The 57671-nt window shown below is 43.6% G+C and carries 57 protein-coding genes (1 of these 57 running past the window's edge); 17 read left to right on the top strand and 40 right to left on the bottom strand.

Features of this window, described 5'->3' with window-relative positions; all coding sequences use genetic code 11:
- Positions 1 to 501 carry the 3' portion of a tRNA-uridine aminocarboxypropyltransferase gene (locus IW644_RS12330; RefSeq protein ID WP_269917851.1) on the top strand. 81 nt of this gene lie to the left of the window's left edge, so the window shows 501 of its 582 coding nt (coding positions 82–582); its start codon lies beyond the left edge, outside the window; the stop codon is at positions 499 to 501.
- A 23-nt stretch (positions 502 to 524) separates the two neighbouring features.
- Here the strand turns inward: IW644_RS12330 and IW644_RS12325 are convergent, their stop codons facing one another.
- The 25 genes from IW644_RS12325 to rpmH all read right to left on the bottom strand — a co-directional run bounded on the left by IW644_RS12325 (position 525) and on the right by rpmH (position 22532).
- Positions 525 to 1124 (bottom strand): glutathione S-transferase family protein, encoded by a 600-nt coding sequence (locus tag IW644_RS12325; protein ID WP_118491064.1) that lies wholly within the window; start codon positions 1122 to 1124, stop codon positions 525 to 527.
- Between the two features lie 78 nt (positions 1125 to 1202).
- On the bottom strand, positions 1203 to 2009 hold the full coding sequence (locus IW644_RS12320; protein ID WP_269917850.1) for a hypothetical protein: 807 nt from the start codon (positions 2007 to 2009) through the stop codon (positions 1203 to 1205).
- 81 nt (positions 2010 to 2090) lie between these two features.
- The gene (locus IW644_RS12315) at positions 2091 to 3038 is read right to left on the bottom strand and encodes a hypothetical protein (protein ID WP_269917849.1); all 948 of its coding nucleotides are present in this window, start codon (positions 3036 to 3038) and stop codon (positions 2091 to 2093) included.
- 213 nt (positions 3039 to 3251) lie between these two features.
- Complete coding sequence (locus tag IW644_RS12310) at positions 3252 to 3665, bottom strand: F0F1 ATP synthase subunit epsilon (RefSeq protein ID WP_012520215.1); 414 nt, start codon at positions 3663 to 3665, stop codon at positions 3252 to 3254.
- A 60-nt stretch (positions 3666 to 3725) separates the two neighbouring features.
- The gene (gene atpD / locus IW644_RS12305) at positions 3726 to 5111 is read right to left on the bottom strand and encodes a F0F1 ATP synthase subunit beta (RefSeq protein ID WP_012520216.1); all 1386 of its coding nucleotides are present in this window, start codon (positions 5109 to 5111) and stop codon (positions 3726 to 3728) included.
- A 33-nt stretch (positions 5112 to 5144) separates the two neighbouring features.
- Positions 5145 to 6005 carry a F0F1 ATP synthase subunit gamma gene (gene atpG, locus IW644_RS12300; protein WP_269917848.1) on the bottom strand — a complete coding sequence of 287 codons (861 nt, stop codon included), beginning with the start codon at positions 6003 to 6005 and terminating at the stop codon, positions 5145 to 5147.
- 58 nt (positions 6006 to 6063) lie between these two features.
- The gene (gene atpA / locus IW644_RS12295; RefSeq protein ID WP_269917847.1) at positions 6064 to 7605 is read right to left on the bottom strand and encodes a F0F1 ATP synthase subunit alpha; all 1542 of its coding nucleotides are present in this window, start codon (positions 7603 to 7605) and stop codon (positions 6064 to 6066) included.
- 13 nt (positions 7606 to 7618) lie between these two features.
- Positions 7619 to 8152: a F0F1 ATP synthase subunit delta gene (gene atpH / locus IW644_RS12290; RefSeq protein WP_025257159.1), complete on the bottom strand. Its 534-nt coding sequence runs from the start codon at positions 8150 to 8152 to the stop codon at positions 7619 to 7621.
- 14 nt (positions 8153 to 8166) lie between these two features.
- Positions 8167 to 8637, bottom strand: a complete 471-nt coding sequence (gene atpF / locus IW644_RS12285) for a F0F1 ATP synthase subunit B (protein WP_269917846.1) — start codon at positions 8635 to 8637, stop codon at positions 8167 to 8169.
- Positions 8638 to 8682: 45 nt separating this feature from the next.
- Positions 8683 to 8904, bottom strand: coding sequence for a F0F1 ATP synthase subunit C (atpE, locus tag IW644_RS12280; protein WP_012520222.1), 222 nt, complete (start codon positions 8902 to 8904; stop codon positions 8683 to 8685).
- A 99-nt stretch (positions 8905 to 9003) separates the two neighbouring features.
- Positions 9004 to 9837 (bottom strand): F0F1 ATP synthase subunit A, encoded by an 834-nt coding sequence (gene atpB / locus IW644_RS12275; RefSeq protein WP_120962294.1) that lies wholly within the window; start codon positions 9835 to 9837, stop codon positions 9004 to 9006.
- A gap of 101 nt (positions 9838 to 9938) precedes the next feature.
- Entirely contained in the window at positions 9939 to 10325 is a 387-nt protein-coding gene (locus tag IW644_RS12270; RefSeq protein ID WP_269917845.1) for an ATP synthase subunit I, read from the bottom strand.
- A gap of 206 nt (positions 10326 to 10531) precedes the next feature.
- On the bottom strand, positions 10532 to 11410 hold the full coding sequence (locus IW644_RS12265) for a ParB/RepB/Spo0J family partition protein (RefSeq protein ID WP_179985098.1): 879 nt from the start codon (positions 11408 to 11410) through the stop codon (positions 10532 to 10534).
- Positions 11411 to 11454: 44 nt separating this feature from the next.
- Positions 11455 to 12249 carry a ParA family protein gene (locus tag IW644_RS12260; protein WP_179985099.1) on the bottom strand — a complete coding sequence of 265 codons (795 nt, stop codon included), beginning with the start codon at positions 12247 to 12249 and terminating at the stop codon, positions 11455 to 11457.
- Positions 12250 to 12284: 35 nt separating this feature from the next.
- Complete coding sequence (gene rsmG, locus IW644_RS12255; RefSeq protein WP_179985100.1) at positions 12285 to 12920, bottom strand: 16S rRNA (guanine(527)-N(7))-methyltransferase RsmG; 636 nt, start codon at positions 12918 to 12920, stop codon at positions 12285 to 12287.
- 316 nt (positions 12921 to 13236) lie between these two features.
- Positions 13237 to 15138: a tRNA uridine-5-carboxymethylaminomethyl(34) synthesis enzyme MnmG gene (gene mnmG / locus IW644_RS12250; RefSeq protein ID WP_269917844.1), complete on the bottom strand. Its 1902-nt coding sequence runs from the start codon at positions 15136 to 15138 to the stop codon at positions 13237 to 13239.
- Between the two features lie 970 nt (positions 15139 to 16108).
- On the bottom strand, positions 16109 to 16936 hold the full coding sequence (locus IW644_RS12245) for an ATP-binding protein (protein ID WP_071960318.1): 828 nt from the start codon (positions 16934 to 16936) through the stop codon (positions 16109 to 16111).
- Between the two features lie 6 nt (positions 16937 to 16942).
- Positions 16943 to 17611: a DnaT-like ssDNA-binding domain-containing protein gene (locus tag IW644_RS12240; RefSeq protein WP_269917843.1), complete on the bottom strand. Its 669-nt coding sequence runs from the start codon at positions 17609 to 17611 to the stop codon at positions 16943 to 16945.
- Between the two features lie 27 nt (positions 17612 to 17638).
- A complete protein-coding gene (gene mioC / locus IW644_RS12235) occupies positions 17639 to 18076 on the bottom strand; it encodes an FMN-binding protein MioC (RefSeq protein ID WP_269917842.1) in 438 nt (145 codons plus the stop codon).
- Between the two features lie 97 nt (positions 18077 to 18173).
- Complete coding sequence (gene mnmE, locus IW644_RS12230; protein WP_269917841.1) at positions 18174 to 19562, bottom strand: tRNA uridine-5-carboxymethylaminomethyl(34) synthesis GTPase MnmE; 1389 nt, start codon at positions 19560 to 19562, stop codon at positions 18174 to 18176.
- A 3-nt stretch (positions 19563 to 19565) separates the two neighbouring features.
- Complete coding sequence (locus IW644_RS12225) at positions 19566 to 20048, bottom strand: YajQ family cyclic di-GMP-binding protein (protein ID WP_269917840.1); 483 nt, start codon at positions 20046 to 20048, stop codon at positions 19566 to 19568.
- A gap of 70 nt (positions 20049 to 20118) precedes the next feature.
- Positions 20119 to 21777, bottom strand: a complete 1659-nt coding sequence (yidC, locus tag IW644_RS12220) for a membrane protein insertase YidC (protein ID WP_269917839.1) — start codon at positions 21775 to 21777, stop codon at positions 20119 to 20121.
- 10 nt (positions 21778 to 21787) lie between these two features.
- The gene (gene yidD / locus IW644_RS12215) at positions 21788 to 22036 is read right to left on the bottom strand and encodes a membrane protein insertion efficiency factor YidD (protein WP_205422076.1); all 249 of its coding nucleotides are present in this window, start codon (positions 22034 to 22036) and stop codon (positions 21788 to 21790) included.
- A complete protein-coding gene (gene rnpA, locus IW644_RS12210; protein ID WP_179985106.1) occupies positions 22021 to 22380 on the bottom strand; it encodes a ribonuclease P protein component in 360 nt (119 codons plus the stop codon). The genes yidD and rnpA overlap by 16 nt, the downstream gene beginning before the upstream one ends.
- Positions 22381 to 22397: 17 nt before the next feature.
- Entirely contained in the window at positions 22398 to 22532 is a 135-nt protein-coding gene (gene rpmH / locus IW644_RS12205) for a 50S ribosomal protein L34 (RefSeq protein ID WP_014290886.1), read from the bottom strand.
- Between the two features lie 615 nt (positions 22533 to 23147).
- Here rpmH and dnaA point away from each other — a divergent pair.
- The 4 genes from dnaA to gyrB all read left to right on the top strand — a co-directional run bounded on the left by dnaA (position 23148) and on the right by gyrB (position 29598).
- On the top strand, positions 23148 to 24824 hold the full coding sequence (gene dnaA, locus IW644_RS12200) for a chromosomal replication initiator protein DnaA (RefSeq protein ID WP_269917838.1): 1677 nt from the start codon (positions 23148 to 23150) through the stop codon (positions 24822 to 24824).
- 32 nt (positions 24825 to 24856) lie between these two features.
- The gene (gene dnaN / locus IW644_RS12195) at positions 24857 to 25957 is read left to right on the top strand and encodes a DNA polymerase III subunit beta (protein WP_269917837.1); all 1101 of its coding nucleotides are present in this window, start codon (positions 24857 to 24859) and stop codon (positions 25955 to 25957) included.
- Positions 25958 to 26080: 123 nt separating this feature from the next.
- Positions 26081 to 27169, top strand: coding sequence for a DNA replication/repair protein RecF (gene recF, locus IW644_RS12190; RefSeq protein WP_269917836.1), 1089 nt, complete (start codon positions 26081 to 26083; stop codon positions 27167 to 27169).
- 8 nt (positions 27170 to 27177) lie between these two features.
- Positions 27178 to 29598, top strand: a complete 2421-nt coding sequence (gene gyrB, locus IW644_RS12185) for a DNA topoisomerase (ATP-hydrolyzing) subunit B (RefSeq protein ID WP_179981863.1) — start codon at positions 27178 to 27180, stop codon at positions 29596 to 29598.
- A gap of 172 nt (positions 29599 to 29770) precedes the next feature.
- Here gyrB and IW644_RS12180 read toward each other — a convergent pair whose 3' ends face one another.
- The 3 genes from IW644_RS12180 to glyQ all read right to left on the bottom strand — a co-directional run bounded on the left by IW644_RS12180 (position 29771) and on the right by glyQ (position 33285).
- A complete protein-coding gene (locus IW644_RS12180) occupies positions 29771 to 30214 on the bottom strand; it encodes a hypothetical protein (RefSeq protein ID WP_269917835.1) in 444 nt (147 codons plus the stop codon).
- An 84-nt stretch (positions 30215 to 30298) separates the two neighbouring features.
- On the bottom strand, positions 30299 to 32377 hold the full coding sequence (gene glyS / locus IW644_RS12175) for a glycine--tRNA ligase subunit beta (RefSeq protein WP_269917834.1): 2079 nt from the start codon (positions 32375 to 32377) through the stop codon (positions 30299 to 30301).
- Between the two features lie 2 nt (positions 32378 to 32379).
- A complete protein-coding gene (glyQ, locus tag IW644_RS12170; protein WP_014947716.1) occupies positions 32380 to 33285 on the bottom strand; it encodes a glycine--tRNA ligase subunit alpha in 906 nt (301 codons plus the stop codon).
- A 146-nt stretch (positions 33286 to 33431) separates the two neighbouring features.
- Here glyQ and IW644_RS12165 point away from each other — a divergent pair, with 146 nt between their 5' ends.
- The gene (locus tag IW644_RS12165; protein WP_269917833.1) at positions 33432 to 34040 is read left to right on the top strand and encodes a DNA-3-methyladenine glycosylase I; all 609 of its coding nucleotides are present in this window, start codon (positions 33432 to 33434) and stop codon (positions 34038 to 34040) included.
- A 129-nt stretch (positions 34041 to 34169) separates the two neighbouring features.
- Here the strand turns inward: IW644_RS12165 and IW644_RS12160 are convergent, their stop codons facing one another.
- The 4 genes from IW644_RS12160 to IW644_RS12145 form a co-directional block, all read right to left on the bottom strand.
- Entirely contained in the window at positions 34170 to 34631 is a 462-nt protein-coding gene (locus IW644_RS12160; RefSeq protein WP_269917832.1) for a DUF2489 domain-containing protein, read from the bottom strand.
- A gap of 18 nt (positions 34632 to 34649) precedes the next feature.
- Positions 34650 to 35153: a Der GTPase-activating protein YihI gene (gene yihI / locus IW644_RS12155; protein ID WP_269917831.1), complete on the bottom strand. Its 504-nt coding sequence runs from the start codon at positions 35151 to 35153 to the stop codon at positions 34650 to 34652.
- Positions 35154 to 35279: 126 nt separating this feature from the next.
- On the bottom strand, positions 35280 to 35927 hold the full coding sequence (locus tag IW644_RS12150; protein WP_269917830.1) for a class I SAM-dependent methyltransferase: 648 nt from the start codon (positions 35925 to 35927) through the stop codon (positions 35280 to 35282).
- 353 nt (positions 35928 to 36280) lie between these two features.
- Positions 36281 to 36904: a c-type cytochrome gene (locus IW644_RS12145; RefSeq protein WP_269917829.1), complete on the bottom strand. Its 624-nt coding sequence runs from the start codon at positions 36902 to 36904 to the stop codon at positions 36281 to 36283.
- Between the two features lie 174 nt (positions 36905 to 37078).
- Between IW644_RS12145 and yihA the strand changes: the two genes are divergently transcribed.
- Positions 37079 to 37714 carry a ribosome biogenesis GTP-binding protein YihA/YsxC gene (gene yihA / locus IW644_RS12140; protein ID WP_269917828.1) on the top strand — a complete coding sequence of 212 codons (636 nt, stop codon included), beginning with the start codon at positions 37079 to 37081 and terminating at the stop codon, positions 37712 to 37714.
- Positions 37715 to 38128: 414 nt separating this feature from the next.
- Here the strand turns inward: yihA and polA are convergent, their stop codons facing one another.
- Positions 38129 to 40918: a DNA polymerase I gene (gene polA, locus IW644_RS12135; RefSeq protein ID WP_269917827.1), complete on the bottom strand. Its 2790-nt coding sequence runs from the start codon at positions 40916 to 40918 to the stop codon at positions 38129 to 38131.
- 421 nt (positions 40919 to 41339) lie between these two features.
- Here polA and elbB point away from each other — a divergent pair, with 421 nt between their 5' ends.
- Both elbB and IW644_RS12125 read left to right on the top strand, forming a co-directional pair.
- Entirely contained in the window at positions 41340 to 41993 is a 654-nt protein-coding gene (gene elbB / locus IW644_RS12130) for an isoprenoid biosynthesis glyoxalase ElbB (protein ID WP_179981874.1), read from the top strand.
- A 251-nt stretch (positions 41994 to 42244) separates the two neighbouring features.
- On the top strand, positions 42245 to 43696 hold the full coding sequence (locus IW644_RS12125) for a TrkH family potassium uptake protein (protein WP_179981875.1): 1452 nt from the start codon (positions 42245 to 42247) through the stop codon (positions 43694 to 43696).
- Between the two features lie 147 nt (positions 43697 to 43843).
- Here the strand turns inward: IW644_RS12125 and trkA are convergent, their stop codons facing one another.
- From trkA to def, 4 genes are all read right to left on the bottom strand, one after another.
- Positions 43844 to 45223: a Trk system potassium transporter TrkA gene (gene trkA, locus IW644_RS12120; protein ID WP_136782368.1), complete on the bottom strand. Its 1380-nt coding sequence runs from the start codon at positions 45221 to 45223 to the stop codon at positions 43844 to 43846.
- Between the two features lie 63 nt (positions 45224 to 45286).
- Positions 45287 to 46606, bottom strand: coding sequence for a 16S rRNA (cytosine(967)-C(5))-methyltransferase RsmB (gene rsmB, locus IW644_RS12115; protein ID WP_269917826.1), 1320 nt, complete (start codon positions 46604 to 46606; stop codon positions 45287 to 45289).
- Between the two features lie 2 nt (positions 46607 to 46608).
- On the bottom strand, positions 46609 to 47559 hold the full coding sequence (fmt, locus tag IW644_RS12110; RefSeq protein ID WP_269917825.1) for a methionyl-tRNA formyltransferase: 951 nt from the start codon (positions 47557 to 47559) through the stop codon (positions 46609 to 46611).
- Between the two features lie 8 nt (positions 47560 to 47567).
- Entirely contained in the window at positions 47568 to 48077 is a 510-nt protein-coding gene (gene def, locus IW644_RS12105; protein ID WP_179981878.1) for a peptide deformylase, read from the bottom strand.
- A 216-nt stretch (positions 48078 to 48293) separates the two neighbouring features.
- On the opposite strand from def, the gene IW644_RS12100 reads away from it, so the two are divergent.
- The 7 genes from IW644_RS12100 (at position 48294) to IW644_RS12070 (ending at position 54106) form a co-directional block, all read left to right on the top strand.
- Positions 48294 to 49367, top strand: coding sequence for a LysM peptidoglycan-binding domain-containing protein (locus tag IW644_RS12100; RefSeq protein WP_442864436.1), 1074 nt, complete (start codon positions 48294 to 48296; stop codon positions 49365 to 49367).
- Between the two features lie 38 nt (positions 49368 to 49405).
- Entirely contained in the window at positions 49406 to 50515 is a 1110-nt protein-coding gene (dprA, locus tag IW644_RS12095; protein ID WP_269917824.1) for a DNA-processing protein DprA, read from the top strand.
- A 1-nt stretch (position 50516) separates the two neighbouring features.
- Positions 50517 to 50993 (top strand): DUF494 family protein, encoded by a 477-nt coding sequence (locus tag IW644_RS12090; protein ID WP_014947732.1) that lies wholly within the window; start codon positions 50517 to 50519, stop codon positions 50991 to 50993.
- Between the two features lie 85 nt (positions 50994 to 51078).
- Positions 51079 to 51621, top strand: coding sequence for a DNA topoisomerase family protein (locus IW644_RS12085; RefSeq protein WP_269917823.1), 543 nt, complete (start codon positions 51079 to 51081; stop codon positions 51619 to 51621).
- Between the two features lie 57 nt (positions 51622 to 51678).
- Positions 51679 to 52284: a Sua5/YciO/YrdC/YwlC family protein gene (locus IW644_RS12080; protein ID WP_269917822.1), complete on the top strand. Its 606-nt coding sequence runs from the start codon at positions 51679 to 51681 to the stop codon at positions 52282 to 52284.
- Positions 52281 to 53213 carry an oxygen-dependent coproporphyrinogen oxidase gene (gene hemF / locus IW644_RS12075; protein ID WP_179981883.1) on the top strand — a complete coding sequence of 311 codons (933 nt, stop codon included), beginning with the start codon at positions 52281 to 52283 and terminating at the stop codon, positions 53211 to 53213. Before IW644_RS12080 ends, hemF begins: the two co-directional genes overlap by 4 nt.
- A gap of 212 nt (positions 53214 to 53425) precedes the next feature.
- Complete coding sequence (locus IW644_RS12070) at positions 53426 to 54106, top strand: OmpW family outer membrane protein (protein WP_269917821.1); 681 nt, start codon at positions 53426 to 53428, stop codon at positions 54104 to 54106.
- Positions 54107 to 54221: 115 nt separating this feature from the next.
- Here the strand turns inward: IW644_RS12070 and IW644_RS12065 are convergent, their stop codons facing one another.
- Entirely contained in the window at positions 54222 to 54653 is a 432-nt protein-coding gene (locus IW644_RS12065) for a group II truncated hemoglobin (protein ID WP_269917820.1), read from the bottom strand.
- Here IW644_RS12065 and aroE point away from each other — a divergent pair.
- Positions 54652 to 55491: a shikimate dehydrogenase gene (aroE, locus tag IW644_RS12060; RefSeq protein WP_269917819.1), complete on the top strand. Its 840-nt coding sequence runs from the start codon at positions 54652 to 54654 to the stop codon at positions 55489 to 55491. The two genes, IW644_RS12065 and aroE, sit on opposite strands and share 2 nt — an antisense overlap.
- Here the strand turns inward: aroE and IW644_RS12055 are convergent.
- Entirely contained in the window at positions 55488 to 56030 is a 543-nt protein-coding gene (locus tag IW644_RS12055) for a gamma carbonic anhydrase family protein (RefSeq protein ID WP_269917818.1), read from the bottom strand. The two genes, aroE and IW644_RS12055, sit on opposite strands and share 4 nt — an antisense overlap.
- Before the next feature lie 26 nt (positions 56031 to 56056).
- On the bottom strand, positions 56057 to 56875 hold the full coding sequence (locus IW644_RS12050; RefSeq protein WP_179981888.1) for a glycosyltransferase family 2 protein: 819 nt from the start codon (positions 56873 to 56875) through the stop codon (positions 56057 to 56059).
- Positions 56876 to 57671 lie beyond the last annotated feature (796 nt).

Genomic DNA, 57671 nt, shown 5'->3' with positions numbered 1-57671 from the left:
AATATCATCATTATTCAGCATGAAAAAGAAGCCTATCATGCGAAAAATACTGCAAGGCTAATTTCTTTGTGTATTCCAACAAGTCGTATTGTTCTTACAAATGATGCGCAAGCTATGGGTAGCTTGCCCAACGAGTGCTCTCTAGAACATACAGCACTCATATATCCCAGTGATACCAGTATGCCGATAGAAAGAACTGCACCAGAAAGACTAAAGCAATTGTCTACCTTGTTGTTAATAGACGGCAGTTGGAAACAGGCATTCGGCATAGTTAAACAACATCCATGGCTCGCTACTTTGCCTACATTTCACTTTTCATCGGCGCCAACGTCTAATTATGCAATCCGCCACACAAAATTAGACTACGCGCTCTCTACACTCGAAGCGACTGCCTATGCGATAAGTTGTTTAGAAAAAACCGACGTATCTGCACTTCACGAAGCACAGTGTGCCTTACAAAATCATTGGCAAGGGCCAAAGTCCCATAGAAGACAAATCTAACGATTAGAAGGCCACAGGCCTTTCTAAATGTTCATTGGTATAAAGCCTTTGTGCTCTTTAATTAAACTTATCCAATGGCGAATAGCAGGGTACGCCGACAAGTCGAAGCCGCCTTCATGAGCTACATGGGTATAAGCAAACAGTGATATATCAGCTAAGCTAATGGTATCGCCTATCAAGTAGGGTGTGTTGTTAAGTTGATGTTCCATTACCTCAAGCGCTCGGTATCCACCCGCTTGCTTAGACTCATATTCCGCTTTTCTGTCATCAGGCAACCCTAAATAGATATTGATGTAGCGGGCAACGGCGATATAGGGTTCGTGGCTATACTGTTCGAAAAACTGCCACTGTAACAGTTGCGCAAAGTGATAGGGGGAAGAGGGAACGTAGGGCGTATTAGAAGCAAGGTAATGCATGATAGCGTTTGACTCTGACAACACCCTTCCGTCATCGAGTTCAAGTATGGGAATTTTACCGTTAGGCGTTTTTTCAAGAAAGGACGGCGCTCTGGTCTCCCCCTTCATAATATCAACATCAACCCATTCACAGGCTTTGCCTAATAGAGAAAGAAGCAATTCGAGTTTATAGCAGTTTCCAGAACGTTTATCGCCGTATATTCGCACAGTGGTAATCTCAATACAGTTAGGTAGAAGGCAACATGCAAGTGTTCCAGCTTAAGCTCGCTGATTCACTTAGCTACATTAACCTTTATCTATACACGCAGTAAAATTAGAATTGCAGTATTTTTCTTTCAGGCCAAGTAAATATTCTATTTCTTTGCTTCTTTCTGACGTCACGCTTTCTTTGATTAGGCGATCTATCCTTCTATCTAAATCGCTCGCCAGTAAAAGCTTTGTCTTACCTAATCTACGATAATAATTGATTAACGGCGAAACGAGTAGGAGTGTTAAAAACAGGCATAATGAAGATATAAAAACCATATCAAACAGATGAACCGATAAATTTATCCAAAATACGGGCATTATCAAGAACACCAATAATGTTGTGGCTATAGTGATAGCGGCAACGGTTATTACACTTTTATACATCCTTATTTTAACAATAAGCTCCATTCCTTCAGTATTAAGAAACTTCCTAAGATGCCGATTCACTGTCGTTATTTGAAATATAAATAGGGACATGAGTAACCAGAAAGGTATTGCGCCCACTGCAACGATAAAAACTTCTTTCTCGTTAATTCTTGAGATAAGTCCTTCAGTTACCATGTACAAAATAGGCATTATAAAACCTAAGGACACTGACCAAATTAGGTGTTTTTTAAACTGCTCTGACAAAGCTTTTCTATGTCGCCAAAAATCATGACGTCGTTTAGTTAATTCAAGGATAAGCAAAAGATGCTTGGCAACACTCTTTTGAATGACTCTAATAGATAAAAGAAACGCGCCACTAAGCAGTGATGTTCCGATTGCAGTATTAAAATCTCTCTGTGCATCCAGAGAGGCGATATCTAACTGTATGGTGCCGCCAATAATGTGTAGTACGATCATGGAGGTTACGAGTAGTACCGGATACGTTAAGTTTTCTAGTAAGTCAGTTTTTTTCATAAGAAAAATTAGGTACGGCTTTTATCAATGCCCTTTGAAGCTGGGGGAGAAAATTAAAACCATACCCCAAGATATAGTTATTAATAACACGCAAGCAATAAACCTTATTTTATCTTTAACCCCGAATAGGTTCATCGATAGCGAGTTTATCCTTTCTAAGTCTTGCTGGACTAGCACTAGCGTTTCTGAAGATATCTCTTTATTTACTAATACATTAAGTTCTTCGCACTTTTTATTTTTACCTTGAAGCCACTGAGAGTGTAATTTTAGAACAGGATGAAATAGGTAAAACGCGATAATGGATAAAAACAGTAATGTCATAGCAATATCTAAAAAAGGAACGTTTTTGTTAACCCAAAATATTGGGAAAAGAGAAAATGCTCCAATGGACAAAGTCGCGTTAATTAAGGATAAACGGGCCAAAGAGGAGAGAGAGTTTAAATAGTCAATGTAGTTCTCAGTCTGACTTAGTACGTACTTTTTTAAATAGTTTACGTTTGACGTTGATTGAATTAAAAAGAGAAAAAACAAAAACCAAAAAAGTACTGCACATCCTGTAATCACGTATTGATACCACTTTACCTCGGAAAAAAGGAGGTTTTCTATAATTACGTACGTTACAGTCGCAAAAACAGCAGTAATGAGGCTATTTATGATGTGTAGCTGAAATTTTGTGAAAAGTTTTTGCCTATGCTGACTCAAATGACTCAACTGATTTGTTTTTACCAACATTGAGATCAGAGTGCTTAGTACATTCTTATGATTCAATTGTAAACAAAACCAAAAATACCCTGAAAGCAAAGTCATGCCAATTGCTGAGTTAAAGTCTCTCTGTTCGCGAACGCTTCCGTCACTATCCAGCGCTAAAGCACCACTAACGTAGTGTACAACTAGAAGAACAACAACCAATAAGAATGGATACAATCCTATAAATACACCGTTATGCGCATTTGAATATGGATTTAGTTTCATTATTTAAATAATTATTTAAAGGTAGCTCTTCTTGCTTTCAATAAATTTTATAAACTCGAAAGAAGCATACCCATGGGCTACTGATAACAACACAACCTTAAGCGTTAAAGCCTGCGTAAGCAATATAAATAAACGTAAGGGGATGTGAACGTTTACTTTTCGTTCGACAATAAAAAACCCGCCAGTTGGCGGGTTTTTTCAAAGCTGTGCTTTTTACTTGCGTAACTTCTGAATAAGACGAAGTTGTGCAATTGCTTCTGCAAGCTCGTGAGCTGCTTCTGCATAGTTAAAGTCAGCGCCTGGATTGGCGATGTGCTCTTCTGCACGTCGTTTGGCTTCTTGTGCTGCCTGCTCGTCAAGATCTTCAGCTCGAACCGCGGTATCAGCCAGTACGGTAATGTTGTTAGGCTGTACTTCTAGTACACCACCTGCAACATAGATAACTTCTTCTTCACCGTGCTGTTTAACCAAACGCACCATACCAGGTTTAATAGCAGAGATAAGTGGCGCGTGACCTGGGTTAATACCCAATTCACCTTCGCTACCTGTCACCTGAATCGATTCAACGCGTCCTGAGAAAATCGCTTTCTCCGCGCTTACTACGTCCAAATGTACTGTCATTGCCATGTGAACCTCCTGATTAGGTACGTTAGCATGATGCTAGGCTAGCTAATGCTAGCCCCGCTATTATGCTTTCTTGGCTTTCTCTAGCGCTTCTTCGATAGAACCAACCATGTAGAAGGCTTGCTCTGGAAGGTGATCATACTCACCGTCTAGAATGCCTTTAAAACCACTGATTGTGTCTTTTAGAGAAACATATTTACCAGGTGCACCAGTAAATACTTCTGCTACGAAGAACGGCTGAGATAGGAAACGCTGAATCTTACGAGCACGTGATACTACTTGCTTGTCTTCTTCAGATAGTTCGTCCATACCTAGGATCGCGATGATGTCTTTCAGCTCTTTATAACGCTGAAGAACAGTCTGTACGCCACGTGCTACGTCGTAGTGCTCTTGACCGATTACTAGTGGGTCTAGCTGACGAGACGTTGAATCTAGTGGGTCTACCGCAGGGTAGATACCAAGAGAGGCGATATCACGAGAAAGTACTACCGTTGCATCCAAGTGAGCAAAGGTTGTCGCTGGAGATGGGTCAGTCAAGTCATCCGCAGGTACGTATACCGCTTGGATTGACGTGATTGAGCCAGTCTTCGTTGACGTAATACGTTCCTGAAGTACACCCATTTCCTCTGCAAGAGTAGGCTGGTAACCTACCGCAGATGGCATACGACCTAGAAGTGCTGATACTTCAGTACCTGCTAGAGTATAACGATAGATGTTATCTACGAAGAATAGAACGTCACGACCTTCGTCACGGAACTTCTCAGCCATCGTTAGACCGGTAAGTGCAACACGTAGACGGTTACCCGGTGGCTCGTTCATCTGACCGTATACAAGCGATACTTTATCAAGTACGTTTGAATCGTTCATTTCGTGATAGAAATCGTTACCCTCACGAGTACGCTCACCAACACCTGCGAATACTGAGAAACCGCTGTGCTCGATTGCGATGTTACGGATAAGTTCCATCATGTTTACGGTTTTACCTACACCCGCACCACCGAATAGACCAACTTTACCACCCTTAGCGAATGGACAAACCAAGTCGATTACTTTGATACCAGTTTCTAGTAGTTCTACCGAGCTAGACTGATCTTCGTAGCTAGGCGCTTCACGGTGAATAGACATACGCTCTTCTTCACCAATTGGGCCTGCTTCGTCGATTGGGTTACCCAATACGTCCATGATACGACCTAGTGTTTTCGTACCAACTGGAACCATGATTGGATTACCGGTATTTTCTACTGTAAGACCACGTTTTAGTCCGTCAGTAGTACCTAGTGCGATGCCACGAACAACACCGCCACCTAATTGCTGTTGCACTTCCAGGGTTAGACCTGACAAGTCACCTTCGGTAACTCGTAGTGCGTCATAAACTCTTGGTACCGCATCTTGTGGAAACTCAATGTCCACAACGGCGCCAATGATTTGGACGACCTTACCTTGACTCATAATTTGTCCTCGTTATCTCTTTTAAACCTTTGCCTACACCGCTGCGGCACCGCTAACAATCTCACTGATTTCTTGTGTGATTGCAGCCTGACGCGCTTTGTTATATACCAGTTGTAACTCATCAATAAGGTTACCGGCGTTGTCGGTTGCTGCCTTCATGGCAACCATTCGCGCAGCTTGTTCTGACGCCGCGTTTTCTACAACACCCTGATACACCTGAGACTCAATGTAACGAACCATTAGTGCTTCCAAAATTTCTTTTGGATCTGGCTCGTAGATGTAGTCCCAACGATGTTGATATTCTTCGTCTTCTGACTTTGGCAAAGGCAATAACTGATTGATCACAGGTTTCTGTGTCATGGTGTTAACGAAGTCATTGTATACCAAGAATACTCGGTCAATTTGTCCTTCGTCGTACGCTTTAAGCATAACGCGTACAACACCCACTACATCGCTCACAGACGGCTTGTCACCTAAACCAGATTCAGCAGCAAGCAACTTGCCACCAAAGCGGTTGAAGAAACTGCACGCTTTAGAACCTAATGCAGCGAAATCCACTTCTACACCCTGTTCACGCCATTTTTTGACGTCTTGGGTGACGAGCTTAAATTCATTGGTGTTCAAGCCACCACATAAGCCTCGGTCAGTGGAAATCACAATGTAACCGACGCGCTTGACTTCACGCTCTTCCAAATATGGATGGCGATATTCAAGGTTACCGTTTGCAATGTGACCAATCACTTTAAGCATATTTTGTGCATATGGACGGCCAGAAGCCATACGTTCCTGCGCCTTTTTCATTTTAGACGCAGCAACCATTTCCATCGCACTGGTAATCTTTTGAGTATTTTTGATACTCCCAATCTTACCTTTTATTTCTTTACCGCTGGCCATGACTATCTCTCCGATTACTCAACGAATTGCGCTGGTGGTTAAACACCAGCACCATTGATTACCAAGTTTGTGTCGCTTTAAAGTTTGTTAAAGCGTCGTTCAACTTAGAGGCAATCTCGTCGTTGTAGTTACCTGATTCGTTGATAGTCTTCATAAGGTCAGCGTGTTCGCTGTTCATGTAAGAGTGAAGAGCGGCTTCAAAATCTAGGATTTTGTTAAGCTCGATACCCTTAAGGAAACCTTTTTCTACCGCGAACAGAGATACACCCATGTTAGCAATTGATAGTGGAGCGTACTGCTTCTGCTTCATTAGCTCAGTTACGCGCTCACCGTGCTCAAGTTGCTCACGAGTTGCATCATCAAGGTCAGAAGCAAACTGCGAGAACGCCGCAAGTTCGCGATACTGAGCTAGGGCTAGACGGATACCGCCACCCAATTTCTTGATGATTTTAGTCTGTGCAGCACCACCAACACGAGATACCGAGATACCAGCGTTAACCGCTGGGCGGATACCTGCGTTGAACAAGTCAGTTTCTAGGAAGATCTGACCATCGGTAATTGAGATTACGTTAGTTGGTACGAATGCAGATACGTCACCAGCTTGCGTTTCGATAATAGGAAGCGCAGTCAATGAACCTGTCTTACCTTTCACTTCGCCATTAGTGTAACGCTCAACGTATTGCTCGTTTACACGTGCAGCACGTTCTAGTAGACGTGAGTGAAGGTAGAATACGTCACCTGGGTAAGCTTCACGGCCTGGTGGACGCTTAAGTAGTAGTGAGATTTGACGGTAAGCAACAGCTTGCTTAGACAAATCATCATATACGATTAGCGCATCTTCACCGCGGTCACGGAAGTATTCACCCATAGTACAACCAGAGTAAGGCGCTAGGTATTGAAGCGCTGCAGACTCAGAAGCAGATGCTGCAACCACGATAGTGTGGTCAAGGGCACCGTGCTCTTCTAGTTTACGTACTACGTTAGCGATAGTAGACGCTTTCTGACCAACCGCTACGTACACACACTTAATGCCTGTACCTTTTTGGTTGATGATAGCGTCAACAGCCATTGCTGTTTTACCGCACTGACGGTCACCGATGATAAGCTCACGCTGACCACGACCTACTGGGATCATGGCATCAACTGACTTATAACCAGTTTGTACAGGCTGGTCTACTGATTGACGTTCAATTACGCCAGGAGCAATTTTTTCAACTGGCTCGAAACCAGCTGCATCGATTGCGCCTTTACCATCAATAGGCTCACCTAGTGTGTTTACAACACGACCAAGAAGTGCGTTACCTACTGGTACTTCAAGAATACGGCCAGTAGATTGTACTTTATCGCCTTCTTTCAGGTCCGCGTAAGGACCCATAACAACTGCACCTACAGAGTCTCGCTCAAGGTTTAGTGCAATTGCGTAACGGCTTCCAGGAAGCTCAATCATTTCACCCTGCATTACATCTGCAAGGCCATGAATGCGGATAATACCGTCAGTTACTGCGACGATAGTACCTTCATTACGTGCTTCACTGCTTACATTGAACTGTTCAATTCTTTTCTTGATCAGTTCAGCAATTTCAGTGGAATTAAGTTGCATGCTCTTATCCCCGTTATGCTTGCAACGCGTCTGCTAGACGGTTCAATTTCGACTTTACGGAACCATCAATTACTGTATCACCGGCATTTATTACCATTCCAGCGATCAGGGCAGGGTCCACGTTACAATTAAGCTTCACTTTACGTGCCAAACGTTTTTCCAAAGATGCTACCAATTCATTTGTTTGGGCATCAGTCAGCGTAGATGCTGAGGTTACGTCCACTTCTACTTCTTTATCGTAATCCGCTTTAAATGCGTCAAACAAAGTAGAAATTTCAGGCAACGCGGCTAAACGTTTATTCTCAGCCAGAACCTTTACTAGGTTTTGACCGTGTTCGTCGAGTTGCTCACCACACACATTGTTAAAAATGTCGGCTAGCGTATCAGCGGCGATAGCACCAGTTAGCAACTGGTGCATATCTTCATTTACTGCTACTTCACCTGCAAAGGTGAGCATTTCTTGCCATTTTGCAACGGCATTTTTCTCGACAGCAAAATCGAAAGCAGCTTTAGCATAAGGACGAGCAACAGTAGTCAATTCAGACATGGCTCATCTCCCAATTAAAGCTCAGCGACAAGTTTTTCAACAATGTCGTTTTGTGCGTTAGCATCGATTTCACGTTGTAAGATTTGCTGTGCGCCAGCTACTGCAAGTGCAGAAACCTGCTTGCGCAAATCTTCTTTGGCACGATTGCGTTCAGCTTCAATCTCGGCATAACCAGAAGCGATAATTTTTTCGCGTTCCGCATGACCTTTTTGCGTTTCATCGTCAACCAGTTGGTTGGCACGCTTTTTAGCCTGCTCGATAATTTCAGCTGCTTGCGCTTTCGCATCTTTCAATTGCTCAGTAGCTTTCGCTTGAGCAAGCTCTAGGTCTTTCTCTGCACGTTCAGAAGCTTCAAGCCCATCGGCAATTTTCTTCTGACGTTCTTCAATCGCTGCCATTAGTGGAGGCCATACATATTTCATGCAGAACACCACGAACACAGCGAAGGCGATTAATTGACCAATAAAAGTGGCGTTAAAATTCACAATCGCCCCTCCTCTTAAAGTTCGCTAAAAAAGTGTTTAGTAATATTAGGCACCAACAGCGAACAATAGGTATAGAGCGATACCAACACCGATCATCGCGATGGCGTCGATAAGACCCGCTACGATGAACATCTTAACTTGTAGTTGAGGTGCTAGTTCAGGTTGACGAGCAGCAGATTCTAGGAATTTACCACCTAGTAGACCGAAACCAATAGCGGTACCTAGGGCACCAAGACCAATCAGTAGTGCAACAGCGATGTATAACATTTACGTCTCCGATTTAAGTTAAATTTAAAGTTAATGTTTAAAAGTCAAACTCTGTAAAAACGGTGCCGATTACAAATTAGGATCGACACCCGTTAATGCTTAGTGCTCTTCACACGCTAGGCTTAAGTACACGATGGTTAACATCATGAAAATAAACGCTTGAAGCGGAAGAACCAAAATATGGAATACAGCCCACATGAAGTGCAGTGGAAGCTGGAAGTAGCCAATCGTTGCAATAAGAATGAAGATTAGCTCACTTGCGTACAGGTTACCGAACAAACGCAGCGCTAGTGAAAGCGGACGCGCTAGCAAAGTAACGGTTTCAAGAATGAAGTTCACCGGAATGAAAATTGGGTGACCAAAAGGCTGCATAGTTAGCTCTTTCGCAAAACCGCCGATACCTTTCATCTTGATTGAATAGAAAAGAATAAGGATAAACACGCCTGAAGCCAGAGCGAACGTTAGGTTTAGGTCAGTAGTTGGAACTGCCTTGTTATAAACGTCGTGCGGATCCATACCAAAAGCTGCTTGGCCAATAAGACCAGATACCCATGGGATTAAATCAACTGGCACCAAGTCCATAAGGTTCATTAACAATACCCAAACGAAGATAGTCAATGCTAATGGTGCGATGAGCGCGCTCTTACCGTGGAAGGTGCTTTTCACGTTGTCGTCAACGAACTCGACTACAAGCTCAACAAACGCCTGCATCTTGCCAGGTACGCCCGTTGTCGCTTTTGATGCAACGCTTCTAAAAATGATTAAGAAAAGAAGACCAAGACCAATAGACCATGCCAGTGTATCAACATGCCATGCCCAAAAACCGGCATCAGAACACGCTTTATTAAAAGCAATTCCGTTGTCAGTTGAGCACATGGTGGCATTGGTCAAGTGGTGCTTGATGTATTCTGAGGTAGTATATTCAGATGCCATTGTTTAACCCAAGTTGTAAAGTGTAAAAATTTGGTGACTGGTTCTTATATCTCATTCGGTCGAACACATGGTTTTCGTTATCGCAATGCCTTGCATTGTCTTTATTGTTTCGTACCGTAATGAAACATAGCTAACCCGTGGCTAGCTGTTGTAATCACAAATGCCATGAAAATTTCTAATGGCGTGGCGTTTAAACCTTTAAAAGCAATTACAAATAAAATGATTGTCAGTGCCAGCTTCAATTTTGAGCCTTGGCTAAAACTTCGTGCAACAAGGTCGTTTTTACTTGCACCTGCGTATCGAAACGCGAAAGCCATAAAAACACTATTGGGCAGGATACTGATTAAAGCGCCTGCCGCTGCCGACATAGCGGAATGACTTCCTCCTGCGGCGCCTGCGATGACCGTAACGAATAGGGCCGTGACAGCCTGAAAAAGTAGCCCTTTTTTTGCGAGTTTTAACCCGCGTTTTGCTAACTTGTTCGTCACTTTTACTCGCAGCTTGTTCACGTCTTACAAAAAGCGTCAGAAGTATACTGTTTTACCGACAATTTTCAACAGTACAACGCTTTTTGAAAGTTATTCTGAAAATTTTCTATTGCTATAACCGGAAAGGATAGTGTCCGCTGTTAGTGACGGACAGCATTTCAATTGCGGGTCGGCAAGGGAACCACTTCGGCTGTTATCAACATAAACTATTGAATTTTAGAGATAATTCCATCTAATTGTTCAAGGTCGCTAAAACTTATCGTTAGCTTACCTTTGCCTTTAGCGTTATGGTCGATGACCACAGGCGTGCCTAAATTTTCTGAAAGCCGAGTCATAAGATTTTGAACATCAGGATCAACTTTCTTCTCAGGCTTTGGTTTAGCGGGCTCTAATAGCTTTTTCACAAGCTTTTCGGTATCGCGAACGGTTAACCCTTTGCCTGATACTACTTGCGCCGTTTCTGACTGAGTTTCACCTTCTAGCGCTAACAGCGCTCTAGCATGACCCATTTCAATGTCGCCATGTTCAACCAGGAGCTTCACATCGTCGTTCAAATTGTTTAGACGAAGTAAATTTGTCACCGTGGTGCGTGATTTGCCCACTGCTTCGGCTACCTCTTGATGAGTTAACGCAAATTCGCTCATTAAACGGTCCAGAGCCTGTGCTTCTTCCATTGCGTTAAGGTCTTCACGCTGAATATTTTCGATAAGAGCAATGGCAACGGCGGCTTCATCAGGTACGTTTTTGACTAAGCACGGCACTTCGTCTAGTTGTGCCAGCTGTGAAGCGCGCCAGCGACGTTCACCAGCAATGATTTCATAACGGTGTTCGTCGACTTTTCTAACTACGATAGGCTGAATAATACCTTGAGCTCGAATTGACGAGGCCAATTCTTCTAATGCCTCAGGCGACATGTCTTTACGAGGCTGATATTTGCCTGGCACTAAGTATTCAATAGGCAGTTTACTTAACTCACCGTTGGTTGAATTTACCTCGGCGACATCTTGTTCTTTCTGAGCAGATGATTGGCTGGTTGCGAGTAGCGCATCTAAACCGCGGCCAAGGCCTCTTTTACGTGCTGACATAGTGTCCTCTATGGCATGTGCTGATGGTATTCAGCTTATTGTGTTTAACTAGCTTTTGCCTGTTTAGGCGATGTTTTGTCCCTACGGCGCAGTATTTCGCCGGCCAATGCTAGGTAAGCTTTAGCACCGGTCGATGACTTATCATAGTACATCGCTGGCGCACCAAAACTTGGCGCTTCAGCTAAACGAACATTGCGCGGAATAACCGTACGATAAACCTGTTCACCAAAATGGCGCTTCAACTGTTCTGAAACGTCGTTAGCTAGGCGATTGCGCGGGTCGTACATAGTACGCAATACGCCTTCAATCTTCAATTCAGGATTCACCACTGATGCCAATTTTTGAATAGTATCCATAAGGGCCGTAAGCCCTTCAAGTGCATAGTATTCGCACTGCATAGGCACCATTACCGAGTCAGCTGCAGCTAAGGCGTTCACGGTTAACTGGTTGAGTGAAGGCGGGCAGTCGATAAAAACAAAGTCGTAATAGTCCATAACTGGCTTTAGCGCATTGCGAAGCCTTACTTCACGGGCAAACATTTCCATCAGCTTAATTTCTGCTGCGGTTACATCACCGTTCGCGGCGATGAGATCATACTTACCGCTTGTCGCTTTAACGATAACGTCGTTAATCGGCTTTTCTTCAATCAACAATTCAAATGCCGTAGACTCGACGTCGTATTTATCAACGCCGCTTCCCATGGTGGCATTACCCTGTGGATCGAGATCAATTAGCAACACCTTGCGTTTGGTTGCTGCCATTGACGCTGCCACGTTAACTGCGGTGGTTGTCTTCCCAACACCACCTTTTTGATTCGCGATCGCGATTACCTTAGCCACGTTAGATCCTGTTTTCGTCTTTTTCTATTTTTTGGCTATTTCTTTTTAAGCCAAACCAGATGTCTTTCGCCTACTAAATTTGGCACAGTGAGGTTTTCTGTCTTACTCACATGGAAGTGATCGCTCACTTCTTCTATCTCATCTTTTGGAAACTGACCTTTAAGCGCCAAAAATTGCCCTTCAGAATCTACCAGATGCTGACACCAGTGCAACATATCTTTTAGCGAAGCGAAAGCTCGACTTAGCACAATATCATAAGGCGTGTCGCCATTATGCTCCTCTACGCGGCTTTGTACTGGAGTTACGTTAGTTAACCCAAGTGTATGCACACATTGCGTCATAAATCGTACACGTTTACCTAATGAATCAAGCAGCGTAAAAGATTTATCTGGAAAAGCGATGGCTAAAGGCATACCTGGAAGGCCAGGGCCTGTACCAACATCAATGATATTGTCACCCTCAAGAAAAGGGACAATCGCTAACGAGTCCAGAATATGTTTTACCATCATTTGCTTTGGATCCCGAACGGATGTGAGGTTATACGCCTTGTTCCATTTATCCATAAGCAGCACATAGTCGACTAACTGTTGATGTTGCTTGTCACTCAGATCAAGTGAAAGAGCATCAAGTCCAGAAACCAAAATGGTGTGCAATTCTTGCTGTATCGTCATTGAAAAATCTGTCTGTTCGCGTTGAAGTCTTTATCTTAACTTAGTCTTTAACATAAATATTAGCGGCGAACCGCAATTTGTTTTATGCATTTGTCACACTTTTACCATCGCTGATCAATGCGACTTATTCACGTACAAATCAAATGTACTTTGAATAAAAGCCGCATGAGGCTAGTAAAGAGGAACAATAGAACTGTATGAAAAGCGCCTAGTTTTTCTAGTTTTCGCATAGTTTAGGCAATTATAACTAGCATAATACGCGAATAAATAGGAAAAACTAAGCGCTGCGAATAGCTTGATGAATCAAGCGCGTGTTTTACGCACTAATTTTCTCTTGCTTGCGCAACATGCCGTGTTTTTTAAGGTAAACCAGCAGTAAAGAGATGGCCGCCGGGGTAATACCCGAAATACGCGATGCTTTACCGATAGTTTCCGGTTTGGCTTCGGTTAACTTGGCTACAACCTCGTTCGACAAGCCGGAAATCTTGCTGAAGTCCATATCAACCGGCAGCAGGGTATTTTCGTGTCGCTGCGTTTTCGCGATCTCATCCATTTGTCGGGCAATGTAGCCAGCGTACTTAATTTGAATTTCCACTTGCTCCGCGGCGATCGGATCTTCAAGACCAGGGCCAACACTTTCAATTTCCATTAACTGGCTGTAGGTCATTTCAGGTCGGCGGATCAGCTCTTCAAGAGAATGTTCACGACTCACCGGATTTTTAAGCATGGTATTGAGTTCTGGCGTTGCCGCGTGATCAGGGTGGATCCACTGCCCGCGTAAACGCTGTAGCTCACTTTCTACCGCTTCCATCTTCTCGTTGTACTTCGCCCAGCGCGCATCATCAACAAGACCAATCTCTCGGCCCATTGCGGTTAGACGGCTATCGGCATTGTCTTCGCGAAGCAGAAGTCTGTATTCAGCACGGCTAGTGAACATGCGGTACGGCTCTTTCGTACCCATAGTAGCTAAGTCATCGATAAGCACGCCCATGTATGCTTGGTCTCGGCGTAAAATCATCGGGTCTTTTTCTTGAACCTGCAGCGCTGCGTTTGCGCCAGCAACCAAGCCTTGCGCACCGGCTTCTTCATAGCCAGTGGTACCGTTAATCTGGCCAGCAAAGAACAAACCTCGAATAAACTTGGTTTCCAGCGTTTGTTTTAGGTCGCGTGGATCAAAGAAATCATATTCAATGGCATAACCCGGGCGAACAATGTGCGCATTTTCAAAACCTTTGATCGAGCGGACAAGGTCCATCTGCACGTCAAATGGTAAACTGGTTGAAATACCATTTGGATAAACTTCAATACTGTTTAAGCCTTCTGGCTCAACAAAAATTTGGTGCGATGTCTTGTCTGCAAAACGGGTGATCTTATCTTCGATACTTGGGCAATAGCGCGGTCCAATACCTTCGATAACACCAGTGAACATGGGTGAGCGATCTAATCCACCGCGGATAATATCGTGAGTTTTTTCATTGGTATGTGTGATGTAACACGGGATCTGGGTAGGGTGCATACTTCTATCACCCATAAAAGAGAATACCGGCGTTGGATTGTCACCAGGCTGAGGTTGCATCACAGAAAAATCTAATGAGCGTGCATCAAGTCTTGCTGGCGTCCCGGTTTTTAAACGCTCAACGCGAAATGGAAGCGCACGAAGTCTTTCTGCAAGAGCAATAGACGGTGGATCGCCCGCACGACCGCCACGATAGTTCTCAAGACCAATGTGAATGGTGCCGCCAAGGAAGGTGCCTACTGTGAGCACGACTGACTTAGCTTTAAATTTCAGCCCCATTTGCGTAACCACACCACAAACCTGATCGTTTTCAACAATAAGATCATCCACACTTTGTTGGAATAACGTCAGGTTTTCTTGGTTTTCAACAATGTCACGAATAGCATTTTTATACAGCGTGCGATCAGCTTGTGCACGAGTAGCGCGTACTGCTGGGCCCTTTGAAGAGTTCAATGTTCTAAATTGAATTCCACCTTTGTCGATGGCCAGCGCCATAGCGCCGCCTAACGCATCGATCTCTTTTACAAGATGGCCTTTACCGATCCCGCCGATTGCTGGGTTACAGGACATCTGACCGATCGTTTCGATATTGTGAGTTAGCAAAAGCGTATTTGCTCCCATGCGAGCAGCTGCAAGTGCCGCCTCTGTACCTGCATGTCCACCACCTACAACGATGACATCAAATGCTTCAGCATAAAACATGGTTAAACCTCACTATTAACTTACGATAAGCCGATTAAAAACTAATTTTTCTCAAGTAAAGACTGTCGAAAAAAGGGCGCGTATTTTATCTGACTTATTGGATAAAGAAAATGATTAAATTTTCCTCAAAACCTGTTTTTGAAAAGGTGTGATCGGATTATAAGATCTTAAGATCTCTTTTAGATCTGTTTATTTTTACTTTTATTAGGATCATGAAGATCTGTGGGTAACCGATCAAAGGATATAAAGATCATCAAGTTACGCGATCAATAACATTGGGAAACCCCGATCCATAACCCTACTTCAAACTTGTGTATAAATAGCCTTTTTATCCACACCCTGATTTGTTTTAAAAGTTATACTTTTTTGGATCAAAGCTTATACACAGTGGTTTGTAGGATCCTATCCACAGGGGTGATCAAGATGTGATCCAACTGGGGATAAAATGTTTGCTATTTATGTATTATGATCTAAAGATCGTGTAACTGCGCGTGTTATAGCGTGATCTTATTGTGGAGGAGATCTTTTCCAAAAGCTGTGATTAGATCGCCAGATCTCGTTAATGTGTCTTTTAATAAAAGTGCGCAATTTTATAAACAACGAAATTATTTTCTTCAAAATTAGCTATTTCTCTCAATAAAAATATCTGCACTGCCCAAAATACAGTCACATTTTAAAGCAGAATATGAAGCAGTAAGGTGATTCAACGGTATAAATTAACGGGATCGATGTGTGTATCTACGTTTTGGAACAGCATTATGTGATTGAACGACTGGACAACAGATTGATTGATCCAATCTCAATTAATACCAATCCGCATAGATAATTACCCACTCAGAAGGCGCTGGCGAGTTTCCTAACGAAGCGTGGGAATGCGGATTCGTATAACACAAACTGTAAAGAGAAGAAGCGTTTCAAAAGGACAAAACGAAGAATGGGCAATTGATTGAAGAGTGTAAACCAGGTGCTGTTAGCGCACCTGGTTAGGTTGATAGCGTGGCTGTGCTACAGAACCTTGCATATCCTCTTGTTCGATAGTTAGGCCTTCACGGCGGCTTGGGCCTTGGAATCGAACCTTGTAAGTGTCGTACTCTTTAATCGATTCGAAACAATAACGACCAAGGGCATTTTCTAGTTCGGCTAAGTTGTGATTAGTGATTAATATACAGTTTTTCTTGTTCACTAAGCGCTGTCTGAGTAAGTTCCCAAACCAACTCTGTGCGTTTTTCTTAAGTGCTGATTCGTTAACACAGACCTCATCTAAAATAAGCAAATCCACGTCTAAAAGTTCTTGGTTAATTTCTCTGAAACGCTGACTAGCATTATCGGTTGCAGAGAAATCAAAAGAAAAATTGCGCATTTCGAGCAGAGTCGAAAGCTGACGGTATAGCACAGAGATCTCATATTGCTCGATAAGTTGATGGGCAATAGCACCTGCAATATGAGATTTACCACGACCATAATCGCCGTAGAAAATCATCATATGAGAGCCACTTTGGCGCCACGCTGGATCATCATGAGCAGCAATAAACGACTGTGCAATAGAAACCGCTTCTATCACATCATCACTGTCTTCCACCAAGTTGGCAAACGTCCACTTCGGATTTAAGTCAGAACGGCCATGGATAGCTTCTACACGCGCTTTCTTACTGCGCTGCTGTAGTTGTGATACTTCCTCGTTAGCTTTCGCTTCATACTGCTTGCGCAGCGTTTTGTAGTCGATGTACTCACCATTGGGATCGACATCTTTTTTAAGCGCTTTAGCAAGATTAGCAATTTTGTCAGTTATACGATCCATAATGAATTAACTCTTCTTTGTTGCGGCATACTTTTCAACCAGCTTTCTTGCATTATCATCTGCTTCTATGCCGGCTGCAACTTTCACTTGCTGCGTTCCTACCACTTTTGTTGGAGCATAGCCTGAAGCCAAGCGCTTTCTCTTGATATTGTTAGCGAATTTTTGCGTCCATTGAAATTCACTAAACACAGAACTCGGTCTTCCCAACCAGTAGGCGATGAATTCACCCACCTCATTATCATCGAATGTTTTGTCGATAATACCAAGTAGGGAGGCCATTTCTTCAAACAGCGCTTTATTAGGCGTCCAATGTGGGCTCATGGCACTATGACGAGCATGAAGCTGTTCAAAGTCTGACTGCGGCTCGCTTAAAAGCGGAAGAAGAAGGGTTTTCCCATTAATTGTGTGTTCAAGGTCAAGCTCAAGGGGCAGGGCTACCAAACCCACTTGTTCTAGCTGTCTTACTAAACTGTTGACCTGGCGGCCACGCTGATATGGTTCTTCTTTGGCGTCGCCGTTTAGTAAATTTAATAGCTGCTTGTAATCAATAGGCGCGGACGATGTGGTCGCTGAATTCGCATTTGGGCGAAGGCCCAGTAAATAAAGGACCCTACAGTCGTTAGAAAGAGGGGACTGTAGTGCAGCGAGTTCAGCTTGGGTAAGATTGCTGTTCATAGTGCAATGTCCACATTGATGGTGTTGTTAAGCATTTGCCAGCTTTTCTTCAAACCATTCTACTGCAGCATCTTCAGGAATAGGATGTTCAAGCACATCGATGTAAAGGGCATCAGTGATTAATGCACCACCAGCGTTTTTTATGTGCTTCTCCATTTCTTTCGCACCGAAACAAAAGGTGTCGTAGCTGGTGTCGCCCAGACCAATAACGTAGGCGTTAACTGAGCTTAGATCAGCATTTTCTAGCTGTTTTGCAAACGGTTGGATATTGTCAGGTAGTTCACCTGCACCATGGGTCGACGTACATACGATCCAGTTTGAGTCCGTATTGATCTCTTCTAAACTCGGTTCAGCATGAATAGTGTAGGTGTGCCCGCTTGCATCAAGTTTTTCTGCAATGGCATCTGCCACGTACTCTGCGGCACCTAACATGGTGCCAACAATGATTTCAAAGTGCTTGCTCATTAATGGGTTACTTCTCTATTTACAATTGTCGTCTTAACGCAAGTAAGTCTTATCCGTTAGGTTATTTACCATCTTACTTAACACTTTATTGGTTACGCTACTTGCCGATACAGAACGACGAAAAAATCTTGCCAAGGAGGTCGTCGGATGTGAACTCACCAGTTATCTCACATAGCGCCTGATGAGCCAAACGTAACTCTTCAGCCAATAATTCACCGGCCATGGCGTCATGTAGCTGCTGTTCGCCTGTGCTTACATAACTGTAGGCTTGGTCGAGTGCGTCTATGTGTCGTCTGCGCGCAATAAATTGACCTTCCGTTGTAGTGTCAAAGCCCATAGTTTTTGCCAGATGTGCTTTTAGCGTGTCGACGCCGCTACCTTCTTTAGCAGATAGGTTGATCACTGAGATATCGCCTTGTTTGGTAGCAACCGTGCTTTGTCCTATATCTAAAGTACTAAGGTCAGCCTTATTGCGAACTACGGTAACGGGGATGCCTTGTGGCAAGCGCGCCATAAATTCTGGCCAAATTTCATAAGGGTCAATAACTGACGTTGCGGTAGAATCCACAACAAACAACACATGGTCAGCTTCGTTAATAGCTTGCCACGCACGCTCAATGCCTATTTGCTCTACTTTATCTGGGCTTTCACGAAGACCTGCAGTATCGATAATATGCACCGGCATACCATCAATGTGAATGTGCTCTTTGAGTACATCGCGTGTAGTACCGGCAATATCAGTAACAATAGCGCTGTCCCGTCCGGCTAAGGCATTTAGCAAACTCGACTTACCCGCATTAGGGCGCCCCGCAATCACCACCTGCATACCCTCACGCAACAAGGTTCCTTGCTTGGCTTGCTCGCGCACTTTAGTAAGGCTCTGCATGATGGCGCTTAAATCACCCGATACTTTTCCATCAGACAAAAAGTCGATTTCTTCTTCAGGAAAGTCAATGGCGGCCTCTACGTACATACGAAGATGTACAATTTGGTCAGACAACGTTTGGATTTGTGTGGAAAACTCACCCTGTAGTGAACGCAGTGCACTTTTCGCTGCCTGTTTCGAGCTTGCATCAATTAAGTCGGCAATTGCCTCTGCCTGTGCAAGATCTAACTTATCATTCAAAAAGGCCTGTTCACTGAATTCACCCGGGTTGGCCAAGCGAGCATGACCTGTAGCTAGTACAGCATCAATCAGCATATCCATCACTACCTGACCGCCATGGCCCTGTAATTCAAGTACATCTTCTCCGGTAAATGAATTTGGGCCTTTAAAAAATAGGGCTATGCCTTGATCTATTACGCTGTTATTGGCGTCAATAAACGGTGTATAGGTTGCAAGACGAGGTGTGAGCGCGCTAGGTACTAATGCCTCAGCAATAGCTTTAGCTTTTGGGCCTGATACGCGCACTATACCCACGCCGCCACGACCCGGGGCCGTTGCTTGTGCGGTAATGGTGTCGGTAGAAAGGGTGAGTGATTCCATAAATTAGTCGCGGAAGTTCTTAAATTGAAAAGGTTGACCTAAGTTCGACTCTTTAACTAGCGCAATTGCCTGCTGTAAATCATCACGCTTTTTGCCTGTTACGCGAAGTTCTTCGCCTTGAATAGCCGTTTGCACTTTGATTTTGGCGTCTTTGATAAGCTTTACAATTTTCTTTGCTGTTGGTTGCTCAATACCTTCTTTAAACGCAATGGTTTGGCGATAAGTTTTACCGTGAGCGTCATAAGGCTTCACATCCATCGAAGAGGTGTCTACATTGCGCTTAGACATCGCCGTTCTAAACATACTTTCCATTTGCTGAAGTTGGAATTCAGCTTCGGCTTTCATAACCACGGTTTTATCTTTGTACTCAAAGCTCGCGTCAATGCCGCGAAAGTCAAAACGCGTTGATAGCTCTCGGCTTGCGTTCTCGGTGGCGTTACGAACTTCTTCCATGTTGATTTCTGAAACAATATCAAATGATGGCACAGGTTAATCCTCTATCTTTTAAGACAAAACAGCCCGCATAGGCGGGCTGTATAATTTATTGATCAGCGTGTTATTTACTGCTGATGCCCCGCTTCTCCATGGAAGCATAAATCATTTTGGCTTGAACCAAGGTAATCACGTTACTTACTAGCCAGTATAGTACCAGACCTGCAGGGAACCACAGGAAGAAAACACTCATTGCTACCGGCATCCACTGCATGATTTTTTGCTGCATTGGATCAGTAATGGTGGTCGGCTGAAGCTTTTGCAATAGGTACATACTTGCGCCTGTTAGAATAGGCAGTACAAAGTATGGGTCCTTTGTAGAAAGGTCAGTGATCCAAAGCACAAAGTCTGCATGGCGTAGTTCAACACTTTCCATTAGTACCCAGTAAAGGGCTAGGAAGATAGGCATTTGCAGAAGAAGGGGTAAACAGCCGCCCATCGGGTTTACTTTTTCTTTGCGGTATAGCTCCATCATGGCTTGTGACATTTTCTGTCTGTCATCGCCAAAGCGGTCTTTAAGTTGTTGCATCTTAGGCGCTAGGTTGCGCATGCGCGCCATTGATTCATATTGTTTCTTGGTTAGCCAATACATTGCGCCTTTCACTACAATAGTGATAAGGATAATTGCCACACCCCAGTTATTAACTAAGCTATGCAGGAAGGTAAGCAGGGCAAACAGCGGTTGTGAAATCCAAAATAGAATGCCGTAATCAACAGTCAGGTCTAAACCGCGAGCAATATTGGCAAGCTTATCTTGGTCTTTCGGGCCCATGTATAGGGTAGACGCAATCGTTTTAGTTTCACCAGGAGCAACGCTTTCAGAAGGTGATAACACACCAATTACTGCGTACTGATTTTTTAAGTTACGTGAATAAAGCGTATTGGTTTGTTCTTGTGAAGGTACCCACGCTGACACAAAGTAATGTTCAAGCATGCCAACCCAACCCGCTTTTGTGGTTTCGCGAAGGTTGTCATCTTCAATCTCGTCAAACGAGTACTTCTGGTAGCGATCGTCTTCTGTTGAATAAGCAGCACCACGGTACGTTGGCATAAACATGTTACCGTCGTCTTCAAACTCCATCACTTGCTTAAGCTGTGCGTACGGCTGAACCGTTGCTGCGCTGCCGGTACCATTTTCAACACTATAACTTACGTTTACGTCGTAGTGACCTTTAGTGAAAGTGAAGGTTTTGGTGATAGCCAAGCCCTGATTATTTTTCCAAGTAAGAGGAATAACAAGGGTGTCGCCCGTCATTTCATAGAATTCATTTTGCGCGTTGTAAACAGGGCGGCCACTGCTGCTTGCATCTGGGCCCTGTGCGCCAATAAGACCGCTTTGGGCAACATATAGACCGTTCCCAGAGCGAAGCAGGCTGTAAGGAATGTCTGAACCTTGCTCTACTGGAAACTTAAGTAAGTCTGCTGATACTACATCACCGCCTAACAAATCGATGCGTAAATCAAGCGTATCGGTTTTTACTTCAATAATACGGTTTGTGTTTTGCGCCGCAGCAATAGGCTGTGCAGCGGGCACGCTATCACTGCTAGGTACATCTTCACTACCATTGTCATCAAATGAAGGTACACCTTGTGATGTTTCTTGCGTTTGTTGTTGCTCAACAGGCACAACTGGCTGCGGCCCATAATCTTTTTGCCATGATTGCCAAAGCAAAAAGCTAACTAGCGCTAGGCCAATTATCAGAAAACTACGTTGCGATTCCATAGAGGTCTCTTTATTTTGAGTGTTTATCTTGTTGTTTTTCCGGCACTGGATCATATCCGCCGGCATGCAAAGGGTGGCATTTTAATATGCGTTTAATAGATAACCAACCGCCTTTTACTAATCCGTGTGTTTTTAATGCGTCTATAGCATACCAAGAACAAGAAGGATGGAAACGACATCGTTGCCCTAATATAGGGGAAATGAACCATTGATAAAATTTTATCAAGGCCAAAGGCACAGCAATTAAGAGTTGCCGCAACGCTTGTTTAATTTTTTCCATAGCTTGTCCAATGTAGCGAAAACTTCTTGGTTGCTAAGGTTGTCAGCGCCTGACTTGCCAATAACGATAATATCGACATTGGGTAAGTTGTGCTGCTTATGCCGAAAACTTTCTCTGACTAATCGCTTTAACCGATTTCTATCGTGAGCTTTACGAATACGTTTTTTAGCAAGCGTAATACCCAAACGAGGATTAGAGAGTGTATTTTTTCGAGCTAGAACAGTAAAAGAGGGGGATACAGCAGGGATTGCGTCATCAAACACATAGGTAAAGTGGGTGGGAGTTAACAGACGCAACTCCCTTGAAAAATTATTCTCACCCACTTTTGGCGTCTTTCTAATTAAGCAGAAAGACGAGCGCGGCCTTTTGCACGGCGAGCTGCTAGTACTTTACGACCATTTTTAGTCGCCATACGAGCACGAAAACCGTGAGAACGCTTGCGCTTTAGATTGCTCGGTTGAAATGTTCTTTTCATGACCAAAGTCTCACTTATATTTAGTTAAACATAGGCGTTTTTGGTAACACATTATACTGTTGCCAGAACAATGTGGTGTTTTCACCAGAAAAGCCCATCGAAAAAGGACGCTGAATTCTAGAGATCTCGGGGCCTGCTGTCAATGGATATTCTTGCTTTTCGGACGAATAAGTGAACAATTTATGCTGTTTTTTGAACGATAACACTGTTTTTTACACAATTTACTTGTGAATAACGCATAAATTTGACTCAGGTTATCCACAGCGGATTGTGAAAAACATAACGTTAGATATAAATTGCAAGGTGATCTAGCGGTTTTCTTAGTGAAATTTAGAATGATTTTTTCTTGTTATAGTTAGATTTGATCTAAAGGTTAATGTCCATTAATTCAACGACTTAGGTTTTTGATCGAAAAGATCGATCGGGATCGCCATTTACATTGTGTTGATAACGTAAGATAATCCACAGCGATTAAAACGAAAACTTAAATTTCTCGCTGCTACTCTACACCTCCAACGCTATTTTCTTCTAATGGCGCGCTTCAGTGCCTGCTATTCTATGCTTGGCTTTCAAAAGGGTGGTTTTTTAGCGAGTTAAGGGAGCTAACAACGTACCATGTCCTTGTGGAACCAATGTCTTGAAAGACTGCGTCAAGAACTACCTACGCAGCAATTTAGTATGTGGATACGACCGCTTGTTTGTGAAGAGCAGGGCGGTGTTGTAGCACTATATGCTCCCAATCGTTTTGTGCTTGATTGGGTAAGAGACAAGTACCTAAATAATATTACTGCTCTGCTAAGGGAATTTGCTGGAGCCGATGCACCCCAGTTGCGTTTAGAGGTGATGAGTCGCAATAGCGTAAATCGCTCTCAGCCGACAGCGGGTAATGCCGCTGGTTCAGTACATAGTACAGATGGTGGCAGCTACACCAATAATACTACTACTGTGAATTCACCGAATCAGGCGTCTAATTCGAATTACAGCGCGCCACAATTTACTAACCGCAACGACGAGACCCAGGTTCAGCATTCATCGTATCAGCGTCAGCCTACCTTACCTCAAGAGAGTAATGCGGCGATGGGGTCTAACGGTGGTGATCACTTAGGCTATAAAGATCAGAATAAGGATCTTAGCGCTTATTCACAGCAAGCTGATCAGAATAATACAGCTGCAAGAAATGTAGATCCTAATGGTCAAAATCATTACGGTAATCATGCGCCACGATCGTCAACGCCGCCAAAGGTGATCCCGATCCCTGAAGCGATGAAACATAAGAGTAATATTAATCCGACGTATCAGTTCGATAATTTCGTCGAGGGTAAATCTAACCAACTAGCACGCGCGGCGGCGACTCAAGTTGCCAATAATCCCGGCGGCTCTTATAACCCATTGTTTATCTATGGTGGAACAGGTTTAGGTAAAACTCACTTATTGCATGCGGTAGGCAATGGTATTGTGGCAAACAATGGCGATGCCAAAATTGTTTATATGCATTCTGAGCGCTTTGTACAAGATATGGTTAAGGCGCTTCAAAATAATGCTATAGAAGATTTTAAACGTTTCTATCGAAGCGTCGATGCGCTACTTATCGATGATATTCAATTTTTTGCAAATAAAGAGCGTTCGCAGGAAGAGTTTTTCCATACGTTTAACGCTCTTTTAGAAGGTAACCAGCAAATTATCTTGACCTCTGATAGATATCCCAAAGAGATTGACGGGGTAGAAGATAGATTGAAGTCGCGCTTTGGTTGGGGCTTAACAATTGCTATTGAGCCACCTGAACTAGAAACTCGTGTTGCAATTTTGATGCGTAAAGCAGCTGAAAACCGCATACATTTACCTAATGAAGTAGCGTTCTTTATCGCTAAGCGGTTACGCTCGAATGTACGTGAGCTAGAGGGCGCTTTGAACCGAGTTATTGCAAATGCGAACTTTACGGGCCGCCCAATTACTATTGATTTCGTACGTGAAGCCCTACGCGATTTATTAGCGCTTCAAGAAAAGTTGGTAACCGTTGATAATATTCAGAAAACTGTTGCCGATTATTATAAGATAAAAGTAGCTGATATTTTGTCTAAACGCCGTAGTCGTAGTGTAGCACGACCTCGCCAAGTAGCGATGGCGCTGGCTAAAGAGCTAACTAATCACAGTTTGCCTGAATTAGGTAATGCGTTTGGTGGGCGGGACCATACTACCGTTTTGCATGCGTGTAGAAAAATAGAGCAGCTAAGAGAAGAAAGTCATGATATAAAAGAGGACTATAAGAACCTCATTAGGACTTTGTCTTCCTAACAACACGACTTTAGAGGCGAGATAGCACTGCGATGAAATTTTCTATAAGCCGCGAACAATTTTTACAACCCCTACAATTAGTGTCAGGTGCTGTTGAGCGTCGACATACGTTGCCAATTCTTTCTAACGTTCTTATTAAAGTTAGTGAGGACGCACTTTGGCTTACCGGTACAGATTTAGAGGTCGAGCTAATTTCTAGTGTAAAGCTAGAGGGCGAATTCACCGAAGGTGAAATTACTGTTCCAGCTAAAAAGCTGTTTGATATTATCCGTGGTATTTCTGAAGGAACAGACATTCATTTTTCTTTGGACGGAAGCAAAGCGCTTGTTCGCGCGGGTCGAGGTCGCTACACACTTTCTACGTTATCTGCTAACGACTATCCAAATCTTGAAGATTGGGAAGGCGAGGTCGAATTTGAATTAACGTGTAGTGACTTGAAACGTCTCATCGACGCAACCAGCTTTTCTATGGCGCAACAAGATGTGCGCTACTATCTAAACGGTATGTCTCTTGAAACGGAAGAGAATATTATTCGAACCGTTGCTACTGACGGTCACCGTTTAGCACTTTGCCGTTTAAACTATGAAACTGCGTTACCGGCTCGCCAAGTGATTATTCCTCGTAAAGGTGTATTAGAAATTTCTCGTCTTATTAGCGAAGATGACAAATCGCTAAAAGTACAAATTGGTGCTAATCACCTACGCATATTTTCAAACGATTTTATTTTCACTTCAAAATTAGTAGATGGTAGGTTCCCAGACTATCGCCGTGTCTTACCTCAGAATGGTGACAAGGAAATTATTGCGAGTAAAGCGGTCCTAAAAGATGCATTTTCACGGGCTGCAATATTATCTAATGAAAAGTTCAGAGGTGTACGATTAAACCTTTCTTCTGCTGAACTTAAAATAACGGCAAATAACCCAGAGCAAGAAGAAGCAGAAGAAATCGTTGATGTTCAGTATCAGGGCGATGATTTAGAAATAGGCTTTAATGTTGCCTATCTCATTGATGTTTTAAATGCGTTAGGCTCTGATGGCGTAAAAGTAAGCCTGTCTGATTCAAATGCGAGTGCGCTCATTGAAGATGATGCTGATGATGCCGCGTTATATGTAATTATGCCAATGCGACTATAGTTTTCTCTATAAAAGTATTTGCCCCTTTTCTTATAACGACTTTATTTTGTTATTTACATATCCAATCCAAGAAGCGATAAGTTTAGTTATTTATCGCTTCTTTTTTATCTTTAGTGTGGCCTCATGAAACTGGACCGAGTCCAGATTACTCAGTTTCGTAATCTTACCTCCGTAACGCTTTCTCCTTCACCCTCCTTAACAATAATTAAAGGTGCGAATGGCAGTGGAAAATCATCACTAATTGAAGCGCTTTACTATCTAGGTTTTGGTCGTTCTTTTAGAACGAATAAACACAATTCAGTTATTCAGAACGGACAAGACAGCTTTAGCGTTTTTGCTTCCTGTAAAACTGAAGCCGAAGAAAACTTGAAGCTCGGCTTTCAAAGAAGTCGAAACGAAACATTTATCTGTAGTATTGATGGCGCACACTCAAATAAACTGTCTGATTTAGTCAGCCTAGTTCCTATTCAACTTTTTACGCCACAAAGTACAGACCTCATAATAGGCTCGCCATCTGAACGTCGGCGTTTTTGTGATTGGGGGTTGTTTCACGTGGAACATCAATTTCAGTCTCTTGCTAACCAGTTCAGTAAGTTTTTAAAACATAGAAACGCACTATTGAAACAGCAAGCAAGCTTGTCCGCACCACAAAACCAGTATTGGGAAACACAGTTTGCCGAGCTTGGTGAGACTTTAACTTTAACACGCCAGGAATACGTCGATAGGCTCACACCTATTTTTAAACAGTATGCAGAAGAATTTCTTCCAAACTTTGACGTGGAATTAAGTTACTATAAAGGGTGGGAAAAAGATGTCGCTTTATCAGAAAGCTTAGTTAAAAAGCGTGAGTATGATGGTAAAATAGGACATACCTCTTCTGGGCCTCACAAAGCTGATTTAAGGCTTAAAGTGAACGGGGTAAGTGCTCAGGAGCTTTTATCGAGAGGTCAGCTTAGAATGGCTGTGGCTGCACTACAAATGTCACAGACAAAGCTATTCAACTCGGCAACGCAGCGAAAAAGTATATTCCTACTTGATGATGTAGGTGCTGAGTTAGACGCAGATAAAAGAGAACAATTTATTGATGGGTTGCTCGAAATGGATACGCAGGTTTTCGTTACTGCAATAGAGTCCACGCAACTCGCATTTATACAAAAATACAACGAAAAGAAAATGTTTCACGTGGAACATGGAAGCGTGAAAGAGGAGTAAAAGCTAGTATGTCAGAAGAGAACAACTACGACTCGTCCAGTATTAAAGTACTTAAAGGATTAGATGCAGTAAGAAAGCGTCCTGGTATGTATATCGGTGATACTGATGATGGTACCGGACTACACCACATGGTATTTGAGGTGGTCGATAACTCTATCGATGAAGCACTGGCGGGACACTGTTCTGAAATAACTGTGCAAATCCATAGTGATGGATCAGTTTCTGTGTCTGACGATGGACGTGGTATCCCTACAGAATTACACCCCGAAGAGGGCGTGTCTGCAGCCGAAGTGATAATGACGGTACTTCACGCAGGCGGTAAATTTGATGACAACTCATATAAAGTTTCCGGTGGTCTTCACGGCGTAGGTGTATCGGTAGTAAATGCACTTTCTAGTCGCCTAAAGCTACGCATTCGTCGCGCAGGCAAAGCCCATGAGCAAGAATACCAGCATGGTGTTCCACAGGCGCCTCTCGCAGTTACTGGCGATACAGACAAAACGGGAACAATGATTCGTTTCTGGCCAAGTTCGGATACGTTCACCGATACACTGTACCATTACGATATTCTTGCTAAGCGCCTTCGCGAACTTTCATTCCTAAACTCTGGTGTGTCAATTCGTTTGAAAGACGAACGTGACGGTAAAGAAGACCACTTCATGTACGAAGGTGGTATTCAGGCCTTTGTTGAATATTTGAATGAAAAGAAAACGCCTGTACATCAAAAAGTGTTTCACTTCGCAAGCGAGCAGGAAGATGGCATTGCTGTAGAAGTTGCAATGCAGTGGAACGATAGCTTTCAAGAGAACGTTTTCTGTTTTACTAACAACATTCCACAGCGAGATGGCGGTACTCACTTAGCAGGCTTCCGTGGAGCGTTGACGCGTACGCTGAACAACTATATGGAAAAGGAAGGCCTGAATAAAAAGGCGAAAACCAATGCCAGTGGTGACGATGCTCGTGAAGGTCTTACAGCTGTAATTTCAGTAAAAGTGCCTGACCCGAAATTTAGCTCACAGACAAAAGATAAGCTTGTATCTTCTGAAGTTCGTCCTGCAGTTGAATCTGCGATGAATGAAAAACTCGCCGATTTCTTATTAGAAAACCCAGCTGAAAGTAAGATTATTGCTAGTAAGATTATTGATGCTGCGCGAGCGCGTGAAGCTGCCCGTAAAGCTCGTGAAATGACACGCCGTAAGGGCGCGCTAGATTTAGCTGGTCTGCCAGGTAAGCTTGCTGATTGCCAGGAAAAAGATCCTGCACTAAGCGAACTATACATAGTGGAGGGTGACTCGGCGGGCGGTTCAGCTAAGCAGGGTCGTAATCGTAAGAACCAAGCTATTTTGCCGCTTAAAGGTAAAATCCTTAACGTAGAGAAAGCACGTTTCGACAAGATGCTTTCTTCACAAGAAGTTGCAACGCTTATCACGGCATTAGGCTGTGGTATTGGTCGTGACGAATATGACCCAGAAAAGCTACGCTATCACAGCATCATTATCATGACCGATGCTGATGTAGACGGCTCTCACATTCGTACGCTTCTTTTAACTTTCTTCTATCGTCAAATGCCTGAAATCATCGAGCGTGGTTATGTCTATATTGCGCAGCCTCCGCTTTATAAAGTGAAGAAAGGTAAGCAAGAGCAGTATTTAAAAGACGATGACGCTTTGACTAATTACCTTACAGGTATCGCTATTGATGGGGCATCATTGCACACGAGCGATGACGACCCAGGCATCAGCGGTGTAGGGCTAGAAAACCTAGTTAAGCAATATCAGTCAGTAGAGAAAATGATTGCGCGTATGAAGCGCAAAATGCCTTCAGCTATTCTTTACCGCATGCTGTATACACCTACGCTAAATCTAGAAGACTTAAAAGACGAAGCGGCTCTAGAGCACGTAGCAAAACACTTCGTTGAACAGTTAACAGAGCGTGAAAATGATGGTGCTACATACCGTTATGAAATTCGTACTGATGCTGAGCTGAGCGAATACTACATCACGATCATCATGCGTATGCACGGTATCGATTATGAGTACATTATCGACCATGAATTCATTGAGTCGTCTGAGTACCAGCGTCTGAAAGAACTTAACTTAGCTATTAATGACATGATGGGTGTAGACGCTTACATTAAGCGTGGTGAACGTAAACAGCCAGTAGAGTCTTTCAAAGACGCTTTAGAGTGGTTAATGAATGAAGCGAAACGTGGTCAATACATCCAGCGCTATAAAGGGTTAGGCGAGATGAACCCAGAGCAGCTTTGGGAAACTACCATGGACCCTGAAAGCCGTCGTATGCTTCAAGTTACCATTGAAGATGCTATTGGTTGTGACCAGTTGTTTACAACGCTAATGGGCGATCAGGTAGAGCCGCGTAGAGAATTTATCGAAGCGAATGCGCTGAAGGTAGAAAACCTAGACGTGTAGTAGATTAGCCTTTTGAAAAAAAGCGACCACTTGGTCGCTTTTTTTATGTCTAGAGAACGAGAAAACGCGATATAAAAGACAGTAACGTTATAGTGTGTTCACCGTAATGACGTAATGAATTAAATAATTAATGATATACGTTAAAAAATGCCGCTGTAATGCGGCATTCGTTTTAAACTTTGGTCACTACCAATGCGACTTCTCCCGCACTAGCAGGGTTTACAGTAAAGCGGTAAGTACCTGTAGTAGAGGGGGTGAATTGTAAGTTCTCTGAGCCTTGCTCACAGACTAAATAGGCGGTAGAGCCTAGCATTACCGGCTGGCCTTTATATTTGCCTCCACAGCTCTGTGAGGGCGTCCATTTTGCATCAGACAATCTGAAATCGTAAGGTTGTCCATCGGCAATCAGTTCAACATCTACAGTCCAACCCGAATCTGATGGTTTGAACTTATAGCTTGGATCCGCTTCCCACCAATTAAACACGCCTCTTAAAAACATGTTTTCAAATTGAATGCGTGGCACTTCCGGTGCTATTTCTGGGATCTTAAAACTTCCACTGCTTGAGCACGCCGACAGGGCTATGCACATAGAAGCAATAGTTAGTAACTTTTTCACAGTTTCTCCCTTTATAAAAAAGCCCAACGTAAGGGTTGGGCTTTCATTTATTGCAGCATTAAACTGCATTAACGTTAACTAGCCTTATGACTTCGCAAGAATTGAAATATCTGCGGTAGTAAGGAAAAGTTGCCTTAAAAGCGATAGCAAAGCAAGTCGGTTATTCTTAACTGCTTCGTCATCTGCCATAACCATTACGTTATCAAAGAAGTTATCGATTACATTACGTAGCGTAGCAAGTGCCGACAAAATGCGTGTGTAATCATGCGAAGGTAGCGCGTTATCCACTTCTTTTTGTGCGGCTTTTAAGTCAGCATAAAGCGCTTTTTCAGCATCTTCAGCTAAAAGTGACTCATCAATGTTAGCCGAGTTAGTCACATCTACTTTTTGCTTAGCAAGAATATTTGCTACGCGCTTGTTAGCGGCGGCTAAGGCCTCTGCCTCTTCTAATGCCTTGAATTTATCAACCGCATGGACACGAGCTAGATAATCAGATGGCTTAGTAGGGCGACGGGCTGCTACGGCTTGAATAACGTCAATGGCGATGGCTTGATCTTGTAGGAGGGCATTGAAGCGACCTAATACAAAATCAACAACTTGCGTTTGTGTTTCAGCATTTGTTAATTTATCGCCATATACTTCGATTGCTTTGCTTACAAGTGTTTCAAGGTCTAAAGGCAGCAATAGCTCGGTAACAATACGTAAAACACCGATGGCTGCACGACGAAGCGCAAATGGGTCTTTATCACCTTTTGGCAGCTGGCCAATACCGAATATACCAACTAGTGTATCAAGTTTGTCAGCAAGGGCTACTGATGCGCTTACGCCAGAACTAGGAAGGGCGTCACCAGCAAAACGCGGCATGTATTGTTCATACAGTGCTTCAGCAACAGGCGCATCTTCACCGTCGTTTAGCGCATAGTATTTACCCATAACGCCCTGAACGTCTGGAAACTCCATAACCATATTTGACATTAAGTCGGTTTTAGCTAGAAGACCAGCTCGTGCAGCTTGCGTTTCATTCGCATCTATTTGCGAAGCGATAAACGCCGATAGGGCAGAAATACGTTCAGACTTTTCTTTAAGCGTACCAAGCTGCTTTTGGAATAACACGGTTTCTAAGCTTTCAAGGCGGCTTTCTAGCGTTGTCTTTTTATCGCTGTTAAAGAAGAACTCTGCATCGGCAAGGCGAGGGCGGATAACCTTCTCATTACCTGAGATAACTTGAGATGCGTCATGGCTTTCAATGTTTGTCACAAACAAGAAAGTATTAGAAAGAGCGCCATCACTATCAAGCAGCGGCACATACTTCTGGTCGTCCTTCATTGTGTAGATAAGTGCTTCTTTCGGCACTTCTAAGAAACCTTTATCGAACCCTGCTTGCAGCACTACAGGCCACTCTACCAAAGAAGCAATTTCTTCCAGCAGTTCTTCGTCGTAATCTGGCTTAAGCGATAAGTTTTTGGCTGCGTCTTCTAATTGCTGACGCACTTTATCTTTACGCGCCTCAAAATCTGCCAACACATATTGCTGCTCTAATGCAGAGGCGTAGTTGTCAGCATGATCAAGCTCAAAACGACCTTCGCCGTGGAATCGATGACCTTGAACAACGCGGCCGCTTGTTAGGCCCAATACTGAAACGTTAACCACTTCGCTTCCATAAAGCACACAAAGGGTGTGCACAGGGCGAATAAACTGAGTGTTGTAGTTACCCCAGCGCATAGGCTTTGGAATAGGTAACTTGCTTACTGCTTGATTAATCAAACCTTCTAACAACTCAGCAATAGTTTGACCAGGCACATGTGCTTTATGAAGAAGCCATTCACCTTTATCCGTAACCAAACGCTCTGCGTCAGAAACGTCTATACCGTTACCGCGTGCCCAACCTTGAGCTGCCTTAGTGGGGTTGCCATCAGCGTCAAATGCCGCGGATACTGCTGGGCCGCGCTTCTCTACCACTTTGTCAGCCTGACCTTCAGCAAGACCTGAAACGTAAACTGCTAAGCGGCGAGGGGCTGCAAACCAGCTAACTGAGTCAAAGCTTAAGTCAGCTTGGCTAAGTGCTGCTTCAAATTGTGTGGCGAAGGCTTCGCCCAAAGACTTAAGTGCTTTTGGTGGTAACTCTTCAGTACCTAATTCAACTAAACAATTTTCTGTACGCACGCTTATGCCTCCTTGTTACATAGTGGGAAGCCTAGTGCTTCACGTGCTTGGTAATAGCTCTCTGCACACGCTTTAGCCAGCGTACGAACGCGAAGAATATAGCGTTGGCGTTCTGTTACTGAAATAGCATGACGTGCATCAAGCAAGTTAAATGCGTGAGATGCCTTCATAACCTGCTCATAAGCAGGTAGCGGAAGGTTGTTCTCAATTAGCTTTTTACTTTCGGCTTCACACTCATCAAAAGTTCTAAACAGGGCTTCCACGTTGGCGTGTTCAAAGTTATACGTAGATTGTTCTACTTCGTTTTGATGGAATACATCACCATAGGTGACTTTACCCATTGGGCCGTCAGTCCATACTAGGTCATAGATACTATCTACACCTTGAACGTACATAGCTAGTCGCTCTAAGCCGTAGGTGATTTCACCAGTAACAGGCTTACATTCAAGGCCGCCTACTTGTTGGAAGTAGGTGAACTGAGTCACTTCCATACCGTTAAGCCATACTTCCCAGCCTAGTCCCCACGCACCAAGCGTTGGTGATTCCCAGTTGTCTTCTACAAAGCGAATGTCATGAACCAGCGGATCAAAGCCTAACTCTTTCAAAGAGCCCAAGTACAACTCCTGAATATTATCAGGTGAAGGCTTAAGCATTACTTGGAACTGATAGTAATGTTGTAAGCGATTTGGGTTCTCACCGTAACGACCATCGGTGGGTCTACGGCATGGTTGAACATAGGCGCTACTCATTGGCTCTGGACCTAAAGAACGTAGGAATGTCATAGGGTGAAAAGTACCTGCACCCACTTCCATATCCAGAGGCTGAATAATAACGCAGCCCTGACGCGCCCAATAATCTTGAAGCGCAAGGATCAACCCTTGAAAGGTTTTAATATCGTATTTCTGCATACATCCGCTGCTTATTAGTTAACTGACTTAAAATTGAGGTGGGATAGTATACAATTTGTGAGGCATAGTATGTAGGTGTAAAGGGTGAAAAAACGTCACGAATACAGGCAATATGCCACTTCACAACAAGGATTTAATCTTAAGCCATGACCAATCAATTAAAAACAGCACAAAACAAGCCATTACACCGATGCGGTTGGGTGAGCAATGACCCTATTTATCTGGCTTATCATGACAACGAATGGGGTGTACCTGAGCTAGATAGCCGAGCGCTGTTTGCTAAATTATGCCTAGATGGTCAGCAAGCAGGCTTGTCTTGGTTAACTATCCTTAAAAAGCAGCAGAATTTTGAGCGGGCATTTCACCAGTTTGATCCTGAGAAAATCGCGATGATGGGCCCTACTGATGTCGAAAGGCTAATGCACGACAGCGGTATAATCAGAAACAAGCTCAAAATAGAGTCTGTTATTAAAAATGCTAAAGGGTATCTGGCCATAGAAGAAACACAGTCATTTAGCGAGTTTATTTGGCAATTCACAGGCGGACGTACTGTGATAAATGCTTGGGATAACTTTAAGCAGGCCCCAACCTCTACCGACGCATCGAAAGCGATGTCAAAAGCATTAAAAAAGCACGGGTTTAATTTTGTAGGTGAAACAATTTGCTACGCTTTTATGCAGGCAGTGGGAATGGTAAATGATCACGAAGTAGGGTGTCACTGTTATCAGCGTACCTGTGACTTAGCGATAAAGTGATATGGTAAGGGACACAACATTGAATATAGAAATTAATTCATAAAAAAGACCGAGCACCTAGTGATGTTCGGTCTTTTTTATATATGCCTGACGCTAAAGCTTTTGTTTTTACGCAATAGCGTTACATTCTTATTGAGCGCTTATCAAGGTTTCACAGTAGGTTTTAAGCGGTGGCAATTCATCCAATACCTTAGACTCGTATTCAGACTCAATTTGCTCTCGTGCGATATCCTGTTTTCTTCGCTCATTTTTGGGAAGTTGTTGTCTTGCCTCTAAAATCGCAAAGCCACTAACTTCGGTGAAAAGTGCGTGAACTTGCGGATACTGCGCTTTAAAGTCAGGTGGTGAATTAATAGGAAGGGCGTTAAGCAAATTAACGATGCGAATAACACCTTCTGATAAATCACATTGTTGTTGTTCCATTGCTTTAGCAATCACTATGATGCTATCGGTGATATTAGCAATGCGAGATTGCCTTGCGGCTTCCTGTCGAGCTTTCTGCTGCTTCAGCATAAACAGCAGTTTGCCTGCGTAAAAGCCAAGCCCAACAATAATGAGTAGCGCAATGCCTGAAAGTACTGCCCAAAGCATAACGTTTTCCTGTTTCTATTAATGCTTGAAGTCGTCGATGTTAATAGCGTCTAAATCGTTAAACGGATCCATATCGTCGTCTTCATCATCCTCTTCCACTATACCTAGCAGATCACAAAGAATACGATGGCGCGCCATTTTTTCATCTACGTATGCTTGTTGCTCGCGAGTAAGCGGCTTGTCATCATCAAGCTTATCAAGTAAATCTGTTAAGCGTTGGTCTGCTTCTAGAGCGGCCAACTCTTGGGCTGGAGTAGCGTACTTTTTCTTTTGAGCAGGGGTTGGCGTTACTGTTTTTACAAGCTGAACAGGCTTCTTACTGCCGTGACGAGGATCTTTCTTCTCAGCACTCTTTTTGCCAGTTACTTTTTTCTGTTCAACATTGTGACGACTACCTGCAGGCTTGCCCTTGTGCTTTTTAGGGCGAGGCGAGTCTGATTTACGGTTTTCGCTAGGTTTAAAGTCAGGGTCTTTACGAACGCCGATTTGACCGACTTTACGTGATTTCTTTGAACGTGCCATAATTTCCAAATAACAAAGAGAGTGAAAAAACAACGCTATTATAGCGCGAATTAGTGTCTACGTATTGATCTTTGGGTGTGCGGTTAAAAATCAATACACCATAAAGGTAGTCATAGATAATCTATTTTAGCGCTTCTTCAATAGGACAACGTCATTTGCTGGAAAACTCACGTCATAGCCGTCTCTTTGCGCTAGGTAGTGAAAGGTTTTTTCGCTGAAGAAGCTTACATGTGTGATGTCGTTTTTATAATGCCAATTTGCAAAGCGGGCTTTATCGAGCACGCGTTTTGTCATGATGGCAAGAACCCCGCCAGGGGCAACAAGTTTGTTGAACAGCGCCCATTCCACGTGTGGGGCGTGAAAGTGTTCGATAGCCTCAGTACAAGTTACCATGTCGTAGCTTCTCTCAAGTACCTCTAAGGTCGGGGCATAGAAGGGGTCGTATGTACTCATATTCACCCCTTCATCTGACAGCATGCTTGCGAGAACAGGCGCCGGGCCACAGCCAAAGTCTAATCCAGATAGCGCTGGCGCGTTACTCGCTTTTATAAAAGGTGAAAGCGGCGTTAAAACCTTTCCTAAAAACTTTCTATATCCTTCATCTTCGAAGCTGTTTTCGTGAAGGTCATATTCCTGTTTTTCTATTTCTTTTGACGGCAGGAATGCAGGTGAAACATAAACAAGGTCGCATTGATTACAATGAAGGTATTCCCGCTTTTTATCAGTATGGTAGTGAGACGATGTATTAGCGCTTTGACATAAAGGACAAGACATAAAGGGCGGATATTAATAAAGGGGCTAAAAAAGAAAAAGGTGATGGTTTTCACCATCACCTTACATTGTATGAGTGTCAGATGACACCTCTCCCGTTATACACATCTATGTGTAGCTGGCTTCCCTAGCTGTGCTCCCCTTATTTTTATTTTTAGCAGAGCTGTATTGTTGTTTTTGGCCCTCGTGGCTCTTTATCCCGTCTTCCATGCTGCATTTTTATTATTATTCTTGTTATTTAGCTTGTAGATTTTCAAAGGCACCTACAAACTACGCCGTTAGATTACACGAATAATTTTAAAATACAACTTTTTCGGTAACAAAAATTTAACAACAATGTGTGAAAACGGTAAGGCTTAGTGTAAGCCTGCGATATAGTAAGATAAAATTTCGATATCTTCGTCGGTTAATTTCATCGCAATATCACGCATCATGCCATTCATATCGTTGTGGCGTTGACCAGAACGGAAAGCTTTTAGCTGAGATGCAGTGTAGGTAGCATGCTGTCCGCTGATGTCAGGGAAGCCTGCTAATGCCATACCGTTACCTTTAGGTCCATGGCAAGCGATACATGCTGTTACGCCACGTGACTCGTCACCACCTTGATAAAGTGCGCGTCCAGCTTCTACATATTGCTCAGGCGTTTCGCCCGCTTTAGGCTCTTGGCTTGAGAAATAAGCAGCTAGGTCTTTCATGTCTTGCTCTGATAGGGGAGCAGCCATGCCGTTCATCACAGCATTGTTACGACCTTCCTCGCCACCCGTTTGAGAGGCAAGTTTAAATTCGGTTAATTGCTTAACAATGTACTTCTCATGCTGGCCAGCAAGTTTCGGGTTCATGTCAATCATGCTGTTGCCATCAGGGCCATGACAGGCTGCACATACTGCAGATTTCGCTTTACCTGCCTCGGCGTCGCCTTCTGCCATAGCAGTTGCGCTCAAACCCAAAGACATACACACCAACAAACACAGTTTTTTCATAATAAATCTCTTAAATGGATCCAACGGCTCGCGTGATATACGTGATATCATGCGTATTTTACACATTTAACGCGTCAGAAAAACCTATTCCATGATAAAACTATGGTTTTTAGCTGGTTTATTCATTAAAAAACTGTAAACCGAAGGTTGAGACGCATGTGGAGGTAAGTCTAGATGTCGTATTACACCAAAGCAAAATTCTTTACGAGTGCACCTGACATTCGTCATTTAAAGAATGACAGCGGTATTGAAGTTGCGTTTGCGGGTCGCTCGAATGCGGGCAAGTCGAGTGCGCTAAATACACTAACCCGTCAAAGAAACTTGGCGAGAACCAGTAAAACACCAGGTCGTACTCAATTAATCAATGTATTTGAATTAGAGGAAGACTTGCGCCTTGTCGATTTGCCGGGTTACGGATTTGCTAAAGTCCCGGTTGCGATGAAAAAGAAGTGGCAAGCGTCATTAGGTGAATACCTTCAAAAGCGTAAGTCGCTAAAAGGCTTGGTGGTACTAATGGATATTCGTCATCCTTTTAAGGATTTAGACCAAGACCTCATTCATTGGGCTGTGGCATCAGATATTCCAGTACTCGCGCTTCTTACTAAAGCCGATAAACTCAAAAGCGGAAAGCGCAAAGCACAACTATTAATGGCCCGTGAAGCTGCTATGGCATTTATGGGTGATGTGACGGTACAAACCTTTTCATCATTAAATAAACATGGTTTACCGGAGCTAGAGCGTATCTTAGATTCATGGTTTGGGTTGGACAAATCAGTTGATGAAGACACATCCGATAGTGAAGTCCAGTAAGGTTAACAGTGAATTTCACTTGTGCTGACTTAGTGTATTTAGTGGGAAAACTAGATGCGCTAAAAAAAAGAACGCCCCGCATAGAGCGAGGCGTAAACTGAGAGAAAACACATAAAAACCGTAGATATAGAGTAGCAGTAATCAAAGAAGTTCAGGAAAAATAGAAAGAAAAATCACTTAAATTGTTATGTGTCTGATATTTAAAGGTTATTTGTTTTCTACAGACATAAAAAAACCCCGACAAAACTGTCGGGGTTAAAGCAAAGGTTTGAAAACAGCTTTCTCACCTCTGTACCCTACATGTGTAATATTACAACAAAGCACAGAAAAGGCAAGGGCGTTATGTAATTAAATTACCAAATTTAATGAAAATGAACGGCCTTTTAATGTGAAAACTGTAATCTAATTACCAAACTAATGAGCTTCATCCCAGTTTTCGCCCACGCCAGCCTCAACAACCAGTGGTACATTAAGCGTAGCTGCGCTTTCCATAAGTGCAGTAATAGTAGAGACATAGGTCTCAACCTTGTCTTCTTTTATTTCGAAAACCAATTCATCATGCACTTGCATCATCATGGTTACATCGTCAGATGCATTTTTTCTGATCCAGTCGTCAACTTTAATCATGGCCATTTTAATAATGTCTGCCGCCGTACCTTGCATTGGCGCATTGATTGCTGCGCGCTCCGCACCTTTGCGGCGTGCGCCATTACTGGCTTTAATATCAGGCAAGTATAGCCTGCGACCAAATACCGTTTCTACATAACCCTTTTCTTTTGCACTCTCACGAGTAGAGTCCATATATTCAAGCACACCAGGGTAGCGCTCAAAGTAAAGGTCCATGTATTTTTGGGCTTCATTGCGTGGAATATTAAGTTGTTTAGATAGTCCAAACGCACTCATACCGTAAATTAAGCCGAAGTTAATCGCTTTCGCACTGCGTCGCTGCTCGGTCGTTACCTCATCAAGCGGTACGCCGAATACTTCCGCAGCGGTTGCTTTATGAATATCTTTACCATGAGCAAAGGCATCAAGTAGGCCTTTATCGCCAGAAAGGTGCGCCATAATGCGCAGCTCAATTTGAGAGTAGTCAGCTGCGACAAACTTATTTCCTTCCCTTGGAACAAAAGCCTGACGTACGCGACGACCTTCTTCATTGCGAATAGGAATGTTTTGTAAATTAGGATCGGTTGAAGAAAGACGCCCTGTTGCCGTTACCGCTTGATGATAAGACGTATGCACCCGACCTGTACGATGATTGATCATCTTAGGAAGTTTATCGGTGTAGGTATTCTTTAGCTTAGTTAAGCCGCGGTATTCCATGATCTTTTTAGGCAGCGGATACTCAAGCGCCAGTTCTTGAAGTACATCCTCAGAAGTAGAGGGCGCGCCTTTTGGCGTTTTCTTGATAACTGGCAGCGACATCTTTTCAAATAGAACATGCTGAAGCTGTTTTGTTGAGCCTAAGTTGAACGGCTCGCCCGCTTCCTCATGAACCTCACTTTCTAACTCGGCAATACGACTAGCAAGATCTTGGCTTTGTTGATTAAGTCTCTGGCTGTCAATCAGTACGCCTTCTTGCTCCATGCGAGAAAGAACGCACGCAAGAGGAACTTCAACGTCTATCAACAAGTTTTTAAGTTCCGGAATATCTTTTAACTTTGTCCAAATAGCGTTATGTAAGCGAAGCGTAATATCAGCATCTTCTGCTGCATATGGGCCTGCTTCTTCTAGGTCAATTTGGTTAAAGGTAAGCTGTTTTGCGCCTTTGCCAGCAATTTCTTCAAAGTGAATGGTTTTATGACCAAGATAAGCTAGAGCTAGTGAGTCCATATCGTGGCGCTGGGCGGTGCTGTTTAGTACATAGCTTTCAAGCATGGTGTCAAAGCCAATGCCATTTAAGGTTATGTCATAGTTCGCTAATACATTTTTATCGTACTTAATATGCTGGCCTACTTTGATAACCTTGTCTGATTCCAAAATAGGTTTTAATGCCTCTAGTACAAACTCACGCGATAGCTGTGCCGGCGCATCGGGGTAATCATGGGCTACAGGTACGTAAGCTGCTTCACCTTCTTCTATACAAAATGAAACGCCAACTAATTCGGCATCCATGTAATTAAGGCTAGTCGTTTCGGTATCAAAGGCAATTAACTCTGCTTTCTCAAGCTTAGCGATCCAAGTGTTAAAGCGCGCTTCATCAAGCACGGTTTCGTATTTCGATTTGTCGATATCTACCGAAGTACTTTGCTCACTTTCTTGTGCACTGCTGTTATCTTCACTGCTAGTCGTTTCACTATTTGAGGTATCACCGCCCGCCATAAGCGCGCTTACTTCTGTATGCCAGCGTTTAAATTCATACTCAGCAAATAGATCGCGAAGTTGTTCGTTATCAGCTTGGCTAGGCATCAAGGCTTCAACATCATACTCTAGGTCAAGATCGATGCTAATAGTGGCTAGGGTATAAGAGAGTCGAGCTTGCTCCTCGTACTCCTGCATTTTAGCCGCCATTGACTTGCTACCTCTAAACGATAGATCGGCGATTTTATCCAAATTCTTATAAATATCGTCGATACCGCCAATACCATTAAGTAAGGCTTGAGCACTTTTATCGCCTACACCAGGTACGCCGGGTATGTTATCTACCTTGTCGCCTTTTAGTGCAAGAAAGTCGATCACAAGCTCTGGTGGAATGCCAAACTTAGTATTTACACCTTCAACGTCCATTACCTGATTGGTCATGGTGTTGATCAAGGTGACATGTTCATTCACCAATTGCGCCATGTCTTTGTCACCGGTGCTGATAAGGGTATCAATACCTTTCTCTGTGGCATGTTTGGCTAATGTACCTATAACGTCGTCCGCTTCTACACCCGACTCGACAATGACAGGTAAGCCCATTGCCTTAATGATGGTATGTAATGGTTCGATCTGGCTTCTTAGCTCATCCGGCATAGGTGGACGATTCGCTTTATACTCTTTGTAGATGTCGTCGCGAAAAGTTTTTCCTTTAGCATCAAAAATTACCGCCATGTGCGTAGGGTTGTATTGCTTGATCAAGCTTTTGAGCATGTTCACAACACCATAAATGGCACCGGTATCTTGGCCTTTTGAGTTCGTTAATGGTGGTAAACCGTGAAAGGCACGAAAGAGATATGACGATCCATCGACAAGAATAAATGGAGGCTTTTTAGAATCTGGCATAGCGGGCGATTTTCCAATATACAATATGAGCGCAAGGATGCCACAGGCTAGGGCAGATCGCCATATCATGAAGGAAGATTAAAGGTGACAGCCGATCATATTTTGCCTGTGGATAACTTTGTGATCTAAAGTTTCAGGCACAGTGATCCGGATGATCTTTGTCAAGTTAAAGATCACCTTCTAAATCAAGAAAAATAAGGGAATGAGACTAAGGTGTGAAAACAGCGTACCTGCTACTAATCATTCCATTTTGTGTGGATAACTTGGTGTACGTTTATTTTTGGTTTAACCAAGTTGGTCAAGTAATGTAGCATAACCGTTAACATTGTATACACGTATTTATAAGAACTTTTTTTGTACACTTGTGTGTTTAATAGCCAAATTTTGAATAAGTAGATGGCATAACGTCTAGGAGGACAATATGAAACAAGTAGCCGTTATTTTAAGTGGTAGTGGTGTGTTCGACGGGGCAGAATTACATGAGGCGGTATTAACGCTTTTAGCCATTGAGCAAGAAGGGGCGTCTTATCAATGTTTCGCGCCTGATGTAGAGCAACTTCACGTGGTCAATCACTTAACTGGTGAAGTGGCGGAAGGTGAAACCAGAAACGTATTGGTAGAGTCAGCCCGGATAGCCAGAGGCAATATAAAGCCTGTCACTGATTGTGACGTTAATGCATTTGATACACTTATATTGCCCGGCGGCTTTGGTGCGGCGAAAAACCTATGCACCTTTGCTGTAGACGGTGATAAATGTACCTTTAATGAAGAGGTTCTTGAGGTCTGTAAGGCATTTGCACAAGCTAAAAAACCTGCAGCTTATGCGTGTATTGCACCCGCATTAGCCGCTAAAGTGTATAGCAACAAGACTAAGCTAACTATTGGCGACGATGAAGCCACGGCTTGCGGCTTGAATGCCTTAGGTGCCACCCATGTGGAGTGTCCGGTAGATGAGGTTGTGGTGGATAATGATGCAAAGCTGGTAACCACACCTGCCTATATGTTGGCCCAAAGTGTTAGTGAAGCGAATGCGAGTATTAGCAAAATGGTTAAGACTGTACTTGCCATGAAATAGAAAGCTTGGGGCTGGCTTTTTTGAACCGAAAAGTTAAGCTTCATTCTATATAATTAGCTTGATGTTGTGGGGAGACAAAGGTTTCCCCTTAGTGATTATAGTCCTATAATCAAAACCCTATACGAAACACATTGAGATTACCTTTTCTGTTTTAGGTAACGACGTTTGTTTTTTGAAGTCAGTTTAAAAAACATTAAAACTAGGGCACTTAAGCCCTTATGCGCGCTATAAAAATAAAGGCATAATAAACAATGCACTACCGTGCCATCATACGAATACTCGGGTTACTAATAGCGCTTTTTAGCGTAACCATGATCCCACCAGCTATTGTGTCGTTGATATATCAAGATGGTAGCGGTCTTCCTTTCACTCTCGCTTTTATATTCTGTGTCATTGGCGGCATGGCCTTGTGGTATCCCAATCGTCAGCAAAAAAATGACTTAAGAGCGCGAGAAGGTTTTTTAATAGTCGCGCTATTTTGGTCAGTACTGGCAAGCGTGGGTGCAATTCCACTTATCTTGCTTGAGCAACCTAGCATGACAGTAACCGATGCTTTTTTTGAATCGTTTTCTGGCCTGACGACCACAGGTGCTACGGTTATCGAAGGGATAGATTTTCTTCCTCATTCAGTGCAATTTTACCGTCAACAGCTTCAGTGGCTAGGCGGTATGGGTATCATTGTACTAGCCGTTGCCATATTACCTATTCTTGGTGTTGGGGGCATGCAGCTGTATCGAGCTGAGACGCCGGGCCCGGTTAAAGATAATAAGATGACGCCGCGTATTGCCGATACGGCAAAGCACCTATGGTATATCTACCTAACTATCACCATTGCGTGCGCGGGGGCATATTGGCTTTCAGGTATGAATGTATTTGATGCTATTTGCCATGCATTCTCAACCGTAGCCATTGGTGGGTTTTCTAACCATGATGCGAGCTTAGGGTACTTCAACAGCCCCATGGTAAACGTGGTTTGTACAGTCTTTTTACTTATTGCTGCGCTGAATTTCTCGCTGCACTACGCCGCGGTAAGTTCACGCTCAGTGAAAGGCTACTTTAAAGATCCAGAATTCAAAGCGTTCTTTATTATTCAAGCGTCGCTAATTAGTATTTGTTTTCTAGTACTAACTCTATCAGGCTACTATAGTTCCGCTGAGCAAGCCTTAGATCAGGCTATGATTCAGGCCGTGTCCATTAGCACGACGGCCGGATTCGCCACTACTGACTTTTCTGTATGGCCTACCTTTTTACCCATAATGCTTATTTTTTCTAGCTTCATAGGCGGTTGCGCCAGCTCCACAGGTGGTGGCTTAAAGGTTGTACGAGTGTGCTTATTGTTTTTACAAGGTAAGCGTGAAGTAGATAGACTTATCCACCCTAAAGCCGTGTACAGTGTAAAGTTTGGCGACCGCGCCATGCCGGACAGAGTGGTAGAAGCTGTATGGGGGTTTTTCTCGGCTTATGCGGTAGTATTTGTGGTAATAATGATAGGTCTAATTGCTACAGGTTTAGATAACCTCAGTGCTTTTACTGCAACGGCGGCCATGCTAAATAACTTAGGCCCAGGCCTAGGCAGTGTGGCAGCAAATTATGCCGATGTAACTGATGCCGGTAAATGGATCCTAATAACGGGTATGGTGTTTGGTCGACTAGAAGTCTTCTCATTACTGGTACTATTCTCGCCTACGTTCTGGCGAAGCTAATATCTAGAATTGAAGGCTTTGCTAAATCTTACGGTTTAAAACCAGCTAAAAAAAGGGCGATATTCATCGCCCTTTGCCTTATAAGTCTATATTCGAATCGCTGTACCCGAATACCTTTGCGAAGCTTTAAAAGAGCGGGGTATAGCGCTAGCCAAAGAAAAATGCACTGGGCTGGAACAGCTTTTCTACATCATTGATGTACTTCTTATCTACCAAGAACAAAATGACGTGATCGTTCGCTTCTATCTTAGTATCACTATGGGCGATAATTACCTGTTCGTCGCGAACAATAGCACCTATAGTCGTACCAGGGGGTAGCTTGATGTCGCCAATTTGCCTGCCAACCACTTTAGATGTGTTTTCATCGCCATGGGCAATAGCTTCGATAGCCTCTGCGGCGCCACGACGTAATGAGTAAACGTTAACAATGTCACCACGGCGTACGTGCGTAAGTAGTGCCGAAATCGTGGCTTGTTGTGGTGAAAACGCAATGTCTATCTCGCCTCCCTGAACGAGATCTACGTAAGCACTTCGCTGAATAAGCACCATGGCTTTTTGCGCGCCCATACGCTTTGCCAGCATGGCCGACATAATATTCGCTTCATCGTCATTGGTAACTGCAATGAATGCATCGACCTGTTCGATATTTTCTTCGCTAAGCAATTCAGGATCAGACGCGTCACCACTGAAGACAATGGTTTTATCTAAGTTGGCAGATAGATATTTTGCACGCTCTGGGCTGTACTCAATAAGCTTAACGTTATGATTGTGTTCAAGCTTCTTCGCTAACCCTGCGCCAATTAAACCACCGCCGGCTATCATAATGCGTTTGTAGCTAGACTCGAGCTTTTGAAGCTCACTCATTACTGCACGAATATGCTTGGTGGCGGCAATAAAGAACACTTCGTCATCTGCTTCTATAACCGTTGTTCCCAGTGGACGAATAGGGCGGCCGCGACGGTAAATTGCTGCAACCCGGGTTTCCACATTAGGCATGTGATCTTTAAGCGCAGATAACGCGTGGCCTACCAATAAGCCGCCGTAATAGGCTTTAACGGCTACCAAGCTTGCCTTGCCTTCTGCGAACTCAACAACCTGAAGGGCACCGGGATAATCGATAAGGCGTTTAATTGCTTTGGTTACCAGTTGCTCTGGGGCAATAATGTGGTCTACCGGAATGTCTTGCTGCTTATATAGCTGCTCTTGATAAATAATGTATTGTTCTGAGCGTACACGGGCAATTTTTGTGGGCGTTTTGAAAAGGCTATAGGCAACCTGACAGGCAAGCATGTTGCTTTCATCACTATTGGTTACGGCTATCAGCATATCAGCATCTTCCGCACCGGCTTTGCGCAATACATCTGGGTGTGAACCCACACCTGTAACAACCTGCAAATCAAGGCGGTCTTGCAGCGCGCGCAGAATAGTGGGGTCAGAGTCAATAACGGTAATTTCGTTATTTTCACCTACTAGGTTTTCAGCAAGAGTTCCGCCTACTTGTCCGGCCCCTAAAATGATGATCTTCATCGTTATTATTTTGCCTTCATATCTGTGCAGGCCATAACTATGTAACCTGCACAACTATTAAACTCAGTCTACCGACTTTACCAGCCTCGCATAATAGAAACCATCCATTTGTTGTTCCCCTGGCGTTATCTGACGTCCAGGTTTATCTATGGTTTCTGTTTTCACTACAGGCGATAACTTGGCATTTGGCGTGTCGGCTAGAAACTGCTGTATTTGTGCCATGTTCTCTTTTGGTAAAATTGAACAGGTTGCATAAAGCAAGGTACCGCCTGGTTTTAATAGGCCCCACAGCGTATCTAATATACGGCGTTGTAGCTGCGCTAAATTGTCGATGTCATTGGATTTTCGAAGCCAGCGAATATCTGGGTGACGACGTATGACGCCAGTAGCAGAGCAGGGTGCATCCAGTAATATTCTATCGAATGGCTTTCCATCCCACCAAGTTTCTGGGTTAGCGGCATCACCCTGCTTAATATCCACGACGTGTTTAAGACGCGTCATGTTTTCTTCTACGCGTTTTAGGCGTGTAGCATCGGCATCAAGTGCCAACACGTATTCAGTATCCGGGGCGCATTCAACAATGTGCCCTGTTTTTCCGCCTGGTGCGGCGCAACAATCTAAAATACGCTCATTTGCTTGCGGCTGTAAGTAGTGTGCGGCTAATTGCGCTGCGCCATCTTGCACCGCAAAGTGCCCTTTATCAAAGCCAGGCAGAGCTGTAATGTCTTCACGTTTAGTCAGAATTACTGCATCTGCGTGATTGTCGCTAAGGGTATATTCTACGCCAACACTATCTAGCGCCTCGGTAAATGCTGCCAATGTTGTTTGCAGTTTGTTCACACGAAGCCAGATAGGAGCCATAGTGTTAGTTTCGCTACGCACTTGGTCTGCATCGGCGCCATAGGCGTTTTCTATTGCCTTAAACAGCCACTTAGGTAAACCGCTGTTTATAATGGCATCGTCTACATTTTTGTCGGCAAGGTTCTCTCGCTGAAAATTGCGTAATACCGCATTCACCAAACCTTTAAGCGCTGCTGCGTTTAAATAAGACGCTGCAGCAACTGTTTCACCTACTGCAGCGTGATTGCTAACCCGTGAAAAGTTAAGTTGGTACAAGCCAAGAAGTATAAGGTGTTCAATAACCTTTTTATTTCCTTTTAAGGGTCTATCTAACAAAGAACGCAGCCAGTGCTGTAAAAGAGGAAGGCGACGCATTACCCCTAACGACATCTCTTGAATCCATGCGTTATCTTTGGCGTTGTGTCTGCGTTGAACGCGTTCTAGGCATTCACGCGATGACTTGCCTTGTTCTAAAATTTGATAAATGACCCACGCACAATCTGCGCGCAGGTTTTTTTGTTTGGGAAGGGGTAATGGTTTCACGTTTAGTCCGCTTGTGTCAGACAACGGCCCACTTCAAACCACGTTTGGCGAGCGTTGATAACGTCTGACGCTGGTAGCGCCTTTTTACCTGGAATTTGAAGTGTTGTGATGCAAAGTGCGTCGCGCCCTGTTGCTATGGTTATGCCTTCTTTATTAGCACTAACGATCGTACCTGGCTTAACCTCTTTATCTAGTGTAACAACGGTAGCTGACCACACCTTCACATTTTGATCTTCTACCTTCATCCACGCTACTGGCCAAGGGTTGAAGGCACGAATGTTTCGTTCTATTTGCTTGGCATCGTCTGCCCAATTGATAAGCGCTTCTTCTTTAGAAAGCTTTTTCGCATAGGTGGCCATAGCGTCATCTTGTTTCGTAGGCCTATAGCTTTCAAAGTTGTCGACAACTTCAACTAATGCTTTTGGTCCTAGTTCTGCAAGCTTGTCATACAAAGTGGCGCTAGTGTCTTCAGGTGTAATAGGTAATGTGGCGATGTGCAGCATATCACCAGTATCTAAACCTTCATCCATTTGCATTATGGTTACACCTGTTTCAGCGTCACCCGCCCATATAGCGCGCTGTATTGGAGCTGCGCCGCGCCACTTTGGCAAAATAGAACCGTGGACATTAATACAACCTAGCTTAGGAGCGTTAAGCACAGCAGTAGGTAATATTAGGCCATAAGCAACCACCACCATTAAATCGGCATTTAGCAAGGCTAACTCTTCTTGTGCTTCTGGCGCTTTTAACGACTGAGGCTGATACACAGGAATGGCATTTTCTTCAGCTAGCACCTTAACTGGACTGGCTGTGAGTTTCTTACCACGGCCAGCGGGCCTATCAGGCTGAGTGTAGACAGCAATAACCTCGTGCTCACTCTCTAACAACGCCGATAGATGTTTAGCTGCAAAATCCGGAGTACCGGCAAAAATTACTTTTAATGGAGTTGTCACGTTATTCCCTAGGCTTTTGCGGCAAGACGCGCTTCTTTCTCAAGCTTTTTACGAATACGTTGGCGCTTAAGTGGCGATAAATAATCGATAAAAAGCTTACCTTTTAAATGATCGAGTTCGTGTTGAATACAAATAGCCAGCAGGCCTTCGGCATCTAACTCAAAGGTCTCGCCATTCTCATCTAACGCTTTAACCGTTATTGCTTCAGCGCGCTCAACCTTGGCGTAGTTACCCGGTACAGACAAGCAGCCTTCTTCGCTAATTGTGGAACCATCTTTACGAATAATTTCAGGGTTAATAAATACGCGAGGCTCGTTTTGATCTTCCGATACGTCCATTACAACAACTTGAACGTGGCGGTTAACTTGCGTCGCTGCAAGGCCAATACCGTTCTCGTCTTTCATGGTTTCGAACATGTCCGATACCAATTGTTTAATTTCGTCGTTAACTTCTTCTACGGGTTTAGCTACCGTGCGAAGACGTTCATCAGGAAAACTTAATACGTCTAAAATTGCCATTTCTCGCTTACTTCACCTTTTCGCTGTATAAATTCATATACGATCTAATTGCCAGCACGCTTTACAGTGCTTATTAAGTTACTATTCTAACGTATATCGGGTGGTTTCGTGCAGTTTTTTGCCTAAACCCTACAAGAATACATACTTCTGCCGATATAGTGCTATTGTCTGAAAAATCAACAATAAATGACAGTGAATAATTTGCAGGTGGTCAATTTGAAAAAGCGATTAACATACGCGCGTCGTGCAGCAATATTTATTCTTGGAGTGCTTTTGTCTTTGCCTGCATTCGCGCTTCAATTAAAAGACACTGCGCCAGAAACCTATACGGTGAAGCGTGGCGACACCCTATGGGAAATTGCGAATATTTTTCTTAACGAGCCTTGGCTATGGCCAGAGCTATGGCGAACGAATACGCAAATAGATAACCCTCATCTTATCTATCCCGGTGATGTCATCGTTGTAGGTTTCATTGATGGTCAGCCTGTTTTAAGCGTGAAGCGCGACAAGCTCGCCTACAATCTGTCTCCGTCTACCGATAAGCGAATAAAGCCAAAACCTGTCGACGTCCTGTCTTGGACAACTATCTCTCCTTTTGTAAGACAACATATGTTGCTAGACGAAGACGACTATTCAGCCTTACCTAGACTCCTAGGTAATCAAGACGGAAATGTAAGGTTTGCTTCAGATGACTTTGTGCTTAGTCAGCAACAATTCAGTACTGACGACCAGTACAGAGTAATTAGAAAACACGCTACTATCAAAAACCTAGATGGAGAAACGCTAGGCATTCAGGTCACCCATATATCCAATGCTTCGTTGGTAGAGAAAGACCAAGCAGACGATACCATGCTGCTGTTTATTGATGACGCCAATCAAGAAGCAAAACGTGGTGACAAATTGATGGCCGGGGGCTTTACTCATCCAGAAGGTTTCGAGCTTACGCCGGCTACCTCACAACGAGGAGTAGTAGTAGGCGACTTGCATGATCACGACTTACTTGGCAAATATGATGTTGTTATTGTTGACCTTGGCGCAATGGATGTAGCGCCAGGCACAGTACTGGGGGTGTATGCTCAAGGCCCAGCCATTATCGATGAAGATAGCCCGCGTTATGTTGATGAACCCGGTGCTAAAAACGGTGGTGAGTGGTTTATTGATACGGTAGCACAGCCCGCACTCAAAGTAGGTGAGGTGATTGTTTTTAAAACATTCGATGCGGCAAGCTATGGATTAATAACAAGAGCGAATAAAGGAATTAAGCGCGGCTTTATTGTCGCTAAGCCTTAGACGCTGTAGGTTTCATTGTCGCTCACAAAGGAGCGACAATGAAACAGTACACTTCTCAATCAAACAGCGAGCTATTCGCATGGGTGGCACTGGCATCGGCTCAGCGCATCTCCCCTAAGACCTGGCTACAGACTCTTGAACATTATCAACTATCTCCTGCTGATTTAGCCGGTAATGCATCATCGCTTCCCGACGCTGTGAAACAGCTGGCAGATCAAATATCAAAGCCCCTTATTGATGCTGCTTTCTTATGGCAACAAGCGGCTGATGATAGACACATTATTTCCTATTCGTCTTCATACTACCCTCAATTGTTAAAGCAATTGGACAGTCCACCTCTAGTACTATTTGCAACGGGTGATAGTAGTTTGCTGCGAAGCCCGCAAATTGCCATTGTGGGCAGCAGAAGGGCTAGCATACAGGGTAAGCGTATCGCCAGTGAATTTGCATTAGGGTTGTCTAATAACGGGGTTGCCGTAACAAGTGGCCTTGCTATGGGCATTGATAGTGCCGCGCATCAAGGCGCTTTGTCGGGAAGTACAGGAACAGTCGCAGTGATGGGCACGGGGCCTGAAAAGGTCTACCCCGCTAAAAATCGCAAGCTTTACGAGGCAATAAATAATGACAAGGGCGTTACCGTCACAGAGTTTTTTCCAGGGCAGGGGCCTAAACCCTGGCACTTTCCCCGCAGAAACCGAATTATCGCTGCGTTATCACTTGGAACCTTGGTGGTAGAGGCAAAAATTAAGAGTGGCACCTTGATAACTGCGAATTTGGCCGCAGATATGGGGCGAGAAGTATTCGCTGTGCCTGGTAGTATCTTTCACGCGTACTCTGAAGGCTGCCATTTGTTAATCCAACAGGGCGCCAAATTAGTAACTAATATTAACGATATTCTTGATGAAATTGGTCTTCAGCCTAAACAACTGGGCTTGGATGTTAACGAGCAAAACGAAAAAAGTGCAGCGAATAACTTGGCAACCGATAAATTATTAGCTAGTGTGGATTATGACATCACCGCTATTGATGTTATAGCCCAGCGCAATGCCTTATCAGTATCGCAAGCAATGGCATCATTATTAGAATATGAGTTGCGTGGTTTAGTAGCCGCTGTCCCTGGTGGTTACGTTAAATTGAGGGGAAAATAATATGTTCGATATCCTCATGTATCTGTTTGAAAACTTCATACACAGTGAAACGGAAATTCGTGTTGATCAAGACGAGTTGACGGAAGAACTTGTGCGCGCAGGTTTCCATCACGATGAGATTTATAAAGCCCTCGCATGGTTAGAAAAGCTAGCGGCTCTGCAAGAAACGGATATAAAACCGTATTTTTGTAAAGGGATTAGCACCAGCCTAAGTCGTATTTACACCCACGAAGAACAGATGCGTTTAGATGTAGAATGTCGTGGTTTTCTTATGTTCTTAGAACAGGTTAATGTACTAGACGCGTCTACGCGTGAAATGGTGATAGACCGCGTTATGGAAATCGATTCCAATGAGTTCTGTTTAGAAGACCTCAAGTGGGTTGTGCTAATGGTACTATTCAACGTACCTGGCAAAGAGAAAGCCTACGCGCAAATGGAAGATCTTTTGTTCGAAGAACCAGATGGCGTGCTGCATTAATGCAGTCGTAGTCACTGGTACTTAAATCTTTACTTACAAAATGCGCTGTGAAATTACAGCGCGTTAAGGCCTTAACGTCTAATACATGTCTAAAATAGACCACTCACTTTTTTCAGCGCACGAGCATGCTCTAGATGATAATTTCGGAGACTGCCCCGAGTGCGGCAAGCCCCTTCATATAAAGAACAGTAAATCAGGCCCGTTCCTTGGGTGTACGGGCTACCCTGAATGCAACTTCAGTAAGCCGCTTCACGATAAACAAACCACTATTCTTAAAACCTTAGATGGTATAGCTTGCCCCGAATGTTCTTCTGACCTTGCTATAAAAAAGGGGCGGTTTGGTATGTTTATTGGCTGTACAAATTTCCCTACGTGCCATCACATAGAGCCCATTAAAGAAAAAGAAGACACCTTGGTAGATTGCCCAAAATGTAAGAAAGGGCATTTGATCTCGCGTACTAATAAATACGGTAAACAGTTTTTTGCGTGTAATCATTATCCACAATGTCGATATGTGCTAAATTTCACGCCGATAAGTGAAAGCTGCCCAGACTGCGGTTGGGGAGTATTGATAGATAAAAAGGGGCAGCTACAGTGCCCTCAGCCTAGTTGTGGCTTTAAAAAGTAGTTATATGATTAACTAAACGAACAACTAAACCAAGAACTATACAAAGAGATCAAAACCATGTCTGATACCCAAAATGGGAACGTGAATACGTTTACACCCGTTGAGGCTAATACATCTGAAGTAGACCCTGTTGTTGCCGCTTTTGAAGCGGGAAGTTTAATCGTTTATCCAACCGAAGCGGTGATGGGCATCGGATGTGACCCAGACAATGAAGCAGCGGTAAATGCGCTGTTAGAGATAAAACAGCGACCAGTAGAAAAGGGCGTTATTTTAATAGCTGCTAATTACAGTCAGCTATTGCCCTATGTTAACGACAATGCCATACAACCACATCGTCGCACCGATATTTTCTCAAGCTGGCCTGGCCCGAACACTTGGCTATTACCTAAGTCGTCATCGGCGCCTGTTTGGTTAACCGGTAAGCATAGTAAAATAGCAGTGCGCGTAACTAATCATCCAGTAGTAGTAGAGCTGTGCAATAAGTTAGGGAAGCCACTTGTTTCTACAAGTGCTAACCTAACCGGTCAACCGCCAGCCACCACTACTGAAGAGGCAAAAGCCGTATTCGCTGATTCCGTTTTCTACGTTGACGGTGCAGTAGGTGGTGCAACTAAACCCAGTACCATTCGCGATGGTGACACAGCAGAGGTAATAAGAGCATGACATCAGCAGAATTACTGGACGGTAAAAATGCCGCTGAAGTAATAGAACAAGTAAAAAGCTATCTACTAGGGCTGCAGGACACAATCTGCCAAACCCTCGAGCTCGCCGACGGAAAAGGTCAGTTTGTCGAAGACAGTTGGCAGCGTGAAGAAGGCGGCGGTGGTCGCTCTCGAGTCTTAAAAAACGGTGCGGTGATTGAGCAAGGCGGCGTTAACTTTTCACACGTGTTTGGCAGCCAAATGCCAGCATCAGCAACGGCAAATCGTCCTGAGCTTGCGGGCAGAAACTTTCAAGCAATGGGCGTATCACTTGTTATCCACCCACATAACCCGTATATCCCGACGTCACACGCAAATGTTCGCTTTTTCATTGCGGAAAAAGAAGGTGAAGCACCTATCTGGTGGTTTGGTGGTGGTTTTGACTTAACGCCGTTTTACCCGTTCAAAGATGACGTTGTGCACTGGCATGATACCGCAAAGAAATTATGTAAGCCGTTTGGCGATGATGTGTACCCTAAGTATAAAAAGTGGTGTGACGATTACTTTTATTTAAAGCATCGCAACGAAACCCGCGGCGTGGGAGGGTTGTTCTTCGATGACCTGAATGAGTTGGGCTTTGAACAGTCATTTGCGTTTATGCAGGCGGTAGGCAATGGCTTTATTGATGCTTACGTTCCTATTGTAGAACGCCGTAAGCAAACCGATTTTGGTGAAAGAGAGCGAGACTTCCAGCTATATCGCCGAGGTCGCTACGTTGAATTCAATCTAGTATTCGACCGCGGTACCCTGTTTGGATTACAAACCGGAGGGCGCACAGAGTCTATTTTAATGTCGATGCCGCCGTTAGCCCGCTGGGAATATTGCTATACGCCCGCACCGGGTAGTGCTGAAGCTAAGTTAACTGATTGGTTAAAACCTACTGACTGGTGAATTTAATTTAGTAAGGTCGCTTTTACCGATTTATCTGACGTCATTAATAACGAAAACGCCGTGCGAGTTGAACACACGGCGTTTTTTGATCTGCATCAAGTCCGAATATCATCTTTGTTTCAGTGAGTTACCAAGCTTGCGCTGGATCAATGTTTCTCTTAACCAAGGGCGTAAAGTAGCGCCATCTTAGTTAAACACAAAAGAGACACATCATGCGCAAACACTTTTTATCTGCATCTGCACTTTGTCTTACAATTGCTGCACTTTCACCTCTAGCTAGCGCTCATCAACAGGGCGATTGGATTGTCCGTGGCGGTCTAACTACCGTTGCTCCTGACGAATCTACTTCTAACATTGTCGCTGGTGGAACAGACCTCGGTGTTGCCCTTAATATTGATAATGATACCCAGCTAGGTTTGAACGTTGCGTACTTTATTACCGATAATATTAATATCGAGCTGCTTGCAGCAACGCCTTTTAAGCACGACGTGAACTTTTCTGTTGCAGACCCTCTTGGTACAGGGAACCAGCTTGGTGAAGTGACGCACCTTCCTCCTACATTAACCGCAAACTATTACTTCAACGACGCAAGCTCTGCATTTCAGCCGTACATTGGTGCAGGTATCAACTATACCTTTATCTTTGACGAAGAGTTTACGGGCGCAAATGAAACTGCGGGCTTAAGCGACCTATCGCTTGATAACTCATTTGGTGTATCGGCTCAGGTTGGTATGGACTATCAAATAGATACTAAGTGGCATGTGAACGCATCGGTTCGTTACATAGATATTGATACAGAAGCCACCTTCAAAGTGGGCGATGCTGCTGGAAAGGTTAGTGATATTGAAATAGACCCTTGGGTGTACACGATATCGGTAGGCTATACCTTCTAAGGCCTAAACCTAACAGTTGAAGCTTTCACAATTGCACTACTTTATACGCCACGAAGAGCGTAGACAGTAACAGGGGACTTGCGCGTTAAAAGGTTATTCCTTTCAACGCGCTTTTTTATTTTGTATTCACCATGTGATTGGCAAGTTGATCAAGTGCATCAAGTAACTGTTGAGCTAAAGCGATATCTTCTACCGTTTTAAACATGGCTTTGCGCATACAATACATCCACTGCGCCTTTAACTCTGGTGTTACTGTGTAGGGAAGGTGGCGTGCACGCAAACGGGGGGGGCCAAATTGCTGCTGATAATCGTCAGGACCACCCAGCCATAAACTCAAATATAAAAAGAATACATGACGAATTCTGTCTAATGGCTGAGGGTGAATAGCAAGTAGTTCATTTGCAAGTGGATCGGTCTCCATAATGTCATAAAACGTATTTGCTAATTCTCGTACTTTCTCCTCTCCACCTATACGCTCATATGGTGTACTCTGCGAAGCACGACTATCGCTTTTCTTCTTTATATTAAATAAGTCTCGTATTCCCATGAAAAAATTCGCTGTATTCGGAAATCCTATTGCACAGAGTTTATCACCAACTATTCATCAAATGTTTGCTGATCAAGTTGGAGAAAAGATTTCTTATGAAAAGATACTTGCGCCTGAAGATGGTTTTGTTGAAGCGGCCAAAGCGTTTTTAGCTCAAGAAAACGCTGTAGGCTGCAATGTCACCATGCCTTTTAAGCTTGATGCCTTTAACTTAGCACAAGTAGATGACCAAGCAGCTAAAGATGCACAAGCTGTTAATACGTTAATGAATAGTGACACTGGTGAACTATTAGGGTTCAACACAGACGGTGTTGGACTAGTAAATGATTTACTAAATAGTGGCGTGAAAATTAAAGATAAACGCGTATTGCTTATCGGTGCCGGCGGTGCAGCCCGTGGTGTTATTTCTCCGTTATTAAAAGCGGGCGCTGCTTCACTGACTATTGCGAACAGAACGAAAGCAAAAGCTGACGAAGTCGCAAGCGCCGCGTCTAACGCAAAAGTGCAGGTGGTGCCTCTTGAAGATATCGCATCGATAGCACCTCATATTATTATCAATTCAACAGCCGCTAGTTTAAATAATGAGTTGCCGTGTAGTTTGAACGATGGTGTTTTACAACACTGTGAAGTGGTTTACGACATGGTTTATAAAAACTCGCCTACGCGCTTTATGAGAGATGCGGCTGAGCTAGGTGTTAATACGCAAATAGATGGGTTAGGGATGCTAGTTGAGCAAGCTGCCGAAGCATTCTATATATGGACACAAAAGCGACCTGATACCTCGGACATTGTGAAACAGGTTAGAGATATTGTTGAGCAAAGTGAGAAGCGAAACTAGTTCGCTTCTTCTAGGTACTCATCTTTTAATACTACATAGTTCACGGCTGACTGTTTTAGAAATGCCATTTCAGCGTCGTTGAGTGGCCTTTTCTTTTGCATGGGGTTTCCTACATAAAGAAATCCGCTCTCTAATCTTTTGTTTGGCGGTACTAATGTACCTGCGCCAATGAACACATCGTCTTCAACAACGACACCATCCATTACAATAGCGCCCATACCGACCAGAATACGATTACCTAATTGGCAGCCATGCAGCATACACTTGTGCCCAATGGTAACGTCGTCACCAATAATAAGTGGAAACCCATCAGGGTTTTTCTCTGATTTACGGGTAACGTGCAAAACACTGCCGTCTTGTATATTACTGCGAGCGCCAATACGAATCTTGTTCACGTCACCGCGTGCAGCAACCAATGGCCAAATACTGGCATCATCTTTTAATACTACATCACCGACTATTCTTGCCGAGTCATCAATATAGACATTCTTTCCTAAAGTAGGTGAGACACCTTTAAAACTATCAATTGGTTTATGCATTGGCGCAACTCTTATTTATTACTGTTTTACTGTGATGATTCTTCTATTCCTACACGTGCCTTTATTACTTTATTCTTTTTAGTATCTTCACGTATCGCTTTGCTTCTCTGTAGCATTTCAGGCGTAACATATCCGCGTTTATGGTCAAGGTGTATGCACACAGCTGAATAACGTATGCGTTTAGCTTTTAGGCCATAGTTAACTAATCGGTCGCCAAATTCGCAATCTTGACCACCATATTGCATAGTTTCCTCAAAACCGTTTACTGCCAGAATGTGCTCTTTGTAACATGAAGCGCTATGTCCATTCCAAGTCGGGCGAGCCGGGCTTATCTTATTTAAAAACTCTGCCCAGGCTCCTCTTGCAGTGAGCTTCATCGTTTTATGCGTCTTTTTTAAACCTTTACTAACTAACCAATCCACATTGAATGCTCGCTGACTTACGATATCCTCACGTGTGATTGCTTTACTTACACTCATGGGTAATTTGAAATACCCACCAGAAAGATAGGTATTTTTCTCTGATAGTCTTAGATGTTGCTCTACAAAGTCGTTTCGAGGAATGCAGTCGCCATCTGTGAAAATTAAGTATTCGCCCTCAGAGGCTACAATAGCTTTATTAAGAATACGGCACTTTTGGAAACCATCGTCTTCTTGCCAGACGTGTTTGATAGGTATATCTGTTTCTTGCTTGAGACGTTGGATAAGTGCTTTAGTGTCTTCACGAGAGCCGTCGTCCGCAATAACAATTTCGAAGTTATCTGCGGTTTGTTCGAAGAAACCCCATAGTACTTTCTCTAACCACGCGGGTGAATTATAAGTTGTAAAAATGACGCTCGTTTTCATAATGCGTGATAGACCTCTATATAGTGTAGTTAAGCAATATTGATAATACGTATCCAACTCCCCGCTAACAGATGCTTATATACTGACAAAATTGAAAGCAAGTATCGGCAGGTTATTTCCCGTAGTTTATCTAAGTGTAGAGAGTAATGACACTGTCGCTGTTAATCACTATGAATCATATTATTGGTTAAAAAGGATTGTGGCATGCGTATGGAGTTATTCTTTTTAATTAACTTAAAACTAATGTGAGTATCCGAACAAACATATATAACGGTTCGATAAATACGTTCTTATAGCTTAATAGATACAAGTGGTTTAGTTTGAGGGCTTTAAATTGTTTAAATAAAGCGCATGTTGAGGGTAATTTAAGCGTTCAAAGCCAATATGACACTTTTTTTAAAATAAGTGTTGACGTGAGCGCTCATTTCCCTAAAATGCGCATCCGCTTCGGGGGAAAAGCAAAACAGCAACCCTCCTAAAGTAAGTCTCTACTACCTATATAGGCCAGTAAAGACGGGAGTTTAGAAGAAACGCTTCAGAAAATAAATTTTCAAAAAGTGTTGACAACGAAAACTTCCAGCGTATAATGCGCACCTCACTCGAACAGGGTGAGTCACTAAGAAGCAACGGCTTCTGGTGAATTGCGACGAAGTCGCAACGTTCTTTAACAATTTAGACAAGACAATCTGTGTGGGCACTCGTTAAGAGTGTCACAACGACGATTCATATTTCGATATATTTAATTGAAGAGTTTGATCATGGCTCAGATTGAACGCTGGCGGCAGGCCTAACACAT

Origin of the sequence: Alteromonas sp. PRIM-21, from assembly GCF_027563165.1 — a bacterium.
GTDB classification, from domain to species: Bacteria; Pseudomonadota; Gammaproteobacteria; order Enterobacterales; family Alteromonadaceae; genus Alteromonas; species Alteromonas macleodii_A.
Note: the sequence above shows the minus strand (reverse complement) of the source record. Positions and strands in the feature narration are given on the sequence as shown.

Coding starts and splice junctions, on each gene's coding strand:
- aroE (WP_269917819.1), top strand. CDS start 54,652: ATGAAAAAATTCGCTGTATTCGGAAATCCTATTGCACAGAGTTTATCA.
- IW644_RS12090 (WP_014947732.1), top strand. CDS start 50,517: ATGTTCGATATCCTCATGTATCTGTTTGAAAACTTCATACACAGTGAA.
- IW644_RS12165 (WP_269917833.1), top strand. CDS start 33,432: ATGACCAATCAATTAAAAACAGCACAAAACAAGCCATTACACCGATGC.
- atpE (WP_012520222.1), bottom strand. CDS start 8,904: ATGTTATACATCGCTGTTGCACTACTGATTGGTCTTGGTGCCCTAGGT.
- polA (WP_269917827.1), bottom strand. CDS start 40,918: ATGCCAGATTCTAAAAAGCCTCCATTTATTCTTGTCGATGGATCGTCA.
- IW644_RS12315 (WP_269917849.1), bottom strand. CDS start 3,038: ATGAAACTAAATCCATATTCAAATGCGCATAACGGTGTATTTATAGGA.
- dnaN (WP_269917837.1), top strand. CDS start 24,857: ATGAAATTTTCTATAAGCCGCGAACAATTTTTACAACCCCTACAATTA.
- dnaA (WP_269917838.1), top strand. CDS start 23,148: ATGTCCTTGTGGAACCAATGTCTTGAAAGACTGCGTCAAGAACTACCT.
- atpD (WP_012520216.1), bottom strand. CDS start 5,111: ATGAGTCAAGGTAAGGTCGTCCAAATCATTGGCGCCGTTGTGGACATT.
- glyQ (WP_014947716.1), bottom strand. CDS start 33,285: ATGCAGAAATACGATATTAAAACCTTTCAAGGGTTGATCCTTGCGCTT.
- IW644_RS12160 (WP_269917832.1), bottom strand. CDS start 34,631: ATGCTTTGGGCAGTACTTTCAGGCATTGCGCTACTCATTATTGTTGGG.
- rsmG (WP_179985100.1), bottom strand. CDS start 12,920: ATGACGATACAGCAAGAATTGCACACCATTTTGGTTTCTGGACTTGAT.
- IW644_RS12050 (WP_179981888.1), bottom strand. CDS start 56,875: ATGAAAACGAGCGTCATTTTTACAACTTATAATTCACCCGCGTGGTTA.
- IW644_RS12245 (WP_071960318.1), bottom strand. CDS start 16,936: ATGGATCGTATAACTGACAAAATTGCTAATCTTGCTAAAGCGCTTAAA.
- yidC (WP_269917839.1), bottom strand. CDS start 21,777: ATGGAATCGCAACGTAGTTTTCTGATAATTGGCCTAGCGCTAGTTAGC.
- yihI (WP_269917831.1), bottom strand. CDS start 35,153: ATGGCACGTTCAAAGAAATCACGTAAAGTCGGTCAAATCGGCGTTCGT.
- recF (WP_269917836.1), top strand. CDS start 26,081: ATGAAACTGGACCGAGTCCAGATTACTCAGTTTCGTAATCTTACCTCC.
- IW644_RS12240 (WP_269917843.1), bottom strand. CDS start 17,611: ATGAACAGCAATCTTACCCAAGCTGAACTCGCTGCACTACAGTCCCCT.
- rpmH (WP_014290886.1), bottom strand. CDS start 22,532: ATGAAAAGAACATTTCAACCGAGCAATCTAAAGCGCAAGCGTTCTCAC.
- IW644_RS12150 (WP_269917830.1), bottom strand. CDS start 35,927: ATGTCTTGTCCTTTATGTCAAAGCGCTAATACATCGTCTCACTACCAT.
- IW644_RS12265 (WP_179985098.1), bottom strand. CDS start 11,410: ATGTCAGCACGTAAAAGAGGCCTTGGCCGCGGTTTAGATGCGCTACTC.
- IW644_RS12125 (WP_179981875.1), top strand. CDS start 42,245: ATGCACTACCGTGCCATCATACGAATACTCGGGTTACTAATAGCGCTT.
- IW644_RS12310 (WP_012520215.1), bottom strand. CDS start 3,665: ATGGCAATGACAGTACATTTGGACGTAGTAAGCGCGGAGAAAGCGATT.
- dprA (WP_269917824.1), top strand. CDS start 49,406: ATGAAACAGTACACTTCTCAATCAAACAGCGAGCTATTCGCATGGGTG.
- mnmE (WP_269917841.1), bottom strand. CDS start 19,562: ATGGAATCACTCACCCTTTCTACCGACACCATTACCGCACAAGCAACG.
- IW644_RS12055 (WP_269917818.1), bottom strand. CDS start 56,030: ATGCATAAACCAATTGATAGTTTTAAAGGTGTCTCACCTACTTTAGGA.
- IW644_RS12145 (WP_269917829.1), bottom strand. CDS start 36,904: ATGAAAAAACTGTGTTTGTTGGTGTGTATGTCTTTGGGTTTGAGCGCA.
- gyrB (WP_179981863.1), top strand. CDS start 27,178: ATGTCAGAAGAGAACAACTACGACTCGTCCAGTATTAAAGTACTTAAA.
- IW644_RS12085 (WP_269917823.1), top strand. CDS start 51,079: ATGTCTAAAATAGACCACTCACTTTTTTCAGCGCACGAGCATGCTCTA.
- atpH (WP_025257159.1), bottom strand. CDS start 8,152: ATGTCTGAATTGACTACTGTTGCTCGTCCTTATGCTAAAGCTGCTTTC.
- atpA (WP_269917847.1), bottom strand. CDS start 7,605: ATGCAACTTAATTCCACTGAAATTGCTGAACTGATCAAGAAAAGAATT.
- IW644_RS12065 (WP_269917820.1), bottom strand. CDS start 54,653: ATGGGAATACGAGACTTATTTAATATAAAGAAGAAAAGCGATAGTCGT.
- mnmG (WP_269917844.1), bottom strand. CDS start 15,138: ATGTTTTATGCTGAAGCATTTGATGTCATCGTTGTAGGTGGTGGACAT.
- mioC (WP_269917842.1), bottom strand. CDS start 18,076: ATGAGCAAGCACTTTGAAATCATTGTTGGCACCATGTTAGGTGCCGCA.
- IW644_RS12070 (WP_269917821.1), top strand. CDS start 53,426: ATGCGCAAACACTTTTTATCTGCATCTGCACTTTGTCTTACAATTGCT.
- atpG (WP_269917848.1), bottom strand. CDS start 6,005: ATGGCCAGCGGTAAAGAAATAAAAGGTAAGATTGGGAGTATCAAAAAT.
- IW644_RS12320 (WP_269917850.1), bottom strand. CDS start 2,009: ATGATCGTACTACACATTATTGGCGGCACCATACAGTTAGATATCGCC.
- def (WP_179981878.1), bottom strand. CDS start 48,077: ATGGCAATTTTAGACGTATTAAGTTTTCCTGATGAACGTCTTCGCACG.
- elbB (WP_179981874.1), top strand. CDS start 41,340: ATGAAACAAGTAGCCGTTATTTTAAGTGGTAGTGGTGTGTTCGACGGG.
- hemF (WP_179981883.1), top strand. CDS start 52,281: ATGACATCAGCAGAATTACTGGACGGTAAAAATGCCGCTGAAGTAATA.
- yihA (WP_269917828.1), top strand. CDS start 37,079: ATGTCGTATTACACCAAAGCAAAATTCTTTACGAGTGCACCTGACATT.
- atpB (WP_120962294.1), bottom strand. CDS start 9,837: ATGGCATCTGAATATACTACCTCAGAATACATCAAGCACCACTTGACC.
- trkA (WP_136782368.1), bottom strand. CDS start 45,223: ATGAAGATCATCATTTTAGGGGCCGGACAAGTAGGCGGAACTCTTGCT.
- IW644_RS12080 (WP_269917822.1), top strand. CDS start 51,679: ATGTCTGATACCCAAAATGGGAACGTGAATACGTTTACACCCGTTGAG.